The following is a 42,484-nucleotide window of genomic DNA, read 5'->3' on the forward strand; positions in this document are numbered from 1 at the left end:
TGGCCTGCATTGATCGCTGTTGGCGCGTCGACTTTTCAGACAAACCCTAGCACCATAGTCCCTTTTCCAACGCCTTCGCTCCGAGCGCGCCAGCCCGACTTCCAGCCAGATACACCGGAAGCCGAAGCTGAGTTGCATATTTCAGTGCTGAACGATCTGCTAGATCAGTTGGCGTCTGAGTCGGTAGAGAACGGAGAACTTCGTCAGCAACTGCTTGCGTCGATGATGCGAGAGTTGCTTAACGATGTTGTCGTGCTCTACCGCCGAGCTCTGACAGAAGCAAGACACTAGCAACAGCCTCAGGTGAAGACGTTGCACCTGTTGGGCGTTTAGGACTGACAGGTGCGCTCGTCTTACCCACCAGAGACGATCAATTCAGCGTTGCGTTTGTGCTCATGTCGCCGGGTCTGCTCCAGCCGTTGAGCAACCAGGTAAGCCTGGAGGGTAGAGCCATCTTCTCAAGTACTTTGCACACAGCCGGCGAAGTGGCTTGTCGGTTGCAACTAGGTGCATCGAGCGTTAGATTTTGGCTGTCGTGGTCAATCCCACGACCGGGCGTCAGAACCCGTTAAACCAGGGCGCGGCAGCGTCATAGCCAGGCGAATATGGGTCGTTTGATCCGTTCCGCTTTTCTATGGCAGGCCGTGCGGGGCAGGCTATTGCCTGGCCGGTTCCCTTGGTTTCCGGTTTCTGACCCCCGTACGGTCTGCCACCACTTCTGTGTCAGAACGGATGGTGGCAGCTCCTTAATCAAACCAGGGAGCATAAGTAGAATGCCTCGTCCTCCTTTTAAGCCCGGGCTCCGCCTGGCTTATCCGATTGTCTGTTTCACCTCCTGTACGGAGGTGCGCTATGACTAGTCGCACCAACACCATTGTTCCTTTTCCAACGCCTTCGCTTCGAGCTCGCCAGCCCGACTTCCAGCCAGATACGTCGGAAGCCGAAGCTGAGCTGCATGTTTCAGTGCTGAACGATCTGCTGGATCAATTGGCGTCTGAGTCGGTAGAGAACGGAGAACTTCGCCAGCAATTGCTCGCGTCGATGATGCGCGAGCTGCTTGACGACGTTGTCGTGCTTTATCGACGAGCCCTGACGGAAGCTCGACAACCCTCTTAAGCGATGACGCTGCACCTGTCAGATAAGGTAGAGCTGGCAGGTGCGCTACTGTCTTTGCTAAGAAGACTAGTTAATACCTGCTAGCGCTTTAGTAGAAAGCCGGCGGCCTGAAGTTGCTTCACTCAGCGAAAGATCAACGACTGGTGAGCTGCGCCACCTGTGCGAGCACCGTCGCCGACCGCGATCGCCACGTTATCGGCAGCTACTGCCGCATCTCCACAGGCGAATACGCCTGCCACGCTGGTTTCTCGCATCTGGTCTACGGTAAGGAAGTCGCCCAAAGGACCGCTTTCAACGTCAAGGCCCAGCTGCTTGATCAGGGGGTTGTTCAGATGCGTGCGTGGTTGGACGAACAGTCCTGCAAGCGTAATCACACGACCACTGGCCAGTGTCACTTCCAACCGCTCCCCGCCAATAAAAACAACCGGCTCCTGCACGAGCGAAACGCCACGCTGTGCAAGCTTTCCGCTCTGTTCCGCATCAGGCTCAAAGGCGCCGTTGAGGAACAAGGTTGTTGGTCCCCAATCAGGCAACATCAGGGCCTGATGGGTAGCCAGTGGCGAGCTGGCCAGAACACCGATTTTTCCTCTGTCGAGCTCATACCCATGGCAGTAAGGGCAGTGGAAGACCTGTCGGCCCCAACGCTCAGCCAAGCCAGGAATATCTGGCAGCTCATCGGTGACGCCGGAAGCCAGAATCAGCCGACGGGCATTGAAGGTGAGGCCATCGCTTGTAGCGATAGAGATCACATCGGCCTGTTTCTCTGCTGCAACCGCAGACGCGTCATGCCAGGTGACGGATGGGTAGGCGAGTAGTTGCCGACGCGCTTGGTCAGCAATTGCATCTGGGCTGATGCCGTCTTGCCCCAAGAATCCGTGAGACGTGGCAGCGAATCGATTACGCCGTTGCGCAGCATCAATCACCAATACAGAGCGGCGCGCCCTAGCCAGCTGCATGGCAGCGGACACGCCGGCGTAGCTGCCACCCACAACGATCACATCATAGATCATGGAGTTTCCCTCATAAATTTCAGGAAACAACATAAGTTACATGACGGGCTAAAGTCTAGGTCTTGTAACTTTTCCTGTGTCAAGAGATGCTGGCCGGCTTGAATGAGGTTTTTGAGCTATGAGAAATGACACGCGCCTATCGCGGATGCTGCATACGCTGATTCACATGGCTCGCCATGAGCAACCTGCGACGTCTGACACCTTGGCGCAGATGCTAAGTACCAACCCGGTGGTGGTGCGCAGAACGATGGCGCTGCTCAAGGAACAGGGGTACGTTCGCTCTGAAAAGGGTCACCGGGGAGGGTGGATGCTGGCAAAGCCCCTTGCAGAGATCACACTGCTAAATATCCACCAGGCGCTCGGATCGTCGTCGATTTTCGCCATAGGTTTAGCGACCGATCATCCTGAATGTCTGGTCGAGCGAGCCGTAAACAATGCGCTGACCGAGGCGTTCGATGCCGCGCAGGCTTTGCTGCTGACGCGCCTGCAAAGTATCACGCTGCAGCAGCTGGCAGATGAGTTTGAACGAGATGTTCGACGGCACAAAACCGATAATTAGTAGCATGCATACCTGCTAAGCGATAGATACTCAGGAAGCATTATCGAGGTTAACTGGCCCCTAGCGTTCACAATCCTGATGTTCGCCAGTTGTACTTAAGCTCATCAGTAAAACAGCCTTTTCAGCGAAAATTGGCCACGATACTGGATTTGTCTTTAGGGCTTATAGCGGGATATGCCGCTGAGTAGAAATAGATTGATCACTTTCGCCAGTGGCGTGGTTAGTAGCTAAGATTGCGCTACTAAAGATAAATTTGTGGCTGGCAGTGACTGCCAGCTTGCCATTGCTAATTATTGGTTGTGCACAGTTAACAATCTGTGAGGAAAGCCCTAGAAAAGCTAGGCTATTTATCGATTTTGATAGGGGATTGATTATCGAGATGCGATGTTCTAGTTGATTTATAAATAAAGGATAGATGAGTTTTGCTATATGTTTATAAGTTTTTGAAGAGTCACAAGAGTTGCACTTTGTGTTGCAGATAATTGACGGGGATGAAGCGAAGGTGTTTGGTGAATGCGGCCCTACAGGTATGAGCATGCCCCCTTTTCTAGCGTAATGCCCTATCAAGGAAAGCTCTGAAGGCGTGTTGTGATAACGCTGTGCAAGCGGGGCGCGAACACAAAAGCTTACTGGCCAAGTGGCGCGGCCATGCAGTGAACGACAAGACGCGAGCGTTCATTTTTTAGCAGTATGACGCTGTTTAGCTTACTTTAAGCAATGGCAGTCGCTCAGTAACTGCCGCTTCCATTTGCTGAAGGTTCCACGGTTTTGCGATGAAAAAAGTGTTGTATGGCATTTCGTGGTTTTTTGATGGTGTGTAGCCTGAGGTGACTAGCACCGGTAGCCTAGGCCAGCGTGCAGATACCGCCACCGCAAGGTCGTGCCCGTTCAGTCTCCCTGGCATCATCACGTCTGTTACGATCAACCCCAGCTCTCCTGCGTGATCTTCCAGATAAGTCATCCCCGCATCCGCCCGATCGACAGCCACAACCTCTGCCCCCAAATCACGTAGCAATTCACACAGAAGCCCGAGCAGCAAGGGTTCGTCCTCGATGACGAGCACGACAACCTGAGGAATTTTCATTGGAATCAGAACCGATTAGGAGGGGGATACACGTCAATAGAACACCAAAGGGCTTAAATGTTTTTTCGAAGTGACCGGTGGTGGGCCCGATAAAATTGCACGGTTACCGTTTCGGTAATGGCCCTACAGATCTTCAAATCATTTAAAAACATGCAGAGCGCAGCGGCGCTACCTATCAGATGGCTGCAGACAGGCTACAGAAGGAAAGTCGAGCATATCAGCCGATTTCTCTTAGGATCTGTATATCGTGCCAGTGGTTGGCACATCATTCTAAGTTCAGGGCGTCAGCTCATACAAACGCGCGAAATAAAATATCCGACATTTGATTAGGGATCTTGCGGTTGGGGTCCTGTATCTGTATTTATGTTCTTGCGCTACCAAGGTTTGAATAAATTACTCATGCTGCTATTTTATCTATCGCAATTTATCCATTGTAATGTCGTGAACCGAACTAAATCACCAGGAGGGGATTACTAACTCAATGGCAAGCGACATTTAGCGATATTTTGCAATGCAGGCAAGCGGTACCAGCTTTGCCAATCCCCTTAGCAGTCTGTGCTTAGCTCCGCCCGCACAGATATGTCAGCTGTGCGCATAGGGTTCCCTTCGGTCACAAGATGGATCCGCCTGCTTGTAAGCAGGCGTTCAAGGCCGCACGATAACGAATGATCGAGCCTTTGTAACGGGTTGACCGGTTAGCTTCTGAGCATTAGGGGGCGTAGACCAGCCTCCAACGCTCGCACTGTCGTCGACGTCATTGAGCCGCATAGCACTATCACAGGATAGAGCACAGGTAGACTGAAGCCTCGATCCAATCACTCCGCTTTTCACGTAGCCGCTACCTAGCAGGTCCCTATCCATGCCTGAGCATCACAGTCCTGATCCGGCTGAACAGAAAGATGCGACGCTGGCTTTCGTTCAGCAGATGCTTTTTTCAGCTGCCCCTGCACCTATGTTGGTCGTTGCGGTAGATAGTCCGCGTTTCACGATTATTGATGTCAACGATGCCTACCTCGCAGCAACCTTGCAAACACGAGCCAGGCTCGTCGGCCGAGGCCTGTTTGACGCGATGCCAGACAATCCAGATGACTTTGCCGCGACAGGGGTAGCTAATCTTCGCGCGTCAATCGAGCGGGCCATCGAGACCAAGAAGCCGGACCGTATGCCGGACCAGAAATACGATATTTCTCATCCCGCAGGCGGCTTTGAGGTCCGATGGTGGGAACCGGTTAACGCACCGATACTCAGCAAAAATGGCGAAGTGGTAGCGGTGATTCATCATGTAATCGATGCCACTGAGCGGGTCCGCGCAGATGAAGCGCTGCGTAGTCTAAATGATACGCTAGAACAAAAAATCTTCTTGCGTACTGAAGAATTGCAGTTGTCGCAGGATATTATTGAATCCTGTGCCGATCCGATATGCGCGTTTGATAACGAATTTCGATTAATTGCCTTCAATCAGGCGCACAGTAACGAATTTTTTCGCATGTTCGCTCTCCGCGTACAGTTGGGGGATGTTCTCCCCGATCTACTTCCGCCTGACCAGGCGCTCATTATGCGTGGGTTCATGACGCGCGCTCTTTTGGGTGAATCCTATACCGTGGCCGAAGAGTTCGGTGATCCTACGCTGCTCACGCGCTACTGGGAATTTTCCTATTCGCCTTTGTACAGTTTGGAAGGGCGCATCATTGGTGCATTTCACTACGCTCGTGATATTACTGAGCATCTTCGCGCCGAGGCAGAGTTGGGCCTTACTCAAGAAGCGCTGCGTCAGTCGCAAAAAATCGAGCTTATTGGCCAGTTGACGGGCGGTGTCGCACATGATTTCAACAACCTTCTGACTGTCATTAGGGCCTCCACTGATCTGCTCCAACGGCCAAACCTTACGCCTGACCGCAGTGTTCGTTACATCACTGCAATATCTGAGACTGTAGATAGGGCGACGAAACTAACTGGTCAGCTTCTAGCGTTCGCGCGACGGCAAACGCTCAAGCCAGAGGTGTTTGATGTGTGCGAGAGCGTACGTGCCCTCTCGGGCATGATGGGCACCCTCACGGGCTCGCGCATTAGGGTGATTACCGACCTACCTTCCAAAAGCTGTTATGTAAGCGCTGATCTTAGTCAATTCGATACTGCTTTAGTCAACATGGCGGTCAATGCGCGCGACGCGATGAAAAGCGAGGGAGTGCTCACTATCAAGGTAGAGACAGTCGACTTAATGCCTGCCGTACGTAGTCACCCTGCGGTAAAAGGTAACTATGTCGCTATTTCAATTACAGATACAGGTGGCGGCATTTCCCAGGAACATTTGGGAAAAATTTTCGAGCCGTTTTTTACCACGAAGAACGTCGGCGAAGGAACCGGTTTGGGTCTTTCACAGGTGTTTGGATTTGCCAAACAGTCTGGTGGCGAAGTGGTTGTCAACAGTGAGCAGGGGCGTGGCACTACATTTACGCTTTATCTTGCGCGTATCGCCGATGCGCCTCAGGCTGCGGTCGCTGCGCCATCGGAACCGTTGATGGATGGTCATGGCACCTGTGTGCTGGTAGTCGAGGACAATGCCGACGTGGGCGCTGTAGCGGTGCAGGCACTTACCGATCTGGGTTATCTCACGGTCTTGGCAGCCAATGCCGAAGAAGCGCTGGCTGAGCTTGCCAGAAATGCCAACCGATTTGATGTAGTGTTCTCTGATGTAGTGATGCCCGGCATGAATGGTGTTGAGCTGGCACACCGCATCCGCGCGGAGCACTATGACCTTCCCGTATTGCTTACTTCTGGCTATAGCCATGTGCTTGCTCAGAATGGCACTGATGGTTTTGAGTTGCTTCAAAAGCCCTACTCAGTTGAGCAGCTCTCTCGTCTCTTGCGCAAGGTTGCCACGTGGCAGCGGCGCAAACGTATTCTAGGCAGGTAGCTTCAATCTTTGGGACATACGATCAGCGGCGGCGAGTGGTCAGAGACCAGGGTGGCATCCCCTAATCCCCGAGACATTTCACGCGTACGGTTTGCCGTGGCTAGCGGGTGTTGAAAGCATGGTCTTGTCAGGTTTCACGTGAAACCTTTTGTCGCCTGCATGAGGCACTGGGGAGGACTTAAAGGTGCTTTTTGAATGAACCCACCACAAGCGTCGCCATACCTGCTACTCCCGCAGCGCTTGCGACGATGAAACCGCTGGGCGATAGAGACAACGGAAGCACCAAATACACTACTCCTGGCAGCAACGTAAGAGGGACGAAAAGGACTCTAGCACGGTGATGGACATAGCTCGATTCGCGCTGGGTGTTGAAGCGGCGTACGTGCCGTCGTACCCACCCATCTATTACGCCCACCAACAGACTTAAGACCAGCAAGGGTAAGGCTTGACATAGGTTCAAGGCCCTTACGCCGATACTGAGCCCGCTATACTGCGCAGCCGCCAGAGCAGTATGCAACTGCGACTGTTTTGATACCCGTAAAGCAATCGATGCGCGGTGCTCAGAGAGACACGGCAGCGAGTGCGACGCATGCCGTATTCCGATCCGGTAAGCGGACAATGTAGTGCGCTGTAATGAGCTTTCTGTTTTTCGCCATGCGTACGAGAGCGACTGCCACCGGGCAGCTCCGGGCGTGCCGGCAAGGTAATGCAAGTCGTGCTCATAGACGCTTTGCGCGTGCCACTTCGCAATATCCGACCACACGAACAGCATGCCAAGGCCTTCCAGTAAAAGCCGAAGGAGCAGCGCGGCGCACAGCAGGCCCAGGACCGTAAAGGGCAGTAGCAGAAGCTGCGTAAACCCTCCGTAACTACGCGGCCGGGTGTCTACGGCTTCATTCATGAGAAGAAACCTCCGCAGTCGAAGTCGCCGGTGGCTCTGGGGCAGCCTTGAGTGGTGAGTCTGGTTCGCCAGACTGCTCAGCCGTCTTGGGCCCGAACGGGTGCCGGCGCATGGCAGCGGTCAGCGCACGAAGATCAGCCGGTAAATCATCATCAGCGTCTGGTAGCGGTAAGGGCATGCGCACCTTCCACAGCGCACCACCTTCAAGCAGCGCAAAGCACTGCCCCTTGGGCAACGCGACGAGATGAGCAGGCTCAATCAGAGGCCGCCGGCTGCCCACGAGCTGATCTTGAGTGCTGGAGGTGAAGGCGCTCGCAGCCGTTGGATCAGAGGTGTCAGTGACGCTACTAGATTGCGCGGGTGTATAGACGTCAACCTGGGGGAGTTGGCGGGTCAGCAGCTCGGCCGTGGCTGTTTCGCGTACACGCAGCATGAATAGGTTGTTGAAGTTGCCAATCACCTGACCCGCCTTGGCGCGATTACCTAGCCGCGCCTCGATATCCGACAGGGTCTGGGTATAGGCCGTCACCTGAACGCCAGCGCCGCCGCCCTTGTTGACCAGGGGAATAAACTCATCACCCATCAGTTCGTTGAACTCATCGGCGTGCAGATTAATGGTTGGCTTGGTGCCTGGCTTGCCGCCGGGTAATCCGCTGTCGACGCCGAACTTGTAGAGGTGTCCCGCCACCGAAACCAGATCCGCAAACATGGAATTGCCTACGGCTGCGGCGACCTCGGCATCGGATAGGGCATCCAAGCCCACATAAACAATGGCGCGTTGGCGAACGACTTGCATCCAGTCGAAGATTGGCCGCGGATCCTGCAGGTCCTCGTAGTCCGGCGAGAGCAACTGGACGATCTTGCCGGTGGTGAGCTTCTCCAGCAGGGGCAGGAGCGAAGCCACAATCTTGTCGAAAAAGCTGCGCTCGTAGCGCACGGCGCTGCGCAGGCCATCGAGCACCGGATCGAAGTGATTGGTAGTAGAGAGGTACTGCTCGAGGGCAACAACCCGGATCTCCCGTCCAATCATGTGCCGCGGCAGATTACGGTTGTTCAATCCCGCCTCAAGCGTGAGGATCGCCTCCCACGCCTCGGGTTCGCGTGTAGCGAAGTAGTGTTCGGCGTACTGAATAAACAGCGCATCGATGTTGATGACATAGCGCTGGATCAACCGATAGTCAGGGCGCTGACCCAGCTCCACCAAAGCGCGCGCAATGATGTTGACGAAGCGCCAGGCAAATTCGCGAAAGGCGGCGCTATCGCCTTCACCGGAGAGTTGCCCGGCAAGACGAGTAGCCACCTCGGAGATACGGCCAAAACGGCCGACGGCGTTGTACCGAGCCGAGCTATCTGGCCAGCCCAGGTGGAACACCAAAAACTCCTGTTCACGGCCGGCGCGTTTGGCTTCGGCGTACATCCGCTTGAGCAGATATGCATCGCCTTTAGGATCGAACACGATGACCACTTCATGCTCGCCCTGCGCATTGCGGCGGCGGATGTCCTGCGCAATGAAGAGCTCGGCCAGCCGCGTCTTGCCGACCCGCGTTGTACCCAGTACCAGCGTATGGCCCACACGCTCGTTCAAGGGTAGGCAGACGTCTTGCTCGTCAGGCTCGACGCCATGCAGGCGAGGCAGGCCGCCAATGGCGGCTTGAGTCAGGTGACCGCGCCGCGAAGGCTGTTTGAAAAGGTGTTGGATAAAGCGGTCGTACCGGCTTGGCTCGACATAGCGGCGGCACTGCGGCAAATAAGTTTCGAGCAAGCGTTGGGTATGCCGCGCCTCCCAGCGAAACCCACGGCCGATGAACAGCGTCTGCGTGCTGACCGGTATCGCAGCGCTGGACAAGGTGTAGGCAGGCAGCCGCCGGAGATTACGTCGGTAGCGCAGTATGCGATGAGCCTGATACAGCCGTGCGGCGGCGAGGCATAGGAATGCCGTTGTGGCGAATGAGACCATTGGGGCCGAGAGCCCGAACGTTTCGGGGATGAGTGCAACAAGGCCAGCCGCTAGCATGCAGGCGACAACGCTGTACAACTCCACGGCTGGACGAAGCCAGCGCTCATAGCCGGTTGGATGGGACATGGCCTGCGCTACCTGTCATCCGCAATTGGCAGGAGCAGCACAGGGTAGTGGTGCAGCCCCAGGCGTTGGGCGAGGTCATCCCCCGAGGTTGGAATGAGAGTGAGGTCGGGGGCCAGGCGCCGAAGTTCGGCCAAGGCCGCGGCAGTGTCGATATTTACCACCAGGCCAATAGCCTGCTGGTCCTTCAGCTGCCGCTGCTTCTGGCTCAGCCAATGACGTGAGTACGCATCATCACCGATGAGAAACAGGGGGCTAAGCCCAGGTGCTTGGAGCGCTCGTGTCGAAGCTTCGCCTGGAGTCAGTCTTTGCGACCGCACCGGTAGCATTGCGGTCTCAGCCTCGTAAGCATCGGCAGGAAATAGGGTCACAGTGGCCGTGCGTGGTGGAGCTGTTCGTTTGAACGGCTCGAAGTACGGCCGGGTGGAAACACCTCCCTCGTGACCCACCACGATGAGTGGGTCCGCCATTGCCTGCAGGGATAGCCATCCCGTACCGAGTACGAACAGCGAGCGTCTTCCGAACCCAGGTCTCACGGCAGCTCTCCCACCTGCAGTCCACTGGCTACCTGACCCTGTAGGCGATCCAGATGCGCCTGGACGAGGCGCTGATAGCGTGCGGCGAATGCGCCGCCGGCCGGGCGGTGGTAGCGGCCAATGGCGGCTGGCCAATCAGGAGCGGCTGCGCGCTGCTCGACGAGGATTGCAGCGGCAATCGCAAGGTTTTGATAGGGGTCTAGCAAGTCACACGGATGGGTGACGCGATGGCGGTGGTAACCCAGGTTGATCTGGCCGAGACCCACGTCGATTTTGCGGCCTGGGGTAGTGTCCATGGCCTGCAGCAGGCCGGTGCATGCCGTATGGCGATTGGCAAACCGCTTGGCCTCGCCAGCCACGTTCAGGGTCCAGGGCCACGGCACTGACCGTCCTTGCCAGCGTCGCCCGCTTTCCTGCAGTGCTATGGCGTACAGAACCAGAGAGGGAACGCCGGCTTGCTGGGCCGCAAGCTGATAGGCCGGAGGCGGCAGCTGAGCCTGCGCCCAGGTGGCGACGCTGACCAAAGCCGACAACAAAAACGCCAGGCCAGCGACTGCTCGACGGCGCCTTGTTGGCGTGGCTACTGTCGCTGCCATTGTCCATTCACCCGCTGTGCGACGACGGGTAATTCGCCGGCAAGACCTAGCGACTGAAAGCGGCCATTGTCATGGTTGAGGGTAATGGTCCGCTGCTGAACGCGCGTGGGATCCAGGCGAGCCTGACGCGCCCAACGCCGTAGTCGTGCGTCATCGCCTTTGCTATCCACCAGGTACAGGTCGAAGGCCCGACCTTGTGCCTGCAACTGCCGGACACGTTCAAGACAGGGCGGGCAGTCCGCTTTGACGAACACAGAAAGGCGCGCCTCGTCTGCCACGTTGGCGTCCTCGAGCGTGACCCGCTGCAAGTCAGGTGCAAGGCGCTGCCAGGCAGCGTCGTAGGCGCGCTGATAGGTCAGCAGTTTCTCGACGCGTCGGGCCTCGGCTCTGACCTGCAACTCCGCATAGCGCGCACGCTCTTCGTCACTGCGTGCCTCGATACCTAGGGCGGTCAATGGGTCCAGGTTCGGCGCGTAGATACCTAGCGGACCCTGCATCAGCTCGCGATAGCGGACCCAGTCACTGGCCTGCAGACCCCAGGCCCGAGCCTGTGCGTCCTCGTTCAGCACGAGGCGGCTGTGTTGGGTCTCGCTCCAGCGCGTCTGGTCGTGGGCAGTAGGCGCAGGAGATGCCTGAACAGCCTGAATAGAGCCAAGAATCAGGCTGAGCAACGCGGTAGCAGGTAACCGTTGTGTCATCGCGTGTCTCCTCCAGGCAGCGGCAGACGCCGCACCAGGCCATCCACCCGAAATGTTGCGGTGTCCTGGGTCAAGCCGGTGAGCTGCCATTGGCCCAAGGACTCGCCCACGCGGAGCAGCGTGACGGCGTTGAGCCCTTGCTGATGAGCAGGTAACAGGGACAGAAAGGTGTGGCCGCCACGTTGCTCTGCACCGAGTAGCTGAAAGGGCGGTTTGGACGCCTTGGCCTTTGGTGCAGGTCGTGCCGGTGTTTGGCGCTTCTCGCGAAACGCCGTTGCTTGGTGCATCAGGGCGTGCAACTGAGCCTCAAGTCGGTCAGTGCGTTGTTGCAAAGTCAGCATGTCTGCAGCTTGGGCATGTTTTTCCTGCTGCTGAACAACGGCGGCCAATCTGGCTTCAAGGTCCTCGCGTACCGCGCTTAGCTCGGTCGGGCTGACCAGGCGCTCTGGCGTTGGCAGGGCATCCAGTCGGGCAGTGAGGGAGGCCATGTCCGCCTGCAGCGCCTGAAGGCCCGGCTGGTCATTGTGTTGCACTAGTTGCTGACGCAGGCGCGACTGGCCCATGTGGTCATGCACCATCAGGATGCTGAGCGCGAGTAACCAGGCGGCGCCGCCCAGGCGTTGTAGATGATCAGCACGCATGGCCAGAAAAGACGCTCGCACCCTCACGATGGCCGGCCCTCGGTTGGATGGGTTGGCGCAGGTGCAAAGCACACACGCCGAGCGAGCGAATCAACCTGTAGCGTCCAGGCAGGGCCTGCCAGGGCCTGCAGGGCGTCACGCAGCGGCAGCGGTCCCAACTGCAGGTGTGCGGCCGGCAAGGACAGCGCATAGAGCTGAGCCGCCTCTGGCGTCTCGCACAGCGAAAAGCCGGAGCGGATCAGCACGTAGCGCAGGGCATCGCCCACGGTACGGTCGGCGCCGGCGGGGATGGAAACGTCCACAACCTGACGCATCAGGTTGCGTTGAGCGAGTTCAGGTCCTTGCTCGACCAGGGTGTAGCGTCCCTGGCGGACAACCAAAAGATCCCGTTCCGGTACGGGCGCTGGCGAGCGCACAGAAGGGGTGTCAGACAGCGCGCCTGCTGGGTCGGATGGCAGTGGGGTACAGCCTTGGAGCAGTAGGCCTAGGGCCGCCCCGGCGCAGGCGGGTATGAGGCAAGCGGTGGCGTAGGGTGCGCGCATGGAAGACTCCCGAGAAGGCGAGTCGCTACTTTCCAATGCAGGGCCGTCTTGAGGCTGCGATTAAGGCGCACTGTGGCCTTACCAGTTTTCGCTAGGCGTTCTCGGAGTCCACCCGGGTGTTTGCCACGTGAGAGCTATCCCCTGGGGATAGCTCCGGGATAAGCCTCATTGGGCTAGGCGACGTTGATCCAAGATGTGTGGTTTATCTTGAGTCCTGTCACCTATCCCCTGGGGATAGATCAGGTCCACGACTGCACGGCAGCCCATGCAGAAAGCCAAGATAGGGAGAGGTCTGCATCCAGCATGAGTCCTGGAGCAATCCCCAGGGGATAGTTCCCAAAGGATAGCGGCGCTGAGTTGAGTACCGGAGATCCCGTTACCACGACCCCTTCTGGGAGTTCTCTAGCTATCCCCTGGGGATAGCTCAGCAAGGGGCGCGTGGTTGGTCATGCCAGGACCGTTTGTATTGATCTGCCCATATGCAGGATGACCTGTGCCCTCAGTCGGTGAGCTATCCCCTGGGGATAGCGTTCCGCGGAGGAAGACGCAGCGCTGATCGCAGTTGATCCAAGTGAGCCCGACCTACCTCAGGATTTCGCGACGTCTGGCACGCCCGCGCCGGTGGCGGTTCGGCAGGAATGATTGGTGTCGGCTCAGGCGGCAGCGGTGGTGGGATAAAGGTAGACGCTGCCGCGCGGTTGAATTCGCCACGCAGGGCTTTCTGGATGATGCCGAACAGGTAGCCCGCTGGATTGCGAACTGCGGAGCGCTCGCAGCGGGCCGCCCATTCATCGAGAATCGCCTGTCGCTGTGCAGGCTCCACGGGCTTGAGGGACGCCAGGGCGCCGGACCGTTGCTCACGGTCGAGGGTGAGAAAGCGTGGGGGTAGTACGAGGTCGTTAGACTCAGTCATCTTCGTACGTACTAATTCTTTATCTACTTTACGTACAGTACGGTCTGCCTTCGGATTCCGAAGGGCGTCGTCAGAATCAGGGATCGCACCTGCTTCGGAATCCGAAGGCGGTGCGGGCGTACTGTCTTCGGATTTCGGGATTTCAGGGTCCGTTACCGCCAGTACGCCTTTGTCCGTCCAGCCCTGCTGAGCGAGACGTTGAGCAATAATCTGCAGGCGAGTGGGAAGGCTCCGCTGGTTGACCTGTGGATCTTCTGTTACCTCCTTTAGCACCTGCCGCGCGACCACCTGCACTGCCTTCGCCGCGTGGCTCAGTGCTTGGCTCACCAGCTTCAGATAGTCCGGATCCAGCTGGATTGCTTCGAACGGCGTGAGAGGCTCATCGTGCAGGACATAGAGGTTACCCTGGATACGGCCGGTGTGAGGATCACGTTGTCGCCTGACGAGGCTCAGCCAGCGCGTCAGTCGGAGGAGGGCTAGGGCGCGGGCTACAGTTTCATTGGACGCTTGCGCGGCGCAAGGCATGACCGCCAAGTACGGACGGAGCCGCTCATAGGTTGGAAAGGCTGTCAGGCCGCTGCGATCCAGCAGCAGGTGCAAAACCTGCCAGGCGTTGCGCTCTAGCGGCGTCAGGCGCCGATCAAGCAGGAGCGCGCGCGGTAGGCTGTCGTGGCGGTTACCACTGTAGAGGAAACTATCCCGGGGCGGGCCGTCCGCTTTTGGGGATGATTTAAGGGTGCGCAGAACGTTATTGAAGACAGCTGTCAGGGGAGTGGGACTAGTGCGCCGTAACGCCTCGTGGGCCATGCCTACGCTCCTTGTTGGCTGGTCCAGCGCCGAACCGATGACCAGAGAACGGCCAGCGGTATTTCATGCGCCTCGGCAAGCTCCATGGCCAGCTCGAGCATGGCGGTTTCGTCCTCGGTTGATAGCCCGCGCCGCGCCACCTCGGTTTTCCATTGCCGCCAGAGTGCGGCGTCCTGCGCATCATCCAGCGCGGGATAACGGCCTTTGCGCTTGGGTAAGCCCAGCACATTGCGGCGTAAGGCAACCTCTTGGTGGGTGAGCCCGAAGCGGTGACTGACCATCTCGCTGCTGCTGCCCAGGCGCAGCATGCGATCAATCTGCGCGATCTCCTGACTCACATCGGCAGATTGTCCAAGCAGACGTTTGATCACGTCGCGATTGATCGACACCGTGCACCATGAGACTGGCGCGTTCACCAGAAGGCTGACCAGGTCTGGCTGCTTCAGGGCGGCCAGCTCTTCCTCGTCAAATCCCATCGCTTGGCAGCGGCGAAGCTCGCCGTGATGTAAGTGGTGCAGGGCCTGGGTTAGTACGGCTTGGTTCAGCGGGTGGCTGGTCGGCATGACGGAGGTTCTCGGAACAGTGCACAGGATCAAGAGAAAGAACCGGCCTCTAGGCGGTTGAGGCGACGGGTGTGGCGGATGAGCCGAAATAGCAGTGAGAGCGAAGGTCCACTTAGCGGGGCGATCTCGCCCGCCTGACCTTGCAAGAGCGCGCCGAGTCCATCGGCAAGGGCTGCACGGTCGACCAGGGGGAGCGTCTGAGCAGTGCCAGTGAGCGCGTGAAGCAGGAGCAACACGGTACGCGCGGCAGGCTGCAGCACATGAGCATCGGTCGGCCACGTACAGGAGAAACCCAGGTGATTTGTCTGGGCGCTCACGAAGGGCTCGACACCTGCGTCTCGAGCCAATTGCTGCGCAAGGTGTGCAATCTGGTTCCGCAGGTGCTCAGGTTGGGTGCGTACAGCTTCAGGGGGCGTCGTGTGGTCACTGGATTTATCCCTGCCCCGAGAAGGTTGAGCCATGTGGGACTTGTTTCCCGGCTGCGCGAAGGGCTCAGTGGTATGGCGGGCAATCAATTGCTGAATGGCCATGAGCCGTGGAGAGGTACCCGGATCAGTCTCATTGGGTGTCTGTCCCGGCGCATGCGAGGTGAGCGGTGGCGTTTGCGAGAGCGCACGTTGGCGCGTTTCCTGTTGATCGATGTCCAGTGCCAGCGCCTCGTAATGCATCCCGAGCGCTGCGGCCATTTGTGCGATCAGCTCGTCCTGTACGCGTCGTGGGCAAAAGTGCTCGCCTGCGGAATCAAACTGCGCCAATACGTGTTGGAACAATTCGGCAAAGGTGTGGCGCTCGCGGTGGTTTGCCAGACCCTGCCAGGTGCGTTCGCAAGCCCGTCTTAGAATCGCAAGGCGTTCCACTTGATGCCGTCCAAGGCCGGCATACAGCACGGTGGGTATGGCAGGGAGCAGATAGCGCAACGCTTCCTGCATGCGACTGATGTGGGATTGGCGAACGGGATAGCCATCCGCGTTGAGACGTCGCGCCAGTTCGGATTGGGAGAGGGTGCGTCCGGCTTCTTGCTCGTAAAGCGCTTGCGCCCGTTGAATGGCCTTGGCGCGTTCGATGAAGGTCAGGCCGCCACGGAGTTCGTTTTCGGCCAAGTGGCCCGTCAGTGCCTCCAGCTCGCCACGCTCGGTCCACGGACGATACCGGCAAGTCAGCCGGAAAAAGCGCTCCTCGCCGGTTTCGGCATAGAGCTCGCGCAGGATCGACAGGCGCGTATTACCCCCGCTGTAGATGATGTAGTGAGACTCGCCAGTACGCCGCGTGATGACAGGTACGCTGTCCAGACCACGCTCGCGGATCGAAGCCTTGATCTCGTCATAGGCAGGATTTCTTAGAGTACGGGGGTTGTGATCAAAGGGGCGCAGCTCGTCGAGGGTGACAATCCGTAGCGACTCGCAAGCCGTTCCTGCTTCGTACGTTTCGGGCTCCAGGCGCGCATCTTCTACCGGGCTATCTAGGTGAGCCTTGGCAGGAACGCCCTGTCGGGAGGCATGGGATTCGGCATCGCCGGAAACTGTTCGGGCCAGCGGGTCAAGCGAGTCAGGTTTGATCGGCTCGTCAGAGCCGGTGGCTTCATGAGGATACGTGTGCATGGCAGACGTAAGGTCAATTGAGTAAGGGTGAATAGGTCCGGTCTCCGTTGCTCCTGCAAACGGTGCCACCGTCGATGGAAACGCCCTCACAGCGCACGACCAATAGGAGATACCAGGATTAAAGCGCTTCTGACGCTCTCCCTAAACCGACTGCTCGATATGCAGTCGTGCCGCTGCCCGGGCGAAATGACGTTCTTTTGCCGCGGCAATGAAACAGCGTAAGTGGCGCAGTTCCACAGCCTTTCCTTCAGTCAGTGTTTAGAGTCGAGATAGGTGTGATTGGATGCCGTGCCTTTCTGGCGTAGTAGGAGCAGTTGGGCAAAGGCGCCAAGTGTGGCTACGCCGGCAGCGTAGAGCGCCAGATTACCGACCGGCTGTTCGAGCAGTAGAACGAACCCGCCTGCAGCCGCACCAAGAGCGCTCCCCAAGTACAAGGCTGATTCATTCAAGGCCACGGCAAGGTTGCCATCACCATGGTGTTGGCGCGCCTGGATCAGCTCGTTGTTCTGCGGTACCTGCAGGGCCCAGCCGACCGCGCCCCAAGCGGCAATGGGCAGCATGACAAGCCACTGATTCCACTGTGCGGTCTGAGGAAGAAAAAGCAGAGACAGTGCCAGAACGACCATGATCCCTAGGGTCAGCACCGCACCACGAACCCGATCAACCAAGGGGCCAATTAAGAAACTTCCTAGTACACCTCCAATGCCCCATACCCAGAGATAGGCCGTAACAGAGTGGATACCACCGTAGGCAGGGTCGGACAGCAGAGGGGCGATGAAGGTATACATGCCGAGGCTGGATACGGCCGCTAGCAACGACACGAGCAAAATGGTCAGGACTCGGCCATCGCTGAGCATGGCGAGTTTTTGGCCAAGGGAGCTGGCGGTCGCCTTGGGTAGCGCTGGCAGACGCAGGTAAAGGCCCGCCCAGCTCACAGCGCCCAAGAGCGTGATCAACCATAGAGCTGCTTGCCAGCCCCATTGGTCAGCCAATAGCAAACTCAGCGGTACACCAAGGACCACACCGCTGGCCATGCCGCCCAAAATTACGGCGATACCTTTGCCGCGGCGCTCCGGAGTAGAGAGCGATGCGGCGGCAGCAATGCCCATGGCGAGGTAGACACCGGCACCAATACCGGCGATTGCGCGGCAAACTACAAGCGTCAGAAAGCTATCAGAAAGGGCGCTTCCTGCGTTCGCAAGTACGAAGACCAGTAGGGCGAGTAACAGTCCAGCACGTTGCCGGTTGGGCGGCACAAGGGCGACGAACACAGGCGAGCCGATGCCATAAGCAAGGGTAAAGGCGGTAACCAGTTGGGCCGCCATGGCTACTGACACTGAGAGGGAGCTTTGGATGAGCGGGATGAGCCCTGCTGTTACATAGGAGGCCATCCCAAGGGCGAAGGCGCCCAGGGCGATGAGATAGGTAGGTGAAGTACGATTTGAAGGCATGACAAAGTCCTCACGGAGGTGAGTCGGTAAATAGGAAGTGAGGGGGCGACGCGGCGGTCGCCCAAGTAGCTAGAAAAGCTCGACGCTGACGTCGTACTCGCGCAACCAAGTATCAAGCCCGACCGCGAGTTCCATACCCATGCGGTCATACATAGGCGAGTGGACGCCAAGGGGCCTTTCTAACGCTGCCTCTACACGGGTGAAGTCGAGGAAGGGGCGGACGGGCGCATTCGAGTCATCCCGGATAGCGGCTAGGGCTCTGCGTAGCTCCTGCTCGTAAGCGGGATCTTGCGTCGAGGGGTAGGGGCTCTTCACGCGCTCGACGATAGACGCTGGCAGAAGGTCGCGTGTCGCCGCGCGCAGAATGCTCTTTTCTCTACCGTCGAAGGCCTTCATCTGCCAGGGGATGTTGAAGGCATATTCGACCAAGCGGTGGTCACAGAACGGCACCCTTACTTCCAGTCCAACCGCCATACTCATCCGGTCCTTGCGATCTAGTAGCGTCTGTACAAAACGGGTCAGGTTGACGTAGCTCATCTCCCGCATCCGACGATCACCGGCGGCCTCGCCTGGCAAGCTGGGCGCCTCAGCAATAGCCTGCGAATAGCTGTCCTGTAGGAAACTCTGCATATCCAGATGTTTTAGTAAACCTGGATCGAACAACGTCTTGCCGTCGAAATATTTCTCCGTCACGGAAGTCAGCCACGGAAAAGAGTGCGCGTGGATGGCAGCTGGATCGTGGAACCAGCGATAGCCGCCGAACACTTCGTCTGCGCTTTCTCCGGACAAGGCGACAGTAGAATGCCGTCGGACCTCTTCAAAGAGTCGGTAAAGCGACGGCCACATATCGCCCCAAAAGGCAGGGGGTAGGTCCAACGCTCGGATAACCTGAGCCCGCAGTTGCGGATCGGCAAGTTCCCGACTGTCGAGGACGACTTCGCCATGGTGGGACTGGATCTGCTGCACCAAGTCCGTCACGAAGGGTGCATCGGCCGTGCCTCGAACAGCATCGCTTGCGAAGCCCTGGCCATGATCAGCGAAATCCAACGAGAAAGAACGGATGTTCTCTTTTCCCGCTGCAAGTAGCTTGCGCGATGCCAGCGCTGTGATGATAGAAGAGTCGAGTCCGCCTGAAAGCAGACTACACAAGGGCACGTCCGAAACGACCTGACATTTAACGATGTCTTCAAGTAGATCACGCGTGTGGCCAATGGTCTGGTCCAACGAGTGCTCGTGCTCCCGTGCTTCAAGCTTCCAGTAACGCTGCCGTTGCAGACCACTGCGGGCAATCCTGATCCATTCGCCGGGTAGCACTTCGCGCATGCCAGCAAAGATGGCCTGCCCGGGGGTTTTCACCATCTCAAGAATTTCACGCAGACCGTCTGCTTGAATCTTGCGAGGTACCAGAGGGTTCGCCAGCAAGGCTTTGGGCTCGGAGCCAAAAATCACGCCATCGGCAGTTGGAAAGTAATAAAGCGGCTTGACCCCCATCCGGTCACGGACCAGTAGCAGTTCTTGCTTGCGTCTGTTCCAGATCGCGAAGGCGTACATGCCATTGAGTCGTTCGACGAAGTCATAGCCCCACTCCAGATAGGCGTGCAGGACTACCTCGGTGTCGCTGCGAGTTTCGAACTGATGTCCGAGTGCTTGCAGATCTTGCCGGAGGTCCTGGAAGTTATAGACCTCGCCGCTGTAGGTGATGGCTACCGCTTCAGGGTCGTTGCCGAAGCCTGCCGTCATTGGCTGGCGACCGCCTTCGAGGTCAATGATGGAGAGGCGTCGATGTCCGAGTCCAATTGGTCCATCAATCCATAGGCCGCCCGCGTCAGGTCCTCGTCGCGTCATCGTTTCGGTCATGCGCTCCAAGATAGAACGCTGGAAGTTAAGATCTTGGCTGAAAGACAGCCAGCCAGTAATGCCACACATTGGCGGTCTCCTTTGAAATCAGCCCAGAGTTTCCAAATCACTCGTTTCCGGCAGCAGGCTGCGGTTCCCGTAAGGGACATAGCAGGCCGGAGCAGGGCAGCGGGCTGAGGACTCAATCAGGTTAAGCTGGTGCTGTAGAGCGATAGCCGTTTGCAGGTCGGCAAAGGGCTGTGAGGGCGTCTCGCGAAGGGATACCCATCGCACTACGTGGCGGCAGAGGCGACTCAGCTTGTGTAGGGTTTCGAGTCCGGGTTGGGCAGGGCTAAAACACTGTTCATCGATCAGTTGCTCCCGCCCTTGATCATTGCGCGTCCAAATTCGCAGATAATCCTGATCCCAGGACGGCGTATCGAAGACCAGTCGCGCCTGAATGACTCGCTGTTCTTGATCGATGAAGCTGAAGTCCACCGTGCGCTGACGCATGATGTTCACGAAGCTGGCATAGCCTGCGAGTGTGGCCTGGCCCAACGTTCCGGTGAGAGAGACGGTATCCAGCACGGAATGTCCGGAAATCGAGAAGTCCGAACGTACTCCGAGCACATCGTGAATCTGCAAAGGATCAGCAGAGGAGCAGATCCACGACACCAGATCCAGCGCATGGATGACTTCACTGGTAACACCGCAGGTGGGGCGGTAGTCATTGAGCCGGTCCTTACCCCAGTGAAAGCTGGCTCTCACCAACGACCAACCCTGTGCACTGATCTGCCGACGCAGAGATTGTGTGGCGGGTGAGTACCGTTCTACCAAGTCCAAGGCAAAACCACTCACCTGACTTAGCTGCTCGGTAACGAGTGTCAGGTCGTCAGCGGGAGTAACGAGTGGTTTCTCGCACAGCACGAAGCCACGATATCCGCTTAGCTCCGCCAAGATTCGTGCATGACTTTCATCGTTGACGCTGACCACGACGATGTCGGGCTCGAAGTGATGAAGCGCGAACGCCACCGTAGGAAAGAATGGCAGTTCTGATGCCTTGGGTTTCCGATCAACATACGCCAAGCGCAAGGGCATGCCATTACTAACGGACAGGTGTTCAAAGAAACGCCAAAAACGGTGACCGGCATAGCCCAGGCCGATGATGAGGATATTCATGGCCGCCCCTCCGCACGCACTAATAGGGCTTCGCCAGTCGAGGCGAAGCCGAGCATGTGGTAGAGCGAGGTAGCAGCGGCAGTAGTTTGCAGAGCTACTGAGTTCACATGGCGCGCCCTGAACCAGTCTAGGAGCCGCTGCATGAGTGCCGTTGCGATACCGCAGCGGCGCAGCTCAGGTGTTACGGCAACCGACTGAACCCAACCCGATCGGCCATTGAGACAATCCGGAGCCGGAGCACGGTCATCAATGATGCCTGTGGCGCAGCCAAGTATGGCTTGGGTGTGCTTATGTTCAGCGCATAGGATAAGTACCCGATCTGACCTTTCAAGACGGGTCCCCAGCCATAGCGGGTAGGCGCTGCGCCAACGCTCAATGTCTGCAGGTGTACGGCTGGCGTAAGGCGCTCCGCCGGCATCTAGTAGATGGGCTCTAAGCTCGATAAGAGCAGGAATGTCGTCAGGCGTAGCACGACGGATGTCGTAAGAGATGCTCATCACGCAACCTCCGCACCAATCCGTTGGGAGGCAAAAGGAATGGCGAAGTGCTCGAAGGTTTCCCGTAGGGCAAGGGCCAGTTGCTCGATCTGCTCATCGCTATGGTTGGGCGTTGCGTTAACGCGGAAACGTTCCGTGCCTACGGCGACCGAAGGAAAATTGATCGGCTGCAGATAGATGTGATGGGTTTGCAGAAGGCGTCCTGCAGCCGCTTTGCAACGCTCGGCATCGCCGATCAATACCGGCAGGATGTGAGTGCGTGAGCAGGGCATGACGGGGATGTCCTGCTCCAGAAGCTTGCCGCGCAGTTTTGCGGTATGCGCGTGCAGCCGCTTTCGCTCTACGTCACTACGCTTGAGGTGTTCGATACTTTTAAGGCAGCCCGCCGTTACCGCGGGCGGCAGAGACGTGGTGAAGATGAAGCCCGTTGCAAAGGAACGTACAGCATCGATGATGACGGAGCTTGCGGCGATATAGCCACCGATGACACCAATGGCTTTAGCCATAGTGCCTTGGATAATGTCTACCTGCTCCGCAATGCCTAGTTCAGCCGCAACACCGGCACCCCTAGGCCCATACATCCCTACCGCGTGTACTTCGTCGAGGTAGCTTAGAGCGTTGTATCGCTTGGCCAGTGCAACAATTTCTTTAACAGGTGCGACATCGCCGTCCATTGAGTAAATCGACTCGAAGACAATGATCTTGGGTCGGTCAGGGGAGTAGGTTTGTAGCAGTTGCTCCAAGTGCTCGAGATCGTTGTGCCGGAAGATATGGCGCTCATTCGAAGTTGAGCGGATACCGTTGATGATCGAGGCATGGTTACGCTCATCACTGATTACCACGCATTCGGGCAGCTCCCGCAGCAGACACTGCAGGGTGGCCTCGTTAGACCCGAAGCCGGTAGGGAACACCAGTGCCGCTTCCTTACCGTGCCAGTCGGCCAAGCTTTGCTCTAATTGTCCGTACAACGCATGGGAGCCCCCAATGTTTCGCGAACCTCCCGAACCTGCACCGTAGGCATCCAAGGCCTCGTGCATGGCGCTACGTACGTCGGAATGCTGGGACATTCCGAGGTAGTCATTGCTGCACCACATTACGACCGCTGATTGCGAGTCGTCGGCCAAGCGGGCCAAAGGGTAACGACCACATAAGCGGTCCAAGGTCGTAAAGGTGCGGTATTGGTTGGCTTGTTTCAGGGCTTCCAGCTTCTGATGCAAAAGCGTGTTGTACATCGGTGTGACTCCTAGGCAGTAATAGCAAGCGCGTCTATTTCTCCTCGCGCGACAGCCCTGACGTGAGGCACTCGGCGCCAGGACGCGCTATTCTTCGCACCCTTTTGAGCCTGTTACAATTTGGTTGCTTATACTGTTACTAGGAGTAATGGCATGTCGGCGGCGCGGTCTTTCGAACGTTCTCGGATTGAGCTTGCTGAGTTTCTAAGAAGCCGCCGGGAGCGGCTGACACCTGAAGAGGTTGGGTTGCCTTGCGGTGGGCGACGGCGGACACCTGGGCTACGGCGTGAAGAGGTAGCGACGCTGGCACGGGTGGGTCTTAGTTGGTACACCTGGCTCGAACAGGGCCGAGAAATCAGCGTGTCCTCGACTTTTCTGGACAATCTATCCCGTGCACTCAAGCTCGATGCCACGGAGCGTCGTCATCTCTATCTACTCGCCCAACAGCGGCCACCGTGTGAGCCCGGCAGGACGTGGTGCGTAGTTCCACCCCTGATTATCCGGTTGATAGAGGATCTGGATGCCCGCCCGTCCTACGTCTTGAATCTGCGCTGGGATGTGTTGGCTTGGAATGACGCGGCCGACCGACTGTTTGGCTTTTCGGAGCAGATCCCTGAGCGACGTAATTTGCTTTGGATGCTGTTTACGTCCAAGCGGCTACGCCAACTTCTCGATCCATGGGAGGGCCAGGCAGTCCAAATCTTTTCGAGCTTCCGGCGCGATTTTGTTCAGGGAACCCAGGACGCAGACATCGTGGGACTGGTAAAGGACTTGGAGCGGGTAGCCCCAGAATTTTGTGACTGGTGGAATCGCCAGGACATCCATGGGCCCTGCCAAGGGATTCGATACTTCCGACTCGATGGGATAGGCCAGATGGTGTTTGAACACACGACGCTTACAGTAGATGTGGACCGCCATCTACGGCTGGTTTACTACGCTCCACAGAAGGATGGAGCACAGGTCGCGACGTTCGAGCGCTGGCTGAAGGAAGGGTAGAAAGATGCTCAATTCACGAAGCCAAGTGACTTGGCTGCAGAGTCTCCATGACTAGTTGGATCTTGGCGCGATTGGCCGGCGTTTTGTTTTCAATTTTTCTTTGACTTGAAGGGCCATACTATGGTCAAGGATTGCGAAAATCTCGTTGGCGGTAAGCTGATTACTCTGCCATTAGGGAAGCTCAGAGCAATTTCGCCAGAAGGATCTGACGGACGCAAAAATACCGAGATCACGTCCAAATTTTAGTAGTCGGTGCCCGCGCGCACGGCCAAGCGGGGCTTTTCAGCTCGTTTTTCCGTTCTAAACGGGCAGCTTGCCCTAACCCATCACGTGTTTTCGAGCCATCCATAGGTTCGACAACGCGAACAGGGTCTTCGGTCGCGCCGCGTTCTTCACCAGCCCACGTATCACGTTTGCAAGTAGCCGAACTGGCACTTGATGACTCGAAATGGGGGCGACTTTCGCCCGGATCTGCGCTTTGGTGCGTTCGATCCGTAGCTTGACCTTAGATCAGGCTGCGTTTGGGCAAGGTAGTACGTGCTGCGTCGCGCTGCAATCCGCCAGATCACGGCACGCCCGGCATGCTCTTCTCGCCCCCGGTGTAACCGGCATCGGCATACACCGCGCGCTCCTCGCCATGCAATAGTTCGGCCACTTGGGTAACATCCGCGACGTTGGCTGCAGCGCAGTGAACGTGGTGCACCAGCCCCGACTCAACTTCGGCGCCGATGTGCGAATTCATTCCAAAGAAGTATTGCTTGTGGTTTTTGTTAGGGCGATAACTGGGCTTTATAAATTAGGGGGTTCCTAGAAAAAGCTGTACAATGGAGCAGGCTTGTCAGAAAGATGATTTATTCCAAAATACAATTTCTAAAATTAATGAGTATTCTGTGGAAAGACTTTCAGGTTTAGACGGAGCTAGAGGCGTCGCTGCGGTGCTAGTAGCGTTTGCGCACTATTTTATTAGTGTATACAAGTTCCCTAGTGAATCTCCACTAGGATTTTTTTCATCCTTTATAGGTAGCTACGCGGTAGGCCTGTTTTTTATTACAAGCGGATTTGTTGTAGCATCTAGTGCGCATAAGAGCTACGCATCGGATTTTTTTGTAAGAAGGATTTTTAGGCTTTATCCAATTGCAATAGTCGTAGTTGCTATAAGAATGTTGGTAGAGTTTGATCTTGGCAATGTAAGAAATCTTGGCTGGCAAGACTTTGCAATAAGCGCTTCGCTCTTTGGTTCAGACTTAGTGCCTAACGAAGCGCTGGTCGAGCCAATCTACTGGACGCTCTCAATAGAAGTAAAATTCTATATTATAGTAGGGCTAGTGTATTTCTTATCAAAAAAACTTGGCGCTGAGGTCTTGCCATCAATATTTATCATATTCAGTCTTTTGTCGGTAGGCCACACATATATCATGCCACATAATTCACAGTGGCCTTGGGCCGTTTCATTTGGTGTTCTGGCATCAACACTTCCAATGTTGATTTTGGGATGGATAACTTGGTTATATAAGTCTCAAGCAATAGGTAATGCTTATTTTTATGCTGGACTCTTGTGTGTCTTCCTGTCGTTATTAAATGCGCCTTACCCAATTTACTTTTCACTAGACAAAGGGGCCCCGAGCTGGCTTTTATCAGCGCTGACATTTTTCTTAATTCTAAAAGATCCATTCTTTTTGAAGTTTCTAAAAAATAGACTGTTCGGATTTTTAGGAAAAATATCATATCCTGTTTATGCCATTCATAGTTCATTGATAATTCTAACAATTAACTATCTTCCGGGTGGCATCAATGGATTAATTATGGTAAGCATTTTTTTTGGGTTGCTACTGCTTTGTTCCTGGTTTCTGAATTTTTCAGTAGAACAACCAATGATATCTCTTTCGAAGAAACTATTAAAAATGAAATTAAAGAAGTTTGGCTGATATCGTTAATAGTTGACTATTGTTAACGATCAAGCCGGTGAGAAATCTTTATTCATTGAATATTTAAAAGCTAACCTTAAATATTGAGCCTGCTAGGCTCTGTACGAAACATACCGGCGTAGGCAGCACAGCGTGCAAGCCAGCGTGACCATTGCAGCGAAACTTTTTTGCTAGCTTTTCGTAGTGAGCGCCGATACTGCCCCTCTCCTTCAGCCAGCCGAACATCCGCTCGATGGTGTTGCGCTACCGGTATTTCAGACGGTCGAAAAACCTTGACCTTGCGTTTCATCGTTCGCAGCGGAATCAAAGGACGCATCCGGTAACGGTCGCAGTACTGGCTCGAGTGCTCGGCATCGTAGCCCTTGGCTGCCAGCAAGCAGCGGCAGCGTTCGCAGGGACGCCCTAATTTGGCAAGCATGCGAACATTATCCAGAAGAGCCTGGGCATTCGAAATGTCGCTAGCCTGACCCGGTGATAATACAAAGCGTAGGGGGACGCCTTTGGCGTCGCAAACCATATGACACTTAGCGGTCAAGCCACCTTTGCTGTGTCCCAGTGCATGGTCTACCGGCTCTTCTGGCCCCTAGCTCCAGAATCGACTCAATTTGCGTCTACGGCGGTGGAATCAATCATCCGGTGTCCAGCTCGATCAGCCCTTTTCTGATTCAGGCGAGCATGTAAGCGCTCGACAATCCGATCAGATGTACCGTCATCTCGCCAATCATGAAACCGTGATACACCATCGACCAGGGACCGAACCGCTCTGGAAGGTCGCACTAGGCGGCGCCTGAGCACAGGATCCAGAAGATGCCATTCAACATCAGCAGGTCATCACTACGAGGTCGCCCTCTCTTCTGCTCAGGCGAAACAAGATCTGCGATTAGCTCCCACGCTTCATCCGGGAACTTGTAACGCTTTGCCATGCGGCCCTCCGGCCCGTCATGGCAACAATTTTACTCGTAGGATTTTTCGTACAGAACTCAATATCCAAAACCCTTATATTTATGGCATGTTCTTGACACGGCCAAGCTTATACGCTTGCGCTGGCCTGAATGAGGAGCGCTGCAATAATGGGGTTTCAGGATAGTTATAACACTCAGCTGGAAAATAATATTTTCCCGTATCTATTAGGAAAATGAGTAAGAGAATACAATCATTAATGCTTTGATTGGTACTCCGCGCTTCCTATTATCAGCGACCTTACAATGTCCATGCTCATTGATCCACTTAGCACGTTATTCGTCCAGTACAGAAGCCCTTGATTATCTGCTTCTCTTGTTAAAAGCGTCCTATATAGATTCTTAATCGAGTTTCTAACTTGAAATTCTCTGCTATCTCTTATGCTGGCTACCGTAGACTGCTCGTTCATTTTATTCCCCATAATTAATGAAGTCCAATACGCGGCTCCCTCGTCGTCTGCATTTCTACCCAAATTTTCAATATAAATATTATTAACCAGTATGACCGTTTTATACTCTTGCGAATTTTTAATGGATTCTATTACTTCCGGAATGGTCATCTTCCCTGTCGCTATCAGAGTTGTCCAAAATAAAATCCCATCATTATCGCCAGGGCGCTTGAGGTAAGTTTGATAAATAGCCTTTACTTGTAAGCGTGCACGATACTCGTCACTAGATAAGATATTTGATACAACCTCCGCCATTGTTAAGCTTCCATCCAATACACGCGCTGTCCAATATGTTATTCCTTCGGGATCACCTGTCCGCCCAAGATAGTCTATGTATATCTTTTTTATCGTTGCTCTTGTTTGATACTCTCGGCTTTGAGTAAGTTGGTTAGCAACGTCCGATGGCGAACTTATTTTTTGATCTATTAGGCTCGCCCAATAAGCCAAACCTGCAGGGTCAGCAGCGCGTTCCAATAGAGAAAGATAAAGTTCTTTTACAAGTGAGAATGAAGATGGGCTTGTAATACTGCTCTGTCTAGACACCAAGCCGAAGCCTACACAGTTCGTTGGCTCGAGATATTTTTTAAGAACAGCCCATTGCGGACGATCATTACCGTTAACGGGTTCTATAGAAAGATTGTAGCTGCCCCAACCCGGCCCCGCCGCCCAATAAAATGCAGGCACGCAGTTGCCTCTCAAATAATCTAGCATCTTGTCCATTATGGTATTCCATCGGGGATCGCTATCTGGAACACCAAACTCCCCAATCATTCCCATTTTTCCGTTCTTTCTCAACCATTCCACGAACGGTCTTACCCTTTCTATTCCGTAAGTATCAGGCAAGGTATCGGCGCTAGTATTTGAATACACCCCGCCTCCTCCTTCACCATCAAAATAACTGTGAGCCTGATAAACAATGAGATTAGAGGGGTCCTTCAATGCCAATAAAGAATCGTTCCATTGGGGCCAGCGGGTAGCCTCTGCCCATCCATTACCCTCTATTAATATTGGTCTTATACTATCGATAGATCTGATACCGTCAATTGCATGCTGCGCTGCAATGGGCCACTGCGTAATAGCATCGTGAGGTTCATTCATCACATCGTAAGCATACAACGAAGGCTGGCTGCTCCATCGTAACGCAACTTTTGTAATTAGGTCTTTGTAATTGCTGTATGAAACATTGCCTGTACCAATTACTACGCCGCGGTATCGCATGTAATTGTGTATGTCGAGGATAACCTTGACGTTATATTTTTGAGCATATCCGAAAGTTCTATCTATAAGGCCTGCATAGGTTGGATCAAAAGGTCCATTTAAAGTAGGTTGTAGTCTTTCCCATAGGATAGGAAAGCGAACCTTCCTCACTCCTCGAGCACTCCACTGACTAAAGTGGACTTCCAATGGAAAGATAAAATTCCTTTCGTTTACTCCTGGGAGGGACTGAGGAGCAAAGCCGGCGCCAGAAAGATTAATACCAATCAGTTGAGCGGTTTCGTCCAACGCCCAGCTCTGTTGAGTGGCTAAAAGCATAAAAACTATCGCGATGTTTTTTGAAGATTTGGCTAGACTGAACATCTATTTCACCGATAAGTACGTTTCAATGTATCTCCGATACCTTGTGTATCTGAATTGGTAGAGAAATCTTTAATTTTTTCAGACGGATGGCTCAGAAGAGACCGAATCGACTGAATTAGGCACTCATGGTATAGGTGCCTAATCTTTAGGTTATGAGGTCATGAAATTATAGGAATGGTACTTTTTCTTTGAACGGATAATTGATAGCTGGGCTGAATTTATCTGTATCCGATAGCTAAATAAAAAATTACTTAACTATGCGCCCCGTGACCTTAACTCTTAGGCCGCCATTCAAACGAAACTAATTATCGCCTTTCTTAATTATAGTTAATCAGCGTTATGGGTGCTATTTAGAACTGATATATATTCGGCTCGCGAGAAGGGCTGATAAGACGGTTTGATTCGATAAATGAATAAGCGCTGTGAACTTAGCTGAGCATCGGGCTGATTTGCTTTTTAAAACCGATTAAATAGGCATGATTCGATTTCAGACGAAAAGTTTAAAGGCCGATAAAAATTTCAGCTGAATCAGTTTTGTTTATCGCCTACCGCTTTAAATACAAAGAATAAATAAATTTTTAGGTGTAATTTTTTTATAAAATGCAGTCAAAAGCGCTCGATTGGTTTTTTATTAAATAGCCTGTAGAATGATGGGGAATTTTGAGGTGCGCTTGTCGCGCTGGTGATAAGGATAACGCGAATACTACAATATAAATGCTGGATTAGCGCTGGTTATCTGCTCAGATATTACATCTGAGATAGTTAAGCTATAGATATTTAATCAATTATTTGGGCGTAGGAGGCTTTAGGTGTTAAGAACTCTTTTGAATTATCAAGGATTCATATTGGGTAGCGTGAAACGAGAGTTTGAGTTGAAATATAAAAGCTCAATGCTGGGTGCAGCATGGTCGATTATTCATCCTCTTTCACTGGTAATTGTTTACACACTGATCTTTTCACAAGTAATGGGTGCACGCCTTCCAGGTGTGAACAACCCTGTCTCTTACAGTATATACCTGTGTAGTGGCTTGCTAACCTGGAACTATTTTGTGGAGATAATAAGTCGTGCGCAAAATACATTTATAGAGAACGGCGCCCTGATAAAAAAACTAAGCTTCCCAAAAATTTGCCTTCCTGTTGTTTTGTTAATTAGCGCAACTATTAACTTCACAATAATTTTTGTAATTTTTATGTTGTTTTTGGTGCTGTTTGACTATTTTCCAGGTGTGGTAATTATAGCGATATTGCCTGTTCTAATGGTGCAAATATTACTTGCAATAGGGCTTGGTATAACACTTGGCGTGTTAAATGTGTTCTTTCGAGACATAGGGCAGCTTTTCAACGTTTTCATTCAGTTTTGGTTCTGGGCTACACCTATAGTCTATCCAATAAATGTTCTTCCGCAGTGGTTCAAAAATGTAGTGGATTTGAATCCTATGACCGCAATCATAAGAGCCTATCAAGATATAATTCTTTCAGGTAGTTTGCCAAATATCTATACATTACTACCTTCCCTGTCATTAGGGATATTATTTTGTTTTATAGGTATTATTATGTTCCGCAGGCATGTCGGTGAAATGGTAGACGAATTATAATGGCTAAGATAATAGTTAAAGACTTAGGGAAGTCTTATAAAAAGTATAAAGGACGTTGGGGGCGTCTGTTACATTGGCTAGGATTTTCAAATAAATTCGAAGAGCATTGGGTACTAAGGCATATAGACCTAGAGGTTGAAGCGGGTGAAGCAGTTGGCCTCATAGGCGTTAATGGGGCGGGTAAGAGTACCTTGCTTAAGATGATAACAGGTATCGTAAGACCTACTGAAGGTTCTTTCTCAATCGAAGGAAGAGTTGCAGCGCTGTTAGAACTAGGCATAGGGTTTCATCCGGAGTTTACAGGTAGACAGAATGCTATAATGTCCAGTCAGCTTTTAGGGTACTCCGCAAGTGACATAGAAAGAGTACTTCCAGAGATCGAATCATTTGCGGAAATCGGAAGCTATATTGATAGCCCTGTTAGAACGTACTCTAGTGGTATGCAGGTTCGATTAGCTTTTGCTGTGGCTACGGCTATAAGACCCGATATTTTAATAGTAGATGAAGCATTGTCTGTCGGCGATATTCAATTTCAACAAAAATGTGCGGAAAGAATAAAAACTTTTAAACAGAAAGGTACAACTATTTTGTTTGTTACTCATGACATGAACGCGTTACACAGCCTTTGCGATCGAGGAGTGGTCTTGAGTCAGCACGGCTGCGTTTTTCAAGGGTCCACTGCTCAAGCCGTTGAAGCATATTTTGATTGTCTCGCACGGGACAAAGCTAGCGGAAATGAAGAGGTTCTTAATGATATAGAGAGTCTCCAGCCAAACACTCCTGCGCCGATTATTACACTCAGCGGTCTACACAAATATATTGACTATTACGAGTTAAAAAACAAAGATTTACAAAGTGTGAGCGTAATAAGCGAATCAGAAGCGTTCTGCCTTTTAATAAAGCTTAAAAATCTAGCTGGTATCGACGATCCGCATTTGGGATTCCGGATTCAAGATCGACTAGGCTTAGTTCTCTACGAGACTAATACCTATTGCCACGGGATTTCCCTCGGCAAGTATGTTCGAGCAGACGGAACAGCGATGCTGAAAATAGAGCTGTCCAATAGCTTATCAATGGGCGAGTATACGATTGCTTTTGGTTTGGAAAGCCAGGGTTATGGAGATGGCTTGTTCAAAAATGTATTATGCATTACGGAAACGGTAGGGGCTTTCACAATTATCCACGCTAAAGACGCCGCCAGATGGGCTGGCTCAACTAATATGCGGCCCAGCTTCGACTTTGAGGTTTGAATGAAATCTATATCTCCTTTTATTAGAAATCTGCACGACACAATATCGGATGGGCAAAAGGTATTTTGGATTGGATGCAATCCGACTGTCCAGTGCACTGCGATGGATATTACCTCTGGATCTAACTGTCGAGTATGCGAATATCATCATCGTTCCTTTGATTCAGTATGGATTTTCGAAACGCCTATCTTTGAAGTGGCAGTCGATTGGCGGCTGGTACTCGATGAAAGTATCAGGTTACTAAAAGAACACGGTACTTTAGTAATTAGGTCTCGAGATTGCGAGCATGGAACATTATTTGAGTTAAAAAGCTATCTTCACCGCTCTCATTTAATAGACGTTACGTTAGAGATGCAATATTCCTCAGAAGACGGGACGACGATCAGCGTTTATAAGGTCTTTAGGAAGTTTTTTAAAAGTTATACGGATAAGAGTTGGACAATAGGGATACTTTCTAATGGCGCAAAGGAAAGTAATGTAAGGAATTTGATTGATAAACTTCATAGTTTGAATTCAAATTTGGAATTCATTGTGTGCGGTCCAGTCTTTGAATACACCGAAGCTTTTTCAGTGAAGTTTATCGATGTAGATATCAACGACGCTTTGCCAAGAATTGGTGAGAAAAAGAACAAAATTATCCGAGCCGCAGCTAATGCGAATATTGCTATCTTCCATGATAGATACACGGTAGATGAAAGCTTCTTCGAAGGCTTCGATCAATTCGGTTACGACTTTGACTATTTAGCAGTGCGTCAACAGTATGAGAGCGGTAAAAGTTATCCTTCCTATGTGGGTTTTCAAAAGAAAGAGCTGAGATGGCAATCTCCATCTTTTGCGGATGATACTCGAGCGTTGTTTAACACACCGTTTGTTAACGGCGGAATAATTGTTGTAAAGCGCCATCTAGGAATAGCCTTTAATATAAACCCACTCCTTCTTCATAATGAGGCAGAAGATGTCGAGTACGGATATTGTCTCAGTGCGCTCGGCGTGATCCCTAGATATAACGTCTTTTCTTTGGCGACTACTGTAGGAACTCCTGAGGACTACACAAAGACCTTTCAGAAAACAGACGTAACTGAGGCGGCGTCAGATACCCAAAGGTCATTGGCTGCTTTAGCATTGAAGTTTTGGATAAAGCTCTCGCCTGACCAAAGGGCAAAAATTAAAAAAAGTAGGATTTATGGAAAAGTTAAAAGTATGCTTTTTAATTGATGATGGAATTATCCGGTCTCACCACGGGGTTAGAAGATACATTCTTTCGCTTTCAGATATTCTATCTAGTAGCTATGAATGCGAAATCTTTGTCGCTAAGCGTCATGTGTCAGGGCGCTTCATAAATTGGAACAAGTTGTATTTTCAAAAAGTCGATTATAGGGATAACGGATTTAAAGAAAACAGACTTGTGGGAAGAAACAAGCGGGAAATAATTTCCAATATTCCGCTTGCGTTTCAGCATAGCGAAGCATTCAGTGCTAGCGAGATCGCATCAATAAACTTTGGATGCAATCTACCTGATAGCTATGAGTTTGCTGTCGTGTGCGCGCCGTGGATGTTAACTGCTGACCTCTTGCTACCAAAAGCAAGAAAAACCTTTTGTATTGCGTATGATGCAATTCCGAACATCTATTCAATCAAAAGGCCCGGAGATGTAGGATTATTAAATTTTGCTAATGAGCATGCCCGCGGATACCAAATAGCTGAGACAAAATTGGATGGTATTTTAGCAATATCTGAAGACTCAAAAATGCAATGTGAGTCAATAGGGTTCGGGCGTGTTAAAGAGATATCAGTAATACCTCCATTTTTACCCGCTGGTTTTTCGGGATTATCGCCTAAAAGTGCGAACAAAAAAAAGCAGATAATATTGGCAGCTCCCTTCGATTTGCGAAAAGGGCTGGAAGCAATACCTGATCTAGTCAATGCTAGCGGAGCCGAGTCCCTTGTTATTTTTGGATCAGTGCGTTGTGACATTAGTAAGGTATACGAGTTTTACGACCGGCTATTAATGGATAATGTGGAATGGTGGTCATCTGTTAGCTATGATAAGCAAATAGAGCTTTATACCGATTCCCATCTCTTACTATTTCCGTCCTTAAATGAAGGGTTAGGGCTTCCTGTTCTTGAAGCCTATGCCTGTGGAACCTCGGTTCTTGTTTCAAACATCAGCCCGCTTAACAAAATTGCCTTAAAAGAAGATGTACTTAGTGACGATTTAGACGCTAGCAAAGCGAAGATTGCTGATCGTATCTCCTCTAATGCTGACCATAGCTTTCTTGCTAAATATGCAGATAAGGCGTGGGGTAGAGCAAACCTAGAAGCCGTATGGGGAGCTTTCTAGATATCGACTTTAATAGGACAACATCATGCCTACAGACCTAATTCTAGACATAGGGGCCAATATAGGCCAGTTTGGCTGTGAGGTTGGAAGGTTAAATCCAGATAAAAATGTTATCTGTATCGAGCCAGTTCCAGCGCTTGCAGAAACAATTCAACAACGACTTGCCGAATCGTGCTTATCGAACGTATCTGTAATCCGATCAGCAGTAGGACTCCAGGAAGGCGTTGCTGATTTTAACATTTCGAAGCGTGGCGATTGGGGAATATCAAGCCTATTGAAAATTAGTGTTAATAATGTTCAGGGTGATGATTATTGGTCTAGTCGCTCTGATCTTATTTACGATGAAACGTTTGAGGTAGAGGTTTCATCACTGGAGCGCATTTTAGACGGCGTAGATTTTGATCGAATTCCATTCATTAAAATAGATGTTCAAGGGCGGGATCTTGATGTCCTTAGATCGGCGGGGAAATATCTCTCTAAAATAGAGGCTGGCGTGGTTGAGGTGGTTTCTACGCTATCCTGCTCAATATACGAGGATGTGCATGACGATCTGCGCTCGTGCTTAAACTATCTTGATGAGAACGGATTTCAGGTTTCCTATATTAAGCCAAATGATCCCGCTGCAAATGAATTTAATGTATTTTTCACAAAGGTGGGTTGTGATCTAAAGGTTGTTGAAAGGGAGCTAAACCTCAGAGGATTGGAGGAATATGACGGAAAATTTTTTTGGCATGCATTTAGCGATAGCCCCAGATACGCTGATGATCTGCACAAAAAAATCATTGAGGAAAACGAACGGCTTTTAGCTAGAATCAGTGAACTAGACAGTGAAATAGTAAGACTCGATGCCGAAGTTAATAGGCTGAATATTGAGATTGAGTCAAACTATATTTTAAAGGAAAGTCAGGAGTAGATTATGCTAAATATTGTGATACCAATGGCAGGGCGCGGGAGCAGATTTTCAAATGCAGGTTATAAGCTTCCTAAGCCATTAATAGATGTTGGCGGAAGACCGATGATTGAAAGGGTGGTCATCAATCTGACACCTCAAACCGATTTTCGTTTTATATTTATATGCCAGAAAGAACACAATGATAGATACAATTTGACACAGATGCTGACTGATCTTAGTCCTGGTTCAATAGTTATTGACGTCGACGGAGTTACGCAAGGCGCTGCCTGTACTGTTTTATACGCAAGAGAATATATAGACAACAATAGCCCTTTGATGATTGCTAATAGTGATCAGTACGTTGACATAAGTATTAGCGATTATATTGATCAGATAAGTCGCAGGAATTTGGACGGTCTTCTAATGACAATGAATGCGGATGACCCAAAATGGTCGTTCGTCGGATTAGACGATGATTCAATGGTGACAAGAGTTGTAGAAAAGGAAGTCATATCTAATGAAGCAACTGTTGGTATTTATAACTTTGCGCATGGTTCTGATTTTGTTCGCTGCGCCGAGTTAATGATAGCGGAAGGTAATACGGTTAATGGAGAGTATTATGTTGCGCCTGTCTACAATTCTTTAATTGCGGAAGGTAAGCGGGTTGGCATTTATAACGTAGGTAGCGAGGCCCACGGTATGTATGGATTAGGTATTCCTAGCGACCTTGATCTTTTCTTAAGCTTAAACATTGTTTCGTAGGAGACTATCGTATGAAAATATTGAGTCATAGGGGTTTTTGGAGAAGTGCCGAGGAGAAAAATACCTTGAGCGCGTTTGAATTCTCCCGTGATAACGGCTTCGGTACGGAAACTGATGTTCGAGATTTAAATGGACGCTTGGTCATATCTCACGACATTCCAAATCAGGACGCGCTGGACTTATCCTGTTTTCTAGAAGTCTTTGCAGGAACTGATTTGCCCGTAGCTTTAAATATTAAAGCAGATGGGCTTTCTAGTGCGCTTGAAAAAGCTGTATCTGAATATGATTTGAAAAATGCCTTTGTTTTTGATATGTCGGTCCCGGACATGAGGTCTTACTTCAAAACAACGTTACGGGTATTCGGCCGTTTTAGCGAGGTCGAGCCAGTAGTGGCGTGGGTAGATAGCTGTGAGGGTATATGGCTTGATGCTTTTGAGTCAACTTGGTATACCTCAGATGACATAAAAAAATTATTAGATTTGAAAAAGCACGTTTGTATAGTTTCGCCTGAGCTGCATTCCCGTGGATATGAATCTGTTTGGCAAGACTTGAAAGAACTAAGTACATACGAAAACCTAATGTTGTGTACCGATCACCCAGATAAGGCTAGCGTTTTCTTTGGAGTCTGACATGATCAAAGCTATAATTTTCGATATGGATGGTGTCCTTATTGAAGCAAAGGATTGGCACTATGATGCGCTGAATAGGGCCCTTGCTCTGTTTGGTTTTTCGATTAATCGATATGACCATTTGAAAACATATGATGGGTTGCCAACGAAACGAAAGCTAGAAATGCTTTCTATTGAGTCTGGTCTGCCAGTGGAATTGCACTCATTCATAAATGAGATGAAGCAGGCTTATACAATGGAGCTAGTTTATCAGTGCTGTAAGCCACGGTTCAATCACGAATATGCACTTTCACGGTTGAAAGCGGAAAATTATAAGTTGGCGGTGGCCTCAAATTCTATAAAGAATACAGTCGACGTTATGATGCAAAGGTCCATGCTTGATAAATATCTTGATGCTGTCTTGTCTACAGACGACATATCGCGTCCTAAGCCGCATCCTGAAATTTATTTGGCAGCCATGTCGAGGCTTGGTGTTCAGCCCGGGGAATGTCTCATCGTTGAGGACAACGAAAACGGTATTAAAGCTGCTCTAGCTTCCGGTGGGCATGTCATGGCAGTAAAGGAAGTTAGTGACGTCACATATCAAAACATATCGGCTAGAGTCGCGGAGATTGAGGGCGGTGCACGATGAATATCTTACTTCTAGCGGCAGGCCCTTCCGATATCGATTCTCATGATGGAGCTTATCCACTTTGTCTCGCAGAGTTCGATGGGGTACCTCTAATTCAACACATTATAGAGTCGATTTCCCCTCTTGAACCCTCAAATCTAATGGTGGCCCTGAAAAAAAATGAGATTGATCGCTACCACTTAGATAATGTAGTAACTATGCTTTCCCCGAGTGCTAAAGTTATATCTGTACAAGGTGAGACTAAGGGAGCAGCTTGCACAGCTTTGCTCAGCATAGGGCATATTGATAATGATGAACCCCTTTTAATTATAAATGCAAATGAGTTTCTAACGTTTGACTTTAACGACGTTATTGACGATTTTCGCAAGAGATCTCTAGATGCTGGTGTTGTTACTTTTTCGTCAATTCATCCGCGATACTCGTACGTGAAGCTGTCTTCTGAAGGCTTCGTTATCGAGGCATCAGAAAAAAATCCAATCAGTAAAAACGCTACAGTTGGATTTTATTGGTTTAAAAGAGGAGCCTTTTTTGTATCTGCAGCGAAAGGAATGATTCGAAAGGATGCGAAGACAAATGGCATATTTTATATCTGTCCTGCATTAAATGAGCTTGTATTGAATCAGCTCGTTATAGGGACGTATCAGATAGATCTGGATGATTATCATCCTTTCAAAACTGAACGTCAGCTGATGCAGTACAACGCCGGATGAGGTTTTTATGAAAAATTATGAATTGTCGGACATGATAAAGGGCTGGTTTGTTGGGGGGTTTGACCCCTCGGCTTACAAGACGCAAGATTGCGAAGTCGCGGTAAAAAAGTATAATAAGGGCGATTTTGAATCGGAGCATTTTCATAAAGTTGCGACCGAGATCACTTTGATTGTTTCTGGGACGGTAAGAATGATGGGTAAAGAATGGAACGAGGGACAGATTATAGTTCTGGAGCCAGGTGAGGTTACCTCATTTGAAGCTATTAGTGATGCGGTCAATGTAGTGGTAAAATTACCCGGTGCACTCAACGATAAATTCATTGTGGAATGAAAAATGGCTAACTTTATCGGGTCAAACGCTCTAATCACAGGCATAACGGGGCAGGACGGCGCTTATCTGGCGCAGCTATTGCTCGATAAGGGGTATACCGTTTTCGGTACATACCGGCGTACAAGCTCGGTGAATTTTTGGCGTATTGAAGAAGTTGGTATCGCTAATCATCCGAATCTGCATTTAATTGAGTATGATCTAACCGACCTTTCGTCTAGCATTCGTCTGCTGCAGACCACCCAGGCTACTGAGGTCTATAACCTCGCTGCTCAGAGCTTCGTAGGCGTGTCCTTCGACCAGCCGGTAACCACCGCCGAGATCACCGGCGTAGGCCCGGTGAACTTGCTCGAAGCCATCCGCATCGTCAATCCCAAGATCCGTTTCTACCAGGCATCCACCTCGGAGATGTTCGGCAAGGTCCAAGCCATCCCGCAGATCGAGAGCACCCCGTTTTACCCACGCAGTCCCTATGGTGTGGCCAAGCTTTATGCTCATTGGATGACCATCAACTACCGCGAGTCCTACGGCATCTTTGGTACCAGCGGTATCCTCTTCAACCACGAGTCCCCCCTGCGCGGCCGCGAGTTCGTGACCCGTAAGATCACCGACAGCATCGCCAAGATCAAGCTGGGCAAGTTGGACGTACTGGAGCTGGGCAACCTCGACGCCAAGCGTGACTGGGGCTTCGCCAAGGAATACGTCGAAGGCATGTGGCGCATGCTGCAGGCCGACAAGCCGGATACCTATGTGCTGGCCACCAACCGTACCGAGACCGTGCGCGACTTCGTCAGTCTGGCGGCCAAGGCCGTGGACATCCAGCTGGAATGGAAAGGCGAAGCGGACAAGGAAGAAGGCTATTGCACCCGCAGCGGCAAGAAGATCGTCGCCGTGAATCCGAAATTCCACCGTCCCGCGGAAGTGGATCTGCTGATCGGCGATCCCGAGAAAGCCAGGCGCGAGCTGGGTTGGGAGCCCAAGACCACCCTGGAGCAGCTCTGCCAGATGATGGTCGAGGCTGACCTGCGTCGCAACGAACAAGGCTTCTCGTTCTAACTAAGGGGATAGGCATGCCAACCGCTCTGGTCACAGGCGCATCGGGCTTCACGGGACGCTATCTCATCCAAGCGCTCAAGGCGCGGGGATTCAAGGTAGTCGGATTCGGTAGCAGTGCTACCGGTGCGGATGTCACCCTGGCATGCGATCTCACCGACAAGGCAGCGGTCGCCGCTGCCGTAGGTCAGACGCAACCGGACTGGGTCATCCATCTGGCGGCGCTGGCCTTTGTCGGACATGCTGATCAGGAAGCCTTCTATCAGGTGAATCTGTTCGGCACCTTGAATTTGCTGGAGGCGCTCGGCGCACTCGAGCGCCAACCTCAGCGTGTGTTGATCGCCAGTAGCGCCAACATCTACGGTACTCCCGGCATCGAGGTGATCGACGAATCCGTCTGTCCGGCGCCGGTCAATCACTACGCCTGCAGCAAGCTGGCCATGGAGCACATGGTCGCTACCTGGTATGAGCGCCTACCCATTGTCATCACACGGCCGTTCAACTACACCGGTCCGGGCCAGGACGAGCGCTTCCTCATCCCCAAGATCGTCGGTCATTTCGCACGTGGCGAGCCAGTAATCGAGCTGGGTAACCTGGACGTGAGTCGAGATTTCTCCGATGTTCGCGATCTGGCACAGGCCTACTTGGGGCTGCTAAACAGCGATTATCGCTCCGGTCCCGTCAACGTTTGCTCGGGCAAGGCAACGGCGCTACGAACCATCATTGAAATGATGGAGCGCATTGCTGGTTATTCGCTAGAGGTCCGGATCAATCCGGCTTTCGTTCGGGCCAACGAGATTCCGACGCTGCGTGGCAGTGATGCACGCCTGCGCGAGGTGGTAGGGACCAGGGATCTGATTCCTCTGGAGCGGACGCTCCAGGATCTCTACGCGGCCTTGGGGGGAGGTCGTTGACCACATTGAACGTCGGGTTGGGCAGCACGGTTTGGTCCTCTGGGGTGGCCAAGGGGCATCTCGATGGGATCGGCATCTATACCCGGTCGTTGTCCCAAGCTCTCGCAACCCGCTCGGACGTCCAGGTTCGCCCCTATACCTTCGGCGTAGATACCCCGCTCCTGGATTGCGGTGTGCCAGTGAGCCTGGCGCCGCATTTCCCCAAATTCGTTTTGAAGAACGCGCTGCTGGGTGCTGACCGCAGTGTCGACCAGCGATTGGCGAACGAAGTCGATATCTTTCACGCACCCGATCATCACATTCCGCGGCTCAAGAATGTGGCGATGGTGGCCAGCGTGATGGATCTGATTCCGCAGATTCATCCCGAGTGGGTCACGCTCAAGCTGCGTAGATTGAAGAACTGGCTGTTCAATCAGAGTGTGGGTTGGGCCGATCAGGTCATTACCATCTCTGAGTACAGCAAGAGCGATATCGTCAGGCTGCTGGGCATTGCGGAAGAGCGGGTTCATGTCACGCCGCTCGGCGTGGACGCGCAGTACTTTGGCCGGCAATCCGACGTCGCGCGCGAGGAGGTGCTACGCAAGCATGGCCTGGAGCCTGGCTTCTTCCTCTTCGTCGGTACCCTGCAACCGCGCAAGAATCTTGCAGCTGTCCTCACTGCCCACGCTCAGCTACCTGAGACCCTGCGCAAGCGGCACCCCCTGGTCGTAGTCGGACGCAATGGCTGGCGTGCCGAGACCCTGGTCGAGGAACTGCGTGCCCTGGAGGCCAGGGGGGAGGGCAAATGGCTGGAGTATCTGCCGCAGGATGAAGTCATCGCCCTGCTGCAGAGTGCGGCTGCCCTGGTATTCATGTCCTTGTTCGAAGGCTTTGGTCTTCCGGCTATTGAGGCCTTCGCCGCGCGTTGCCCTGTGATCTGCTCCAACACCACCTCGTTGCCGGAAGTGGTCGGTGATGCAGCAATACAGGCCAATCCGCAGGAACCAAGCGCCATTACTCAGGCGATGCTGGAGGTGCTCGACGATCCTCTGGCAGTTCGCCAGCGAGTAGATGAAGGCGAACGGCGCGCTTGCGGCTACACCTGGGGCGCCTGCGCCGCCCGAACGCTAGAGGTGTATCGCCTAGCCCTGCAAGGCCGCTAGGCCCCTGATATCAGGCAAGGGCCTCGCGGTATACCTCGATGAGCCTAGTGGCCATAATCTCACTGCGAAAATGCGTCTCGAAGCGTGCCCGGGCGGCTTGCCCGAAGCGGGTCCGCAGCTCGGCATCTTGCCATAGTGTTATCAAGCCCTCGCGCATAGCCGCAGGCTCCGGTCGCACGCCGATCCCAGTCTGGCCGTTTAGATTGATTTCGCTCATGCCCGAGCCAATCTCGCAACTCAGCATGGGTTTGCCGTACATGGCCGCTTCCAGTAGTGCCATGCCGAAGGCTTCGGAGCGCAGGTGCGAGGGGAAGACGAAGCTCTCACAGCCTGTGTAGAGCGCCGCCAGATCTTCTTCGCTTTGACGCCCCAGAAAATGACAATTCTTAAGATCCAGCCGCTCGCACTGTGCACGCAGCGCCTCGCCTTCCGGGCCGGCACCCACGATCGCCAGGGGGTAATCCAGCCCTTGGAGCGCTTCGAGCAGCAGATGCAGACCTTTGTAATAGCGCAACACCCCTACGAACAGGAGATAGCGCGGTCCGAGGCGCTGGCGCCAGCTTGCGAGCCGCTGCGGACCGGCCTCCGGATAGCTGGCAGGATCGAGGCCATAGGGAATCACCCGGACCTTGGTGCCCAGACGCTGCAGGGTAGGGCTGGATTGGCGATAGGGTTCGGTGGCCGCGATGACGCAGGTTGCGTTGCCCAGGAAGCGTTGCATCAGGGGCGTATACAACTTGAGTAGATGGCGTTGCTTGACGATGTCCGAGTGATAGCTCACTACATAGGGCTTGCCTGGCCGCGTCAGCAGCTGCAAGACGTCCATGAACGGCCAGGGAAAGTGGAAATGCACCAGATCGACAGCGCGAGCCTCCTCGGCGAAAGCCCGGAAGGCTGCCAGGGACAGCCCGGTCGAGGCGAGGTCGAGATCCTGCTTGGCCCTGCGGACGGGAATACCATCCACTTCAAGACGTTCCGGATCCGGATGTGTGCTGAGCGTCAGAATCCGGTGATTAATCCCGAAGCCTTTCGTCGCCAGGCATATCTGGCGAATCACATGCTCAATGCCGCCATGGGTGTCAGGTAGATACGTCTTGAAGACATGCAGAATACGCATGATCGATCGAGGCCCAAAAGGAACGCACCCTATCACAAAGCAGTAGGGAAGATCTTCGAGGGATTTTCGTAGAGCCTGTCGACCACTCTTGAAGTGGAGCTGTTAGCCCGTTTTCAGGAAACATACCGTGCTCTTCTTTAGAAGAACTATGTGCTGTTGTTCAAGAAAGCGCCAAAGTGTTTTCTATGAGATTTCATGGATGTGCTTCTGCGATAAGTGATCGCCTGCCCTTAATCGGGGTTGTTTCAAAAAAGATAAAAGATCTTTTTGATGAAATTGATCTGGCAGACTTTTATTGGTCAGTTGACACGGTGGAGTTATTGAGTTTCATCGAAAATAGAGTGGCTGAATTCAAAGCCAATACAGATAATGCCTATGGTTGTGTTAAATCGTTCGAGCCAATACTCTAGGCTCTGTCTGAAAAGTCGACGCGCCAACAGCGATCGATGCAGGCCAGGGT

At 52.6% G+C, this 42,484-nt stretch carries 41 protein-coding genes and 2 pseudogenes; 20 read left to right on the plus strand and 23 right to left on the minus strand.

Annotated features, from left to right (window positions below; all coding sequences use genetic code 11):
* The coding region (locus tag GSQ95_RS26260) for a hypothetical protein (protein WP_218580190.1) at positions 1-291 on the plus strand (291 nt) is incomplete at its 5' end.
* 561 nt (positions 292-852) lie between these two features.
* The gene (locus GSQ95_RS05860; RefSeq protein WP_158894957.1) at positions 853-1,116 is read left to right on the plus strand and encodes a hypothetical protein; all 264 of its coding nucleotides are present in this window, start codon (positions 853-855) and stop codon (positions 1,114-1,116) included.
* Between the two features lie 122 nt (positions 1,117-1,238).
* Here GSQ95_RS05860 and GSQ95_RS05865 read toward each other — a convergent pair whose 3' ends face one another.
* A complete protein-coding gene (locus GSQ95_RS05865) occupies positions 1,239-2,126 on the minus strand; it encodes an NAD(P)/FAD-dependent oxidoreductase (RefSeq protein WP_158894959.1) in 888 nt (295 codons plus the stop codon).
* A gap of 118 nt (positions 2,127-2,244) precedes the next feature.
* Between GSQ95_RS05865 and GSQ95_RS05870 the strand changes: the two genes are divergently transcribed.
* Entirely contained in the window at positions 2,245-2,685 is a 441-nt protein-coding gene (locus GSQ95_RS05870) for an Rrf2 family transcriptional regulator (RefSeq protein WP_158894961.1), read from the plus strand.
* 700 nt (positions 2,686-3,385) lie between these two features.
* Here GSQ95_RS05870 and GSQ95_RS05875 read toward each other — a convergent pair.
* A complete protein-coding gene (locus GSQ95_RS05875; RefSeq protein WP_158894963.1) occupies positions 3,386-3,769 on the minus strand; it encodes a response regulator in 384 nt (127 codons plus the stop codon).
* A gap of 859 nt (positions 3,770-4,628) precedes the next feature.
* Between GSQ95_RS05875 and GSQ95_RS05880 the strand changes: the two genes are divergently transcribed.
* Positions 4,629-6,683, plus strand: coding sequence for a PAS domain-containing sensor histidine kinase (locus tag GSQ95_RS05880; protein ID WP_256664482.1), 2,055 nt, complete (start codon positions 4,629-4,631; stop codon positions 6,681-6,683).
* 178 nt (positions 6,684-6,861) lie between these two features.
* On the opposite strand, the gene GSQ95_RS27065 is transcribed toward GSQ95_RS05880, so the two are convergent.
* The 16 genes and pseudogenes from GSQ95_RS27065 to hemA all read right to left on the minus strand — a co-directional run bounded on the left by GSQ95_RS27065 (position 6,862) and on the right by hemA (position 22,753).
* On the minus strand, positions 6,862-7,584 hold the full coding sequence (locus tag GSQ95_RS27065; protein ID WP_158894965.1) for a DUF4400 domain-containing protein: 723 nt from the start codon (positions 7,582-7,584) through the stop codon (positions 6,862-6,864).
* On the minus strand, positions 7,577-9,667 hold the full coding sequence (traD, locus tag GSQ95_RS05890) for a type IV conjugative transfer system coupling protein TraD (RefSeq protein ID WP_158894967.1): 2,091 nt from the start codon (positions 9,665-9,667) through the stop codon (positions 7,577-7,579). Before traD ends, GSQ95_RS27065 begins: the two co-directional genes overlap by 8 nt.
* Positions 9,668-9,675: 8 nt before the next feature.
* Positions 9,676-10,134 (minus strand): integrating conjugative element protein, encoded by a 459-nt coding sequence (locus tag GSQ95_RS05895; protein ID WP_158894969.1) that lies wholly within the window; start codon positions 10,132-10,134, stop codon positions 9,676-9,678.
* A gap of 62 nt (positions 10,135-10,196) precedes the next feature.
* The gene (locus tag GSQ95_RS05900; protein ID WP_158894971.1) at positions 10,197-10,796 is read right to left on the minus strand and encodes a transglycosylase SLT domain-containing protein; all 600 of its coding nucleotides are present in this window, start codon (positions 10,794-10,796) and stop codon (positions 10,197-10,199) included.
* Positions 10,781-11,494, minus strand: a complete 714-nt coding sequence (locus tag GSQ95_RS05905) for a TIGR03759 family integrating conjugative element protein (RefSeq protein ID WP_158894973.1) — start codon at positions 11,492-11,494, stop codon at positions 10,781-10,783. The genes GSQ95_RS05900 and GSQ95_RS05905 overlap by 16 nt, the downstream gene beginning before the upstream one ends.
* Positions 11,491-12,135, minus strand: a complete 645-nt coding sequence (locus GSQ95_RS05910) for a hypothetical protein (RefSeq protein WP_158894975.1) — start codon at positions 12,133-12,135, stop codon at positions 11,491-11,493. Before GSQ95_RS05910 ends, GSQ95_RS05905 begins: the two co-directional genes overlap by 4 nt.
* Positions 12,136-12,158: 23 nt before the next feature.
* Positions 12,159-12,515, minus strand: a complete 357-nt coding sequence (locus GSQ95_RS05915) for a pilus assembly protein PilL (RefSeq protein ID WP_158894977.1) — start codon at positions 12,513-12,515, stop codon at positions 12,159-12,161.
* Between the two features lie 673 nt (positions 12,516-13,188).
* Entirely contained in the window at positions 13,189-14,397 is a 1,209-nt protein-coding gene (locus GSQ95_RS05920; protein ID WP_158894979.1) for an STY4528 family pathogenicity island replication protein, read from the minus strand.
* A 2-nt stretch (positions 14,398-14,399) separates the two neighbouring features.
* A complete protein-coding gene (locus GSQ95_RS05925) occupies positions 14,400-14,960 on the minus strand; it encodes a DUF2857 domain-containing protein (protein ID WP_158894981.1) in 561 nt (186 codons plus the stop codon).
* Positions 14,961-14,989: 29 nt separating this feature from the next.
* Entirely contained in the window at positions 14,990-16,558 is a 1,569-nt protein-coding gene (locus tag GSQ95_RS05930; protein ID WP_158894983.1) for a ParB family protein, read from the minus strand.
* Positions 16,559-16,705: 147 nt separating this feature from the next.
* Positions 16,706-16,795, minus strand: a pseudogene (locus GSQ95_RS05935) (LysR family transcriptional regulator); the annotation flags it as partial.
* A 14-nt stretch (positions 16,796-16,809) separates the two neighbouring features.
* A complete protein-coding gene (locus tag GSQ95_RS05940; protein WP_158894985.1) occupies positions 16,810-18,009 on the minus strand; it encodes an MFS transporter in 1,200 nt (399 codons plus the stop codon).
* 69 nt (positions 18,010-18,078) lie between these two features.
* Positions 18,079-19,935 (minus strand): asparagine synthase (glutamine-hydrolyzing), encoded by a 1,857-nt coding sequence (asnB, locus tag GSQ95_RS05945; protein ID WP_158894987.1) that lies wholly within the window; start codon positions 19,933-19,935, stop codon positions 18,079-18,081.
* 18 nt (positions 19,936-19,953) lie between these two features.
* A complete protein-coding gene (locus GSQ95_RS05950) occupies positions 19,954-21,024 on the minus strand; it encodes a Gfo/Idh/MocA family oxidoreductase (protein WP_158894989.1) in 1,071 nt (356 codons plus the stop codon).
* The gene (locus GSQ95_RS05955) at positions 21,021-21,521 is read right to left on the minus strand and encodes a GNAT family N-acetyltransferase (RefSeq protein WP_077171165.1); all 501 of its coding nucleotides are present in this window, start codon (positions 21,519-21,521) and stop codon (positions 21,021-21,023) included. The genes GSQ95_RS05950 and GSQ95_RS05955 overlap by 4 nt, the downstream gene beginning before the upstream one ends.
* Positions 21,521-22,753, minus strand: coding sequence for a 5-aminolevulinate synthase (gene hemA, locus GSQ95_RS05960; protein WP_158894991.1), 1,233 nt, complete (start codon positions 22,751-22,753; stop codon positions 21,521-21,523). Before hemA ends, GSQ95_RS05955 begins: the two co-directional genes overlap by 1 nt.
* 153 nt (positions 22,754-22,906) lie before the next feature.
* Here hemA and GSQ95_RS05965 point away from each other — a divergent pair, with 153 nt between their 5' ends.
* Positions 22,907-23,749, plus strand: a complete 843-nt coding sequence (locus tag GSQ95_RS05965; protein WP_158894993.1) for a helix-turn-helix transcriptional regulator — start codon at positions 22,907-22,909, stop codon at positions 23,747-23,749.
* 318 nt (positions 23,750-24,067) lie between these two features.
* On the opposite strand, the pseudogene GSQ95_RS05970 reads toward GSQ95_RS05965, so the two are convergent.
* Positions 24,068-24,512 (minus strand): annotated as a pseudogene (locus GSQ95_RS05970) (transposase); the annotation flags it as partial.
* Between the two features lie 61 nt (positions 24,513-24,573).
* Between GSQ95_RS05970 and GSQ95_RS05975 the strand changes: the two are divergent.
* Positions 24,574-25,674 carry an acyltransferase gene (locus GSQ95_RS05975; protein WP_158894995.1) on the plus strand — a complete coding sequence of 367 codons (1,101 nt, stop codon included), beginning with the start codon at positions 24,574-24,576 and terminating at the stop codon, positions 25,672-25,674.
* 76 nt (positions 25,675-25,750) lie between these two features.
* On the opposite strand, the gene GSQ95_RS27070 is transcribed toward GSQ95_RS05975, so the two are convergent.
* The 3 genes from GSQ95_RS27070 to GSQ95_RS05985 all read right to left on the minus strand — a co-directional run bounded on the left by GSQ95_RS27070 (position 25,751) and on the right by GSQ95_RS05985 (position 28,660).
* Positions 25,751-26,191 carry a hypothetical protein gene (locus GSQ95_RS27070; protein WP_372240085.1) on the minus strand — a complete coding sequence of 147 codons (441 nt, stop codon included), beginning with the start codon at positions 26,189-26,191 and terminating at the stop codon, positions 25,751-25,753.
* A gap of 259 nt (positions 26,192-26,450) precedes the next feature.
* Complete coding sequence (locus GSQ95_RS27075) at positions 26,451-26,597, minus strand: transposase (protein WP_372240084.1); 147 nt, start codon at positions 26,595-26,597, stop codon at positions 26,451-26,453.
* Positions 26,598-26,830: 233 nt separating this feature from the next.
* Positions 26,831-28,660 (minus strand): cellulase family glycosylhydrolase, encoded by a 1,830-nt coding sequence (locus GSQ95_RS05985; RefSeq protein WP_158894997.1) that lies wholly within the window; start codon positions 28,658-28,660, stop codon positions 26,831-26,833.
* Positions 28,661-29,469: 809 nt separating this feature from the next.
* Between GSQ95_RS05985 and GSQ95_RS05990 the strand changes: the two genes are divergently transcribed.
* The 13 genes from GSQ95_RS05990 (at position 29,470) to GSQ95_RS06050 (ending at position 40,907) form a co-directional block, all read left to right on the plus strand.
* Complete coding sequence (locus GSQ95_RS05990) at positions 29,470-30,255, plus strand: ABC transporter permease (protein WP_158894999.1); 786 nt, start codon at positions 29,470-29,472, stop codon at positions 30,253-30,255.
* On the plus strand, positions 30,255-31,505 hold the full coding sequence (locus GSQ95_RS26820) for an ABC transporter ATP-binding protein (protein ID WP_158895001.1): 1,251 nt from the start codon (positions 30,255-30,257) through the stop codon (positions 31,503-31,505). Before GSQ95_RS05990 ends, GSQ95_RS26820 begins: the two co-directional genes overlap by 1 nt.
* A gap of 102 nt (positions 31,506-31,607) precedes the next feature.
* Positions 31,608-32,720 carry a hypothetical protein gene (locus tag GSQ95_RS06000; protein ID WP_158895003.1) on the plus strand — a complete coding sequence of 371 codons (1,113 nt, stop codon included), beginning with the start codon at positions 31,608-31,610 and terminating at the stop codon, positions 32,718-32,720.
* Positions 32,689-33,846 carry a glycosyltransferase family 4 protein gene (locus GSQ95_RS06005; RefSeq protein ID WP_158895005.1) on the plus strand — a complete coding sequence of 386 codons (1,158 nt, stop codon included), beginning with the start codon at positions 32,689-32,691 and terminating at the stop codon, positions 33,844-33,846. Before GSQ95_RS06000 ends, GSQ95_RS06005 begins: the two co-directional genes overlap by 32 nt.
* Positions 33,847-33,871: 25 nt before the next feature.
* Complete coding sequence (locus GSQ95_RS06010; protein WP_158895007.1) at positions 33,872-34,759, plus strand: FkbM family methyltransferase; 888 nt, start codon at positions 33,872-33,874, stop codon at positions 34,757-34,759.
* A 3-nt stretch (positions 34,760-34,762) separates the two neighbouring features.
* Positions 34,763-35,500 carry a glycosyltransferase family 2 protein gene (locus tag GSQ95_RS06015; protein WP_158895009.1) on the plus strand — a complete coding sequence of 246 codons (738 nt, stop codon included), beginning with the start codon at positions 34,763-34,765 and terminating at the stop codon, positions 35,498-35,500.
* Between the two features lie 11 nt (positions 35,501-35,511).
* A complete protein-coding gene (locus tag GSQ95_RS06020) occupies positions 35,512-36,129 on the plus strand; it encodes a phosphodiesterase (protein WP_158895011.1) in 618 nt (205 codons plus the stop codon).
* 1 nt (position 36,130) lies between these two features.
* Positions 36,131-36,760 (plus strand): HAD family phosphatase, encoded by a 630-nt coding sequence (locus GSQ95_RS06025; RefSeq protein WP_158895013.1) that lies wholly within the window; start codon positions 36,131-36,133, stop codon positions 36,758-36,760.
* A complete protein-coding gene (locus tag GSQ95_RS06030) occupies positions 36,757-37,470 on the plus strand; it encodes a glycosyltransferase family 2 protein (protein WP_158895015.1) in 714 nt (237 codons plus the stop codon). Before GSQ95_RS06025 ends, GSQ95_RS06030 begins: the two co-directional genes overlap by 4 nt.
* A 7-nt stretch (positions 37,471-37,477) precedes the next feature.
* Positions 37,478-37,801 (plus strand): hypothetical protein, encoded by a 324-nt coding sequence (locus tag GSQ95_RS06035; protein ID WP_158895017.1) that lies wholly within the window; start codon positions 37,478-37,480, stop codon positions 37,799-37,801.
* A 3-nt stretch (positions 37,802-37,804) separates the two neighbouring features.
* Positions 37,805-38,854 (plus strand): GDP-mannose 4,6-dehydratase, encoded by a 1,050-nt coding sequence (gene gmd / locus GSQ95_RS06040; RefSeq protein WP_158895019.1) that lies wholly within the window; start codon positions 37,805-37,807, stop codon positions 38,852-38,854.
* Between the two features lie 14 nt (positions 38,855-38,868).
* Positions 38,869-39,765: an NAD-dependent epimerase/dehydratase family protein gene (locus GSQ95_RS06045; RefSeq protein ID WP_158895021.1), complete on the plus strand. Its 897-nt coding sequence runs from the start codon at positions 38,869-38,871 to the stop codon at positions 39,763-39,765.
* A 5-nt stretch (positions 39,766-39,770) separates the two neighbouring features.
* Positions 39,771-40,907: a glycosyltransferase family 1 protein gene (locus tag GSQ95_RS06050; RefSeq protein WP_178118452.1), complete on the plus strand. Its 1,137-nt coding sequence runs from the start codon at positions 39,771-39,773 to the stop codon at positions 40,905-40,907.
* A 10-nt stretch (positions 40,908-40,917) separates the two neighbouring features.
* Here GSQ95_RS06050 and GSQ95_RS06055 read toward each other — a convergent pair whose 3' ends face one another.
* Positions 40,918-42,024 (minus strand): glycosyltransferase, encoded by a 1,107-nt coding sequence (locus GSQ95_RS06055; RefSeq protein ID WP_158895025.1) that lies wholly within the window; start codon positions 42,022-42,024, stop codon positions 40,918-40,920.
* A gap of 185 nt (positions 42,025-42,209) precedes the next feature.
* Between GSQ95_RS06055 and GSQ95_RS06060 the strand changes: the two genes are divergently transcribed.
* A complete protein-coding gene (locus GSQ95_RS06060) occupies positions 42,210-42,434 on the plus strand; it encodes a hypothetical protein (protein WP_158895027.1) in 225 nt (74 codons plus the stop codon).
* The last annotated feature ends 50 nt before the right edge of the window (positions 42,435-42,484 follow it).

It is taken from the genome of Pseudomonas sp. BAV 4579, from assembly GCF_009765395.1.
In the GTDB taxonomy this organism is placed as follows: domain Bacteria; phylum Pseudomonadota; class Gammaproteobacteria; order Pseudomonadales; family Pseudomonadaceae; genus Chryseomonas; species Chryseomonas aestiva.

Excerpts from the sequence above, each read along its gene's own strand:
- gmd (WP_158895019.1), top strand. The coding sequence starts at position 37,805 with ATGGCTAACTTTATCGGGTCAAACGCTCTAATCACAGGCATAACGGGG.
- GSQ95_RS06035 (WP_158895017.1), top strand. The coding sequence starts at position 37,478 with ATGAAAAATTATGAATTGTCGGACATGATAAAGGGCTGGTTTGTTGGG.
- GSQ95_RS05875 (WP_158894963.1), bottom strand. The coding sequence starts at position 3,769 with ATGAAAATTCCTCAGGTTGTCGTGCTCGTCATCGAGGACGAACCCTTG.
- GSQ95_RS05965 (WP_158894993.1), top strand. The coding sequence starts at position 22,907 with ATGTCGGCGGCGCGGTCTTTCGAACGTTCTCGGATTGAGCTTGCTGAG.
- GSQ95_RS05870 (WP_158894961.1), top strand. The coding sequence starts at position 2,245 with ATGAGAAATGACACGCGCCTATCGCGGATGCTGCATACGCTGATTCAC.
- GSQ95_RS05950 (WP_158894989.1), bottom strand. The coding sequence starts at position 21,024 with ATGAATATCCTCATCATCGGCCTGGGCTATGCCGGTCACCGTTTTTGG.
- GSQ95_RS06020 (WP_158895011.1), top strand. The coding sequence starts at position 35,512 with ATGAAAATATTGAGTCATAGGGGTTTTTGGAGAAGTGCCGAGGAGAAA.
- GSQ95_RS05930 (WP_158894983.1), bottom strand. The coding sequence starts at position 16,558 with ATGCACACGTATCCTCATGAAGCCACCGGCTCTGACGAGCCGATCAAA.
- GSQ95_RS06055 (WP_158895025.1), bottom strand. The coding sequence starts at position 42,024 with ATGCGTATTCTGCATGTCTTCAAGACGTATCTACCTGACACCCATGGC.
- GSQ95_RS05985 (WP_158894997.1), bottom strand. The coding sequence starts at position 28,660 with ATGTTCAGTCTAGCCAAATCTTCAAAAAACATCGCGATAGTTTTTATG.
- GSQ95_RS06025 (WP_158895013.1), top strand. The coding sequence starts at position 36,131 with ATGATCAAAGCTATAATTTTCGATATGGATGGTGTCCTTATTGAAGCA.
- GSQ95_RS27065 (WP_158894965.1), bottom strand. The coding sequence starts at position 7,584 with ATGAATGAAGCCGTAGACACCCGGCCGCGTAGTTACGGAGGGTTTACG.
- GSQ95_RS06010 (WP_158895007.1), top strand. The coding sequence starts at position 33,872 with ATGCCTACAGACCTAATTCTAGACATAGGGGCCAATATAGGCCAGTTT.
- GSQ95_RS27070 (WP_372240085.1), bottom strand. The coding sequence starts at position 26,191 with ATGGTTTGCGACGCCAAAGGCGTCCCCCTACGCTTTGTATTATCACCG.
- GSQ95_RS05925 (WP_158894981.1), bottom strand. The coding sequence starts at position 14,960 with ATGCCGACCAGCCACCCGCTGAACCAAGCCGTACTAACCCAGGCCCTG.
- GSQ95_RS05865 (WP_158894959.1), bottom strand. The coding sequence starts at position 2,126 with ATGATCTATGATGTGATCGTTGTGGGTGGCAGCTACGCCGGCGTGTCC.
- GSQ95_RS05975 (WP_158894995.1), top strand. The coding sequence starts at position 24,574 with ATGGAGCAGGCTTGTCAGAAAGATGATTTATTCCAAAATACAATTTCT.
- GSQ95_RS06045 (WP_158895021.1), top strand. The coding sequence starts at position 38,869 with ATGCCAACCGCTCTGGTCACAGGCGCATCGGGCTTCACGGGACGCTAT.
- GSQ95_RS05860 (WP_158894957.1), top strand. The coding sequence starts at position 853 with ATGACTAGTCGCACCAACACCATTGTTCCTTTTCCAACGCCTTCGCTT.
- GSQ95_RS06015 (WP_158895009.1), top strand. The coding sequence starts at position 34,763 with ATGCTAAATATTGTGATACCAATGGCAGGGCGCGGGAGCAGATTTTCA.
- GSQ95_RS05955 (WP_077171165.1), bottom strand. The coding sequence starts at position 21,521 with ATGAGCATCTCTTACGACATCCGTCGTGCTACGCCTGACGACATTCCT.
- GSQ95_RS05920 (WP_158894979.1), bottom strand. The coding sequence starts at position 14,397 with ATGGCCCACGAGGCGTTACGGCGCACTAGTCCCACTCCCCTGACAGCT.
- GSQ95_RS06030 (WP_158895015.1), top strand. The coding sequence starts at position 36,757 with ATGAATATCTTACTTCTAGCGGCAGGCCCTTCCGATATCGATTCTCAT.
- GSQ95_RS06005 (WP_158895005.1), top strand. The coding sequence starts at position 32,689 with ATGGAAAAGTTAAAAGTATGCTTTTTAATTGATGATGGAATTATCCGG.
- GSQ95_RS05900 (WP_158894971.1), bottom strand. The coding sequence starts at position 10,796 with ATGGCAGCGACAGTAGCCACGCCAACAAGGCGCCGTCGAGCAGTCGCT.
- traD (WP_158894967.1), bottom strand. The coding sequence starts at position 9,667 with ATGTCCCATCCAACCGGCTATGAGCGCTGGCTTCGTCCAGCCGTGGAG.
- GSQ95_RS06060 (WP_158895027.1), top strand. The coding sequence starts at position 42,210 with ATGAGATTTCATGGATGTGCTTCTGCGATAAGTGATCGCCTGCCCTTA.
- GSQ95_RS06000 (WP_158895003.1), top strand. The coding sequence starts at position 31,608 with ATGGATATTACCTCTGGATCTAACTGTCGAGTATGCGAATATCATCAT.
- asnB (WP_158894987.1), bottom strand. The coding sequence starts at position 19,935 with ATGTGTGGCATTACTGGCTGGCTGTCTTTCAGCCAAGATCTTAACTTC.
- GSQ95_RS05895 (WP_158894969.1), bottom strand. The coding sequence starts at position 10,134 with ATGGCGGACCCACTCATCGTGGTGGGTCACGAGGGAGGTGTTTCCACC.
- GSQ95_RS27075 (WP_372240084.1), bottom strand. The coding sequence starts at position 26,597 with ATGGCAAAGCGTTACAAGTTCCCGGATGAAGCGTGGGAGCTAATCGCA.
- GSQ95_RS05940 (WP_158894985.1), bottom strand. The coding sequence starts at position 18,009 with ATGCCTTCAAATCGTACTTCACCTACCTATCTCATCGCCCTGGGCGCC.
- GSQ95_RS05910 (WP_158894975.1), bottom strand. The coding sequence starts at position 12,135 with ATGCGTGCTGATCATCTACAACGCCTGGGCGGCGCCGCCTGGTTACTC.
- GSQ95_RS05880 (WP_256664482.1), top strand. The coding sequence starts at position 4,629 with ATGCCTGAGCATCACAGTCCTGATCCGGCTGAACAGAAAGATGCGACG.
- GSQ95_RS05905 (WP_158894973.1), bottom strand. The coding sequence starts at position 11,494 with ATGACACAACGGTTACCTGCTACCGCGTTGCTCAGCCTGATTCTTGGC.
- GSQ95_RS26820 (WP_158895001.1), top strand. The coding sequence starts at position 30,255 with ATGGCTAAGATAATAGTTAAAGACTTAGGGAAGTCTTATAAAAAGTAT.
- hemA (WP_158894991.1), bottom strand. The coding sequence starts at position 22,753 with ATGTACAACACGCTTTTGCATCAGAAGCTGGAAGCCCTGAAACAAGCC.